Source organism: Rothia sp. (in: high G+C Gram-positive bacteria), assembly GCF_015265375.1.
Taxonomy (GTDB): domain Bacteria; phylum Actinomycetota; class Actinomycetes; order Actinomycetales; family Micrococcaceae; genus Rothia.
This window is the reverse complement of the sequence record NZ_JABZXW010000007.1, coordinates 1-51,284: the sequence shown is the minus strand read 5'-3', so window position 1 is coordinate 51,284 and position 51,284 is coordinate 1. Positions and strand designations below refer to the sequence as shown.

Here is a 51,284-nt window from a genome sequence, read left to right as displayed (position 1 = left end):
CACGAGTAGTGTCGCCGCCTCAACGGTTTAAAAGCTCTCATGACCGAGCCTGCCCGATTTCCCGAGCTCTATAGGGTTATGAAGCTAGGGCGCGTGTTGCCGCTTCCTGCTGGGTGCGGGCGAGTGCCGCCTCCTGCTCGGTCTGGCAGTCTACGCACACGCCTTGGTAAAGCACGTCTGCGCTGAAGAGTGCCATACCGTGAAAATCGCTGGGGGTCAGGCAGGGCGCGGAGCCGACCGCGCAGTCCACGTCTTCGACCTTGCCGCAGCGTACGCAGAAGGCGTGGTGGTGGTTGTCGCCCGTGCGGGTTTCGTAGAGGGCGGGGGTTCCCGGCGGCTCAAACTTACGCAGCAGGTCGATGTCGGTCAGATCGGCGAGAATCACGTAGACCGACTGAACCGTAATGGCGGGGATGCGCTCGCGGACTGCCTGCACGATGATGTCGGCGGTGGAGTGCGGGTGTTCCTGCACTGCGTGGAGTACGGCGAGGCGCTGCTTGGTGACGCGGCGGCCCCTGGCGCGCAGGCCGGTGGTCCATGCTTCTTCGAGCTGTTCGGGGCTCATTGCGGAGAGCATGGGCAGGCCGGTGGTGTGGGCGCAGCCGGTATTGTGATGGTCTGGGCGTTGAGCCTTCTTCGTATCGGAGGTTGTCTTTGCGTCGGTCATAGGTTTAAGTCTACACATTATTATGAGAAATTCATCATTATTTTATGAAAAGCTCATAATAAGCCGGCAGGGCGTCCCTTTCATCCACTCTGTGGCGCCCCTCCTCGCCCCGGCCTCGGGTGTGAAGAGATGCCGTACAATCAAAGAACCTAGAGTAACCCGTACCGGCAATCACCATCAAGGAGGATAGGGTCATGGTGTACGACTTCACAAACCCCATCTACATTCTGCTGATGATTCTGCTCTTCGGTGTGCCCATCGTGACCCCGGTGATTTACGGCCAGTACCGCAGTACTACCACCGGTTTTGATCTGGAAGGTCAGCTGATGCTCGGCCTGCTCTTCATCCTTTTCCTGGGTGCTTACAGCACGATTCTGCTGCTCGGTATTTTTCCGACTGCTACGGCGCAGGTGATGGAGCAAGTGCCCCTGGTGAATATTCCGGGCGCTATTCCCTAATCCCCTTTTGAGCTTTCGGCATATGGGTGACGCTCTGGGTGAATCCGCGCTCCAGAAGGTGCGCACACGGGTGCTTGCACGTATTCTATAGAGTCAAGTACGCGCTGTACGCACTGACCTAATTGTTCAGGAGGATACCCATGCACAGCCATAACAACGGACTGAAAACTGCCCTGTTGATGGGCTCCATGGTGGGCATGATGTTGCTCATCGGTGGCCTGCTTTCGGCGACTTTCCGCACCTCCATTTTCATCTGGGTTATGGGCCTGGTGAGCTTGGGTTCGGTCGCGTACACCTACTGGAACTCCGATAAGCTCGCCCTGCGCTCCATGAATGCGTACCCGGTCAGCCGCGAAGAGGTTCCGGTGCTTTACGACATTGTGGAGGAGCTTTCCTCCCGCGCGGGTCAGCCCATGCCCGCTCTTTACGTGGCACCGACCATGACTCCGAACGCGTTCGCGACCGGTCGTAACCCGCAGAATGCGGCGGTGTGCTGCACCGAGGGTATTTTGCAGTTGCTGGATGAGCGCGAGATGCGCGGCGTGCTCGGCCACGAGCTGATGCACGTGTACAACCGCGATATCCTCACCTCTTCGGTGGCGGCGGGTATCGCCTCCATTATCGGTACTGTGGCTCAGTTCCTCTCGTTTGGCGCGATGTTCGGCGGATCCAACCGCGATGGTGAACGCGCCAACCCCCTCGCCATGTTCGTGGTTGCCATGCTGGCTCCCATTGCTACGCAGGTCATTCAGATGGCCATTAGCCGCACCCGCGAATTTGATGCCGACGAAGATGGTGCACGTCTGACCGGTGATCCGCTGGCTCTGGCTTCGGCGCTGAACAAGCTGGAGAGCGGTGTGTCCATGTATCCGATGGACCCGAACAACCGCAACACGGAGGCGGCGAGCGCCATGATGATTGCGAACCCCTTCGGTTCGCTGAAGAACATGCTCTCTACTCACCCGCCGATGGACCAGCGTATTGCGCGTCTGCAGCAGCAGGCTCGTGAGATGGGGCAGTACTAAGTCTTTTCTTCGCTGAATCATCCGGGCGCGAGTGTGTCACTGTATGCATGTGACGCTGTACGAATATGACCCGGCGTGACGATTATGACCCGCGATGACGGGTTGGCAGACAAAAATCCTCGGGGTGGCTACTGTGGAAGTAGCCACCCCGAGGATTTTTGTGTAGAAGATTTTACGTTTCGGCTTCTAACCGCCTCCCTCACCCATTGCTGGGCGGGGAGCCTCGCCTGAGTTTAGCGGTAGTTGACGAACTGCAGGTCAATCTCAAGGTCAGCGGACTTGAGCATTGCAATGACTTCCTGCAGGTCATCGCGGGACTTGGAGGAGACGCGCAGCTCATCGCCCTGGATGTTTGCCTTCACGCCCTTGGGGCCCTCTTCGCGGATCATCTTGGAGATCTTCTTTGCCTGATCCTGCGCGATGCCTTCCTTGATGGAGCACTCGATGCGGGTTTCCTTACCGGATGCGTAGGGCTTGCCGGAGTCCAGGGACTTCAGGGAGATGCCGCGCTTGACCAGCTTGGACTGGAAAACGTCCAGTACTGCTAGGGCGCGCTCTTCAGCGTTTGCCTTGATGAGGATCTTGTCGCCGGAGTAGTCGATTTCTGCACCAACGCCGCGGAAGTCGTAACGCTGGGAGATTTCCTTCTGCGCCTGGTGCAGTGCGTTGGAAACTTCCTGCTTGTCCACCTTGGACACAATGTCGAATGACGATTCGCTAGCCATGGGCTTTCCTTTCGTGAATGAGGTGCTACTGGCACCGGTTAGTACTAGCCTACCGGGTTGGGGCTCTTGTTCACAGCTAACTATCAGAATAACGAGCCTGTTTTACAGGCGTTACTAACCTTAAAAGAGGACAATAGAAATATGACCACTCCTAACCTGTCCACGACGGACCTGCACACGAGCGAGGAAGCTCGCGACCTGCAAACCCTCCTTTTCATCGACCTGCATACCTCTCTGGGTGCTGAGCCCGAGGGTATTCCTGAGGCTGAGCGTCTCAATGAATCTGACCACCACGAGATTCATCTTGACCTGCACGAGGAAGATGCTGAGCCCTCTCCCTTTGACGGTATCGGTATCACTCTGACTGAGCCTTCGCTGGTGGCGCGTTTCCGCGGTGTTCGCCGTGACCTGGAGCGCGAGATTGCTGGCGACATGTGCACCGTGGAGCAGGCGCGCCGCTACCTGGAGCACCTGGAGATTGTGCTTCTGCTCGAGCAGGACGGCGATACTCCTTCTCGTTCCTTCTAGGGCTTCTCGGTAGGTGGGGCGGCTGCTCTCCGGTGTCTCTCCGGTGGCGAGGTAATCGATAAAATCAGCCAAATATATAACCTTCGTCACAAAACCCTGCGTGAAGTGTACAAGTCCCCAAAACTGCTGTAGAGTAGTCTCTGTTCGCGTGAGCGAGCAACTAGCACCTAGCTAGGCGGCAGGTTACCCGAGCGGCCAAAGGGGGCTGACTGTAAATCAGCTGGCACTGCCTACGGGGGTTCGAATCCCTCACCTGCCACAAATAGCCCGGTTACGAAAGTAACCGGGCTTTTGTGTATCTAAAACCGGTTTCTACAACCAAGGGCGGCGAGGCACATTCGCGCTGAGCTTCTCTGCAAAACTCTTACACGGTACTCTTATGCGGCGCTCTTACACGGCACTCTTGTGCGGTTTGTACTCGCCGGTCGTTCCACCCGCCGGATGCGGAGCCTCCGCGACCCGTTACAGGCACCTCGCTGGAGCCTCCGCGACACGCCCATGAACCGGCTGAAACTGCCGCGGAAAGAACCAACTATGACGGCAATTTGTCATATCTTTCACAATGTTTGAATCCCAGGGCGAACAATTCGCGATTGGGGTCTTGAGGGTGTAGCTTTATCTCATGGCTACTATTGAAATTACTCAGCAGAACCTGACTGCTACCGTCGAGAGCAACGACATCGTCTTCCTGGACTTCTGGGCGGACTGGTGCGGTCCCTGCAAGCAGTTCTCCCCCGTCTACGAGGCGGCTTCGGAGAAGCACACCGACATCGTTTTCGGCAAGGTCGACACCGAGGACCAGGGCCAGCTCGCTCAGGCAGCAGGCATTACCTCCATCCCCACCATCATGGGCTTCCGTGGCGGTATCCTGGTTTACCAGCAGGCTGGCGCACTGCGCGAAGACCAGCTGGAGACCGTGATCGGTTCGATCCGCGAGCTCGACATGGACAAGGTCCGTGCAGAGATCGCAGCAGCAGAAGGCTCTGCAGAGAAGAAGTAAGCTCACCACCACAAAAGAGCTTGAACGGGGCGCACCCGCCGGCACAACCGGCTGGGGCGCCCCGTCCCTTTTATCCTCGTTAGGGTGCGTTAGCGGTCGCGATGATCCTCAATGGTCATACGCGCCCCGTAGCGCTGCTTCGAAAAGCCCGATGCGTGCATGAGCCGCACCAGGCGCTGCCGATGGGGGCTGTAGGGTGCCAGCAGGGCGAGCATTCCCGCATCATCGGTGCGCTGACCGGTGAATAGCTCACCGACCGCGTGCGCCAGATGGTAGTCGCCCACGCTGATGGCGTCAGGGTGCCCGCATACCCGTTGCAGAGCCTCGGAAATACTCCACGGGCCCACGCCACGCACAGTGTGCAGGCTCCGCGCCAGAAGCGCAACGTCGCCTTCTGCCGTAATGTTTTTCAGAGGCTCGGCGGAACGTGCGTAGGCGTACATGGCATCGTAGCGGCTTTTATCAACGCCTGCCCGATGCCAATCCCAGGTAGGAATTGTCGCCAGGGTCCGGGCGGTTGGATAGACGCGCATCCCATCCGGCTGATGCCCCAACCCGGTCGAAGGGGCGGGGGAGCCGTACTTTCGCAGAACCCAGCCCAGGGTTCTGAACGCTTCGGTCTGGGTGATGCGCTGCTCCACAATGGCGTTGAGCATCTGCCGGTCCAACTGCCCCGAGGCGCTGAGGCGGAGCCCCGGATTCTGCCGCCACGCCTGCTGAACACGCGGCGGAAGAGACTCAAAAGAAGGCAGAGCGCCAAACTGCTCTGCGGGGTCGTGCAAACCCAGCCAATACGTCATTTCCTGCGCCAGCGCCTGAAGGTCGGCTCGCGCCTGCATCTGCTGATCCGCAGCACTATAAGAAACCCAGATGCGAATACGCACCGGGCGCATCAGTAGACGATGCAAGGAGGGGACAGTTGCTGGCAGATCTGAGGCTGCCGCGATTCGTTCGACATACAGCACCGCAGGGAACTCATGAAAGGGTGTGCGGGTCGTCACCCAGATTCGTTCGGCACCATCCGCGCGGCTCAGCGCACGATACGAAAGATCCTGAGCGCCGCGGCGCAACGACCCCAAAGTCTGCGCCAACTGCACCGGAACATGCGGCTCAATCACAACCTCGCACGCCTCGGGAGCCAGGGCACCGGGAAGGGGCGAAGCGGCGGGGGAGAGCGTACGAACCTGGACGCGCGGCTGGTGAAGAACGGTAGGCTCCTGAAGAACATCCGTAAACGCCGGCGCATAGGGTACACCAGCGGCCGCCAAAGGATGCCGGACGCACTGCACACCCGCTCCAGGGTGGTTACCGGGGTTCGCGCCGCCGGGGATTGAAGAAGGAAACGTACTCACCCCACCAGTCTATGCGCCCAAACCGGGCAGTAGCATTCGGGGCAGATATTTGAAGAACAAGATACAAAAAGTGCAGGAAGGGCAGGCATACCGCTAATGCGATACCCTAAAGTAGAGCGAAAATGAACGCAAACTCCGCCACCGGCACAACACAGGCTATGCGTTCCGCCCGTTCACAAGGGCGCCCACGCCCGGACATACACCCCGAGAGAAGGACGCCTATGGCACCGGAAGCACATGACGCACCCTCGATAACTGACGCACCTGAGAAGAACGGCACCGCCACAGGCGCGCGCCGCCAGCGTACCCAGAAAAAGCCGCGTCAGTCCTTCGCTGAGCGCGTCAAGAGCATCCGCCCTCTCGAACTTCTGCCCGGTCTGCTCCTCGCCGCCGCCGTTATGGCGCTGTACACCTACTACTCGCTTCAGCAGATGAAGCACTGGGTGACCCCCTCCTGGGACCTGGCAATCTTCACCCAGATGGCGCAGGCGTACTCGCACTTCTCCGTGCCCATCGTGCCCATTAAGGGGCCCGACTTTAACCTCTGGGGCGACCACTTCCACCCGATTCTGGTGCTCCTCGGTCCCGTCTACGCGCTGTTCCCTTCACCGACCACGCTACTGGTCGTGCAGAACGCCCTGGTCGCTTTCGCAAGCTTCGCGATTGTGCGTTTTACTCAGCGTGCCTTCGCGCTCGGTCAGAAAGCTGAACTCGCTACGACCGGTACCGCTGAACCCGCTCAGAACGCCAAGCCCGCAAAGTATCGGGGCGTTATCCCCACCATTACCGGTCTGCTACTCGGCGCCGGCTTTGCCCTCAGCTTCGGCGTTCAGCAGGCCATTGCCGCCCAATTCCATGAGGTCGCCTTCGCCGTGCCGCTGCTCGCCATGAGCCTCGGCTACCTGGTGCTCGCCTCGCGTGTGAGCGGCACCGAACGCGCCCGCTACCTCGCATACGCCTGCTGGTGGTCCCTGCCTATCGCCTTCGTCAAAGAAGATATGGGTATCACCGTCGCAGCTATCGGCCTCATTATCTTTATCCGCACCGGCTGGCTGAGCACCGCCGTCGACATTCTGATGCCGCGCCTCTCCGCAGGTACCCCCGCCCCCATGCGCACCCGCATGCAGCAGCTCTACTCCTCCTGGGCACGTACCCCCGCCGTCGCAGAATCCACCATGGTCATGATCTGGGGTGTGTTCTGGTCCGCCGTCGCCATCTACGTGATTCTGCCCTACTTCAATAGCGGCGGTAACTTCGACTATGCCGACAAGGTGAACTTCTCCGCAGCCCTGGGCGACCCCTTCGGCTCGGTCCTGCAGATGCTCGGTAACAACACCAAACTGGCAACCCTCGGACTGCTCCTGATGACCGGTGCGCTCCTCTGGGTCATTTCACCGCTGGCGGCAATTGCCCTGCCGACCCTCGCCTGGCGACTGCTCTCCACCATGGAGTCCTACTGGGCAAGCACCTGGCACTACTCGCTCGTGCTCATGCCGGTCGTCTTCCTCGCCCTGCTGGACGCCGTCCTGCGTGTGCGGTACGGCGTGGTCCCCGCCGCAATTCCGGTACGCTCGGCCGCGCGCGCAACCGATAGCGCCTCCACTCAGGAACCTGCCGCACCCGCTGCCCCCGGCCGCCTGACCACTCTGGCGCGCCGCATGCCCGTATGGGTTCTGCCCGCCGTGGCGCTCCTGCTGGCTGCGTCCCCGATCTTCGTTGCTGGTTCCCAGCAGCCCCTCGCGTCCCTGGGTAACGCACAGTTCACCGCCTCCGCGCTGACCACCACCGACCAGATGAAGCAGGACGCCGTGCAGAAGGTGCCCGAAGGGGTAACGGTCGCATCTGACCTGTCGATTCTGACCCAGCTGATTCCCGGCCGCACCGTCTACTGGATCGGCCACACCGGCGAACCCGCCCCCGACTACGTGGTCATTGACCGCAAGAGCAACTCCTGGGGCGGCAACCCGCCGACCAACGCCGCACAGTACGCGGCTGACCGCTACGGCCACTCCTACGCTAAGTACGCGACCGTCGGCACGATTGATATTGTGCGACGCGTAGACTAGCCCTTCGGTTTAACTTCTCAATGAGCACCCACCCTCCGAAAGTGAGGGTGGGTGCTCGCCTTTAAGAGATGAGGTTTTAAGCACCTTTTTATAGCCCAGGCGGGGACCCTACTGTACACTGGATAGAACACGGGAACCCCCGATGAAGGTCTTGTGCGCACCCGGCACCCAAGGTGGTGCTGGAATTGTAGGTGCGCCGTACTCACCATCACCGATTGATACGCCCCACAAAATTGCGGTTCACACCGCTCACGAGGGCTTCTCTTAACGATCTCTGGTCCAGCGTCTTTGCTGCGTCTGCTGTAACAGACACACCACCGCCGTAGAGCGGGAAGGCGAATCACCAGGAATACGTGACATTGCATGTGAGCATTACCCACCCTGTACACCCCTGAAATACGGGGACTACTGTGCGCTGAGCGCAGAGTACGACCAGGTGTGCGGATAATGTGCCGAGAAATTCAAGACCACCCCCAGCAAAAGCCGCTACCCGCAGCATCCGCAGAATACCTCTGCAGAATGCGCCGGTAACGGAGGCCCCCTGGATGCTCTACTCCCCAGGGGATGATGTGTGGCTGGGCCGTGAAGGGGACACCCGGTAAGCGCCGAAAAGCGTGCGCTATCCACCCCTACCGTATAGAGGAAAAATTGACTGAGAATACTGCTACCCCGGCCGAACTGAACGCCGAGGCAGAGACCGTTGTGACCACTGAGAACATCACCGAGAACACCGTTGAGAGCCCTGCTGTAGAAGCAGAAGAAACCACCGCAGAAGCACCCGCCGAAAAGGCTGAAGAAGAAGGCGTACGCTTCACCGACCTGGGCCTGGACGCACGCGTCCTGGCAGCGCTGGAAGAGGTCGGCTACGAGAAGCCGTCCCCCATTCAGGAACAGACCATCCCCCTGCTGCTCGAAGGCCACGACGTGGTCGGTCTGGCACAGACCGGTACCGGTAAGACCGCAGCATTCGCGCTGCCGGCACTGTCCCGCATGGCTGAACTTGCCGACATTAACGGCGTCTCCCGCGATACCCAGGTTCTGGTCCTGGCACCCACCCGTGAGCTGGCTCTGCAGGTTGCAGAAGCCTTCTCCTCCTACGCAACCCACATGGAGGACTTCACCGTTCTGCCCATTTACGGTGGCTCCCCCTACGGCCCGCAGCTGGCCGGTCTGCGCCGCGGTGCGCAGGTCGTCGTCGGTACCCCCGGCCGCGTGATTGACCACCTCGAAAAGGGCTCCCTGGACCTGTCCAACCTGCAGTACCTGGTACTGGACGAGGCAGACGAAATGCTGCGCATGGGCTTCGCCGAAGACGTGGAGAAGATCCTCGAAGGCACCCCCGACAGCAAGCAGGTTGCACTCTTCTCCGCAACCATGCCCAACTCGATCCGCAAGATCGCTCAGCAGTACCTGAACGACCCCACCGAGATCCGAGTCAAGGCTAAGACCACCACCAGCGCAAACATCACCCAGCGCTACATGCAGGTCATGCACTCCCACAAGCTGGACGCAATGACCCGCGTGCTCGAGGTGGAGAACTACGACGGCATCATCGTCTTCGTGCGCACCAAGAAGGAAACCGAGGAAGTTGCCGACAAGCTGAAGGCACGCGGCTTTGCGGCAGCAGCGATCAACGGTGACATCCCCCAGCAGCTGCGTGAGCGCACCGTTGACGCCCTGCGTGACGGCCGCATCGACATCCTCGTTGCAACCGACGTGGCTGCACGCGGCCTGGACGTTGAGCGCATCTCCCTGGTCGTCAACTACGACATCCCCCACGACACCGAGTCCTACGTGCACCGCATCGGTCGTACCGGCCGTGCAGGTCGCGAAGGTGCCGCAATCCTCTTCGTCACCCCGCGTGAGAAGTACATGCTGCGTCAGATTGAGAAGGCAACCCGCCAGAAGGTCGAGCCGATGCACATGCCCACCGCAGAGGCAGTGAACGAGACCCGTAAGCAGCGCTTCGCACAGCAGATTACCGAGACCATCGAGTCTGAGGACCTGAGCTTCTTCCGCCAGATTATCGAAGACTACGAGAACGAGCACGACACCACCGCTGAGGACATCGCAGCCGCACTGGCTGTTATCGCCCAGCAGGGTCGACCCTTCTTCCTTGACGAGGAAGAGGACATCGCACGCAACTCCCGCCCCTTCTCCGACGACGATTCGGACCGCGGCGGCCGCAAGGCAAAGCGCGCGCACAACGACGAGGGCATGGTCAACTACAAGCTGAACGTTGGCCGTTCCTCCCGCGTGACCGCAGGCGCTATTGTGGGTGCGCTGGCTAACGAGGGCGGCATTAAGGGCTCCCAGATTGGCTCCATCGACATTCGCCAGCACTTCACCATTGTTGGCCTGCCCGAGGACCTGCCCCGCGACTTCTTCGATCGCCTGCGCGACACCAAGATCGCTGGCGAGTTCATCAACATCCGCAAGGACAACGGTCCCAAGGGTGGCGGACGCGGCTTCGGCGGCGGTCGTCGTGAGGGCGGCTACCGCGACTTCGACCGTCGCGATGGCGGTCGTCGGGAAGGTGGCCGCCGCGAGGGTGGCTACCGCGGTAACCGTGACGGTGGCCGTGACTTCGGCGGTGACCGTGACTTCAAGCGTGGCGGCCGCGATTTCGGCGGCAAGCGCAACGACCGTGACTTCGGCGGTCGAGATAACCGCCGCGAGGACCGCGGTGGTCGCGACTTCAAACGCAACGACCGCGATTTCGGTGGCAAGCGCAACGACCGTGACTTCGGCGGTCGCGATAACCGCCGTGATGGTGGCTACCGCGGTAACCGTGACGGTGGCCGTGACTTCGGCGGCCGCGGCAAGCGCTACTAAAATTCCGGCTAAGCCTGAATTTGCGGTAGGAGGGGTTTGCTGAGGCTATCGGCTAGCAGCCTTGTCATCCGCATATGAGTCAAAGACCGGCAGAGGAGCGATGAGCTCTCCTGCCGGTCTTTATGTATATGGGTGTTGATGTGTTTGCGTCAGCTGTTGTGGTGGCGCCTGGTCATTACTGGGGCTCCTGGCCATTGCTGGAGCTCCGGGTCAAAGCTGGGTGCTCATGGGGCACCGTGGAGAACAAGTAAGCATCAAATGTGGCGTATGCCATAGCTTTTCCGCTTGCGAGCATTCCTGAAGACCTGTATAGTTTTACCTGTTGCCCCGATAGCTCAGTGGTAGAGCGCCATCTTGGTAAGATGGAGGTCCCGGGATCGATTCCCGGTCGGGGCTCAGATAAGCCTGTCTCTTCGGAGGCAGGCTTTTTTGTTTGCCAATTTTGTCTGCCTATTTTCTTTGCCTGAAGCCCGGTCTGCAGGCGCTCAATAGTACTCAGCCCTGCGGCTCGATACCGGGCATAGCGAAGCCCCCGAGAAAAATACTCGGGGGCTTCATCTTTATGCTCTTACAAAAGTGTTAGGAGGCGCGGCTTACCACCGGCAGCTGGGAGAGCAGCTCGTAGGAGCGCAGGCGGTCCTCGTGCTCCCACGCCTCGGTCATGACGATGAGCTCGTCAGCGCCCGTGCGCGCCACCAGATCCTCAATACGAGCCTGCGCGGTGGCGGGAGAGCCTACGATTGCTTCGGCGGTCATACGGTCAATGTGCATCTTCTCTGCGTCGGTCCAGATGGCGTCCATATCTTCCACGGGAGGTGCGAACGACAGATTGCCGCGCACTACGCCCAGGAAATGCTGCTGCTGGCTCGTGTACAGGTAGCGTGCCCGCTCATCGGTATCGGCGAGCATTGCGGTGGCACCCACCATGACGTAGGGCTGCTCCAGGTGCTCCGAGGGCTTGAAGTTTGCGCGGTAGGTGTCTACTGCCTCCTGCAGCATTGCGGGGGCGAAGTGCGAAGCGAATGCGTAGGGCAGACCCAGCTGTGCGGCAAGCTGCGCACCGAACAGTGAAGAACCCAGAATGTACAGGGGCACCTTCGAGCCCTGGCCGGGAATGGCGTGCACGCGGTGCATGGGGGAGGGCTCGCCCAGGAAACGCTGCAGCTGCTGCACCTCGGCGGGGAAACTCATGGCGGCAGAATCGTCGCGGCGCAGGGCGGCGGCGGTCATCGGGTCGGTGCCGGGCGCACGGCCCACACCCAGGTCAATGCGGCCGGGGTGGAATGCGTTGAGGGTGCCGAACTGCTCCGCCACCACGTAGGGTGCGTGGTTGGGGAGCATAATGCCGCCCGAACCCACGCGAATACGCTCAGTGGCGGCGGCAATCTCAGCCATGACCACCACGGTCGCCGAGGACAGCAGGGAACCGGCGTTGTGGTGCTCGGCGACCCAGAAACGCTCGTAGCCGTAGGACTCAGCCGCGCGGGCGGCATCGATGGTGTTGAGCATGGTCTGGTGCTGGCTCTGGTCGGAGCGGTGCGGCATCAGGTCAAGAACCGAAATTTTTACGTTAGAAGACACGGGTTTTCCTTCTGAAATAGATTGCGGGTACCCGTTCAGCCTACTCTTGCCTGGGCGAGAAGTGTAGGGGCATATTGCGCGCCTTCGCTAGCAGGTAAATAATGCGAAGAAATACTGCGCATGCGCTCTGAATCTTCGACGCGCCGTCCACTCTGCGCGCCCAAGCTGAACACTGTGCACAAGAACGGTAGACTGAAACCATGAGCATTAACCCTGAGATTGTGGGCAGGGTCTACCCGTCCGAGAACACCTACGTTGTCGGCCGCGAAAAGATCCGCGAATTTGCCCGAGCAGTTCACGCAGAAAACCCCCTCCACCACGACGTTGAGGCAGCCCGCGCGGCAGGGTACGCAGATGTGATTGCCCCGCCGACCTTCGCCATTATCCTGGCGCAGGCAGCTGACGCGGCACTCATTAACGACGATTCCGCCGGTATTGATTTCTCCCGCGTGGTGCATGCCGACCAGCGCTTCACTCACCACCGCCCCATTGTTGCCGGTGATGAGCTGCGCACCGAAGTTCACGTGGACTCCGTGCGTGTGATGGGTGCCGGCGCTATGCTGACCACCCGCGAAGAAATCGTTGACGCGCAGGGCGAGCCGGTCACCACCTGCATTTCTTCCCTGCTGGTTCGTGCTGAGGAGGAGAACTAATGGTGCGTTTTGAAGATCTTGAAAAGGGCCAGGAGATTGGTTCGCGTACCGTGGAGCTCTCCCGCGCTTCGCTGGTGCGTTACGCTGGCGCCTCCGGTGACTTCAACCCGATTCACTGGAACGAGCGTTTTGCCCAGTCGGTGGGCCTGTCTGGCGTGATTGCTCACGGCATGCTGACCATGGGTACTGCCGTGCAGCTCGTGAGCGACTGGGTGGGTGACCCCGGCGCGATTGTGGACTACCAGACTCGATTCACCAAGCCCGTTCCCGTGGCGGATGCACCCGGGGGCGAAAACCCCGACACCCCCACGAACGCCCTGACCATTAGCGGTAAGGTGGGTGCCCTGAACGAGGAGGAGCGCACCGCCCGCATTGACCTGACTGTCACCGCTCGTGACGAGGAAGGCAAGGAACAGAAGGTTCTGATGAAGAGCCAGGCTGTGGTTCGTCTTTCGGCGTAGTCTCTTGGCGTAGAGTTTCTGCGCTCGCAGATAGCTTGCGTGAAGGCCTCGGTGCTACCCGATGCGGTGGTGCCGGGGCTTTTGCGCGCTCACCGATTTTGTGCGCTTATCGGCGGGGTGGTGGCGTTTTTCTGAGAAAGGTGCGGCGGAAAATGAAGGCAAAATCACCATAAGGTTTTCGTGACTTTAACGCATGGTGGGTGTCGACCCCGCACAACGACCGGTATTCTTAACCTATGACTGAAAAGCTGTTGAGCGAACTGACCACCGCCCAGGTAGGCGGCCCCGCTAAGACCTACGTCCGCGCCACCTCCGAAGCAGAAATTATCGAAGCAGTCTCCGCTGCAGACGCCGCAGGCGAACCCGTCCTCATCGTGGGCGGCGGCTCCAACCTGCTGGTTTCCGACGAAGGCTTCAACGGAACCGTCGTGCACATCGCCTCCGAAGGCGTAGAGAAGCTGCCCATCCCCGCGTGCGGCGGCGCAAACGTGCGCGTGCAGGCGGGCACCATCTGGGACGACTTCGTCAAGCTCAGCATCGAGAACGAATGGGTCGGCCCCGCAGCCCTCTCCGGCATTCCCGGCACCGTGGGCGCAACCCCCGTGCAGAACGTGGGCGCCTACGGCGTTGAGGTGGGCGAGTTCATCACCTCCGTACGCACCTGGGACCGCGAAAAGAACACCCAGAAGACCTTCGCGAGCGCAGACCTGCGCTTCGGCTACCGCGACTCGGTGCTCAAGCGCGCAACCGTCAACGGCTCGCCCCGCTACGTGGTGCTGACTGTTGATTTCCAGTTCACCCTCGGCAACCTCTCTTCCCCGATTCGCTACGCCGAGCTGGCGAAGAGCCTGGGTGTTGAGCCCGGCGAGCGCGCCGACTCTGCGCTGGTCCGTGAAAAGGTGCTGGAGCTGCGCGGCTCCAAGGGCATGGTGCTCAACCCCGAGGACCGTGACACCTTCTCGACCGGTTCCTTCTTCACCAACCCGATCGTGTCCCGCTCGATCCTGGAGTCCCTGCCCGAGGGCGCCCCGAACTTCCCGGTGGTTGTGAAGACTTCCCCGTTCACCGCCGGTGTCGAGGATCCGGACCGCGTGAAGCTCTCGGCTGCATGGCTGATTCAGCACGCAGGCTTCGATAAGGGCTTCGGCCTGGAGGGCGAGTCCCGCGAGATTGCCCAGGGCCGCGCGAGCCTGTCGACCAAGCACACCCTGGCGATTACGAACCGCGGCGGCGCATCCGCTGAGGACATCTTCGCTATCGCCCGCGCTGTGCGTGACGGCGTGCGTGAGCGTTTCGGCGTGACCCTGGTGCCTGAGCCTGTCGTGGTCAACGGCGAAATCTAAACGCTAAACTTCTCGTCTCTCGTAGCGCGAGAGCGCATAGAATAAACGCTTCGGGCGGTCTCTGTAGCAGAGACCGCCCGAAGCGTTTTATTGACCCGCCATAGCTAGTGGCGGGGCGAGGAGATGCGTGCCTGCCCCGGCAGGTAAGGCCTGCGCTTGGGCGCTGTGCGCGTTGCTGCCAGGGGAGCGGTAGGAAGGTGTTCCATTAGCACCTGAACCGCTAGGGGAAGCTTCTGCGGCTGGCTGGGGGCGTGGAAAATCGGCTTGTGGCGCGTGGGACGGTACGGGTAGTATTCCGCGTCCTCGCCGTGGGACCAGACAATGTTGCCGAACTCGCCGGGAACGGGTGAGAGCACGTTAGCGTAGTAGGCGCGCGCCTGCAGGTCGGTACGTTCCGAAGCGTCGGTAGATACGCCGCTGGACACACGATCCTGCTCGATGACGAGGGCTCGAACCATGCCACCTACCGTGCTGACCGCGTTCACGTGTAGGGCGAGCAGGTCCCCGTCCTTGTGGTCGATCTGCACCTCACCGTCTGCGAGGATTCGGGTACCCTTGGTGATGCTGCTGGCGATTCCTTCGCAGAGGGCGCGGATGAGCGCCATACGTGCCGGGTAAAGGTCAGCGATATCCCAGCCGATGAGGGCTGCGGAATTGCCCGCGTACTCCTCACAGGATTCGTAAGACGCCACATCCACGTAGCCGCGGGCGATAGGTTCACGGTCGTAGGGGCGGCCGTCGCGCTGCTCCCAGAAGCTGAGGGCGGTTGCGGCGAAGACAGCCTGCCCGTCGCGCACGGCGACGCTGAGCGTGAAATCCTGCGGGTAGCCGTTCTTGCTACGCGGGCGCAGGGGAACGGCTCGGGTGTATTCGGTGAATTCCTCGGGCCAATCCAGGTAGTAGCTCATTCGTGCCCCGTCGCTACGGTGCACGGTGAGTTCGCCCGGCAGTAGCATGGCTTCGGGCACACCACCGGCGCGTTCGGCGGCGTAGTGTTCGCTGACGGGCCAGGGGTTGAACTCCGTGCGGTAGGGGCTGGAGAGGAAGGAATCGAGCATAGAACGTATCCTCTCATAGTTCAGGTTTTAGTGCATGGATACGCGGCTTTTATGACAAATGAGCTGTCCCCTCTGAAGGCTCGGAAAGAGTGTTCAGAAAGGACAGCTCATAGTGTGGGGTGGGCGGCTCGTTTAGAGGGACTCGCCGCGGCGTTCAGGCAGCAGGAACACGGTGGTTGCCGCTACCAGGAATGCGGTGGAGAAGAGCGTAAAGAGCAGCGGGGTTCCACCGAAAGCGACCAGCGGCGGCACAATGAGCGGCGCCGCGATGGAGGCGATACGACCAATACCGGCGGCGGCACCGGTGCCGGTTCCGCGCAGGTGGGTCGGGAAAATCTCCGGGCTCAGAGCGTAGAGGGCACCCCACGCGCCGAGGTTGAAGAAGGAGAGCAAGCATCCGGCGAGGATGATGAATACCTCGGTGTGCGCCATGCCGTACCCTGCCGCTGCGAGGGCGGAGCCGAGCAGGAACGCGGCGAGGGTTGCGCGGCGGCCCCACTTTTCGATGAGGTAGGCGGCGACCGCGTAGCCGGGCAGCTGGGCGAGGGTCATGATGAGGGTGAACGCAAAGGACTTGACGAGGCTGAAGCCCTGGGCACTCAGCAGAGTCGGAATCCAGATGAACGCGCCGTAGTAGGAGAGGTTGATGCAGAACCAGATGACGCACAGGGCGATGGTCTTGCGGCGCTGACCGGCAGCCCAGATGGAGTGGACCTTGGCGGACTCGGCGTTGTCGGCGCTTTCTACGGCGCCGTGCTCCGCGGAGTCCTCGGCCTTCTTAGCGTTGGGGAAGAGAGCGGGAGACGCCTCGAAACGCTCGACGACGCGGCGCGCATCATCGTGCTTGCCGACGGACTCCAGGAAGCGCACGGACTCGGGAGTTCCCAAGCGAATCACCAGCGAGTAGATGGCGGGGACCAGGCCGATGGCAAGCGCCCAGCGCCAGCCGTTCGCCTGGGGAACAACGAAAGTACCGATGAGCGCGGCGAGAATCCAGCCGACAGCCCAGAACGCCTCAAGGGCGACCACGACGCGGCCACGAATAGCGCGCGGCGAGAACTCAGAAATCAGGGTGGACGCCACCGGCAGTTCCGCACCCAGGCCCAGGCCGACCAGGAAGCGGAAGACGAGCAACACACCCAGGGAGGTGGCAAGCGCGGAGGCGCCGGTCGCCAGACCGTAAATCAGCAGGGTGAGTGCGAAGATGTAGCGGCGGCCGAGCTTGTCGGCGAGCAGACCGCCGAAGGTTGCGCCGAGCGCCATGCCGGCGAAGCCGATGGATCCGAGCCAGGAGGCTTCGGTGGGGCTCAGATGCCATTCCTTGATGAGGGCTGCCATGACGAAGGAGATGAGGCCGACGTCCATGGCGTCGAGTGCCCAGCCGAGACCCGAGATGCCCAGGAGCTTGCCGTGGGCGCGGGTGAAGGGGAGGTTTTCGAGGCGCTCATTGAGCGTGGGAGGTGCCGTGCGTTCCGCGGTGGGTGCAGTGGTGCTGGCGGGCGCAGCGGCGTTGGTGCGGTGTGAGTCCGTCGATGCGGGACGTGAGGAGGACACGGTAGTGGGTCGCTTCCTTAGTGTTTAGGCACAAGTGCCGGGTGAATTGTTCCCTTACAGTGTATAAAGGTACTTTCGACTTGAACACTATTGAAACGAAAAAATTTTGAAGATGACGGAAAAATCTCAACATGAAGAAATCTTTCACAGCACCCACCCAGCGGCGGGTGCTATTCTCTAACCACCGCCGCCCGGTGACACCCACCCGCGGCATGTTCGGAAGGACCAACCCTGAAAACCCTCGAAGATGAAGTCAAGGAAAGCGAAACCAGTCGCTTTCACCGCTGGCTCGAAGCCCGCAAGGAGCGCATGCACGCGCATCCGGTCATGCGTCATCTCTACAAGCCCCTCGTCATCGGCGTGGGCGCCTTCTGCTTTATCGCCGGCCTGATTATGCTCGTCACCCCCGGCCCCGGCTGGCTGTTCATCTTCATCGGCCTGGGCATCTGGGGCACCGAATTCACCTGGGCACGCCGCGCCAATATTTTCATGAAGCACGTGGTGCTCACCGCCTGGTACCGCTACTGTGCCTGGCGACAGCAGCGCAAAGAGCGCAAAGCCGCACGTAAGGCAGAACGCAAAGCCGCCGCCGAGAACCATCGCTAAGCCCGCATAAGCTATACCTAGACACAGAAGCCCTCGCTCCCATCCGATAAGGATGGTAGCGAGGGCTTTTATATAGGCTTGTCAGTGAGCTTTAGAGCTTGCCAATAGCAATCTGCAGCATACGGCGAATCGGCTCAGCAGCACCCCACAGCAGCTGGTCACCCACGGTGAACGCGCTAATGTACTCGGGGCCCATAGCGAGCTTACGTACGCGGCCGACCGGAATCTCCAGAGAACCGGAAGCAGCCACGGGGGTCAGCTGCTCCATGGACGCCTCACGCTCGTTCGGCACGAAGCGAACCCAGGGGTTATCCTCGGCGATGATGCGCTCGATCTCCTCCAGCGGCAGGTCCTTCTTGAGCTTGATGGTCAGCGCCTGAGAGTGCGAGCGCATTGCAGCGATACGGACGCACAGGCCGTCCATGGTGATCTTGTCGTCTTCGGGGCGGCCCAGAATCTTGTTGGTCTCGACCTCAGCCTTCCACTCTTCGCGGGACTGGCCGTTACCCAGGTCGGAGTCAATCCAGGGAATCAGGGAGCCGGAGAGCGGCACACCGAACTGGGAGGAATCCAGCTCGCCGGAACGCTGCTTAGCCAGGACCTTGCGGTCAATATCCAGGATTGCGGATGCGGGGTCGCTCAGCTCCTCGGAGACCTCGTTGCCCAGGTCGCGGAACTGTGCGAGCACCTCACGCATGTGGCGTGCGCCGCCGCCGGAAGCAGCCTGGTAGGTCATGGAGGTTGCCCACTCGACCAGGTCGTTCTTGAAGAGGCCGCCCAGGCCCATCAGCAGGCAGGAGACGGTGCAGTTACCGCCGACGAAGTCCTTCACGCCGGATGCCAGGCCGCGGTCGATAACATCGCGGTTAATGGGGTCCAGCACGATGATGGAGTCATCGTTCATACGCAGGGTGGAAGCGGCGTCAATCCACAGGCCGTCCCAGCCAGCTGCACGCAGCTTCGGGTGCACAGCCTCGGTGTAGCCACCGCCCTGAGCGGTCACAATAATCGAGTGCTTACGCAGCTCGTCAATGTCGTATGCGTCCTTCAGCTCGGACGGCTCAATTACGCCGTCGAAGGTGGGCGCCGCGCCACCAACATTAGAAGTGGTGAAGAAGACGGGGGTAATGCCCTCGAAGTCGCCTTCCTCAACCATGCGCTTCATGAGGACGGAGCCCACCATGCCGCGCCAGCCAACAAAACCTACAGAGTCACCGGGATTAAAGTTCATGGTTCCCAGTGTACTCTCAGGCTGGCGGGTGCGGACTAACACCGTACAAAAAATTTGATATTCGGAACGGGATATTCTGCGGAGGTGCTGGTCTCGGTACCGGTTATGCACCGCGGAGGCGTTAAAGCGCTCAAGCCTGCGGTACTCCGGGTGGAGTAGCCGCAGGCTCGAAATGTACGTCCATATTAGCGAGTGAACGCGGGAAGCTTGAGCTAGATACGTTCCAGCCGCTGGAACGAGAAGTACATGGGGTTCTTCGTGCCCGACTCATCGAGCAGGTAGCCCATCTCGCTCTTCTCCCAGGCGCTCTCGGAAACCGTCCGCCAGCACCCGTTCGGGGAGCCAGCCGCGCAGTTACCCTGAGAATCTGCAAGCTGCAGCTCGGGCGCTCGCGTATCGCCGGTAATCTCGTTGCCCTCCTGGCAGTAGAAGAGGGTCCGCTCCACCGTCTCCACCCGACCGAAGGCGGGCAGGTCGGTGCGGGAGAGCGCCTCCGCGTACACGGAGCCTCCGCCAATAATCCAGGCATCAACTGCTGCAGCATCTGCGGGGGTATCCTCAACCGGCGCGCCCGCGGCGTCACGAGCCGCGTACAGCGCCGCATCCAGTGAAGGAACCCACAGGGCTCCGTCGCGCTCTTCAGCCTCAGAGACAGAACGGCTAATCACAATATTCGTACGACCCGGCAGGGGGCGGAAACGCGGCGGAAAGGACTCCCACGTGCGGCGACCCATAATCACCGGAGCACCCAGCGTCACCTTCTTGAAGTGCGCCAAATCCTCCGGAGCGTACCAGGGCATATCCCCGTCACGACCAATGATGCCGGCATCGGTTTGAGCCCAAATAGCGCCCAGACGATACATCATGCCTCCTAGAACTACCTGCAGTTAGACCGCAATCGGGGCGGCAATACCGGGGTGGTGCTTGTAATCCACCAGCTCAAAGTCTTCGTACTCGTAGTCGAAAATAGAAGGCTTCTTGGTTTTAATAACGAGCTTCGGGTACGGGTACGGTTCGCGCGGCGGGTAGGGGTTACCCTCCGGGTCGGTGCCGTAGCCCAGCTGCTTCTTCACCTGCTCCAGGTGGTTCGAGTAGATGTGGCAGTCGCCGCCGGTCCAGATGAACTCGCCCGGTACCATACCGACCTCTTCGGCAATCAGGTAGGTCAGCAATGCATACGAGGCGATGTTGAAGGGCACGCCCAGGAACATATCGGCACTACGCTGGTACAGCTGGCAGGACAGCTCCTTCACACCGTCGGCGCGTTCGTGCACGTAGAACTGGAACAGCGCGTGGCAGGGCGGAAGCGCCATGCTATCCACCTCGGCGGGGTTCCACGCCGAAACAATGTGGCGACGAGAGCTCGGATTATTCTTCAGTGACTCAATGACCTTCGCAATCTGGTCAATCGTGCCGCCATCGGGGGTCGGCCACGAACGCCACTGCACGCCGTACACCGGACCCAAATCGCCGTTCTCATCAGCCCACTCATCCCAAATGGTCACGCCGCGCTCCTGCAACCAACGCACATTCGACGAACCGCGCAGGAACCACAGCAGCTCAATAGCAACCGACTTGAAGTGCACACGCTTGGTGGTAATCAGCGGGAACGACTCACGCAGATCAAAACGCATCTGACGGCCGAAAACACCGAAGGTGCCGGTGCCGGTACGGTCGGAACGCTGCGCATCCGCCGCAATGGCGTCCTTGTTCTCCTCGAGGATTTCGCGCAGAAGATCTTCATAGGGCGTGGGGATTGCGTGAGTCATAAGAAAAACCTTGAATCCTGTCAGTAGACGTGAGAGGCGGCAAAGAAGCAACCGCCCCTCTATTGTAAAACCCGCAAACGGGGTGCAGGTAGAGCAAACGCGCTGAGCATAAAGCCCAGCGCGCTCGCTATGAAAAGATAAAAATCTAGCCTAGAACCTAGTCCAGAGCCGCGCGTACACGCTCCACCGAGACAATACGCGGATCATCGCCCTCGGTCACCTGCAGGACCAGGGCATCGCCGGGCTCCAGGTACGGGTCCTCGGTCGGAAGTATCTCCGCGGAACCCTCAAACAGGTACTCGCGCAGAACATCCATCACCTGCGGCAGTACCGGGCGGTGGGTGCACAGCAGGGACGAAGAATCCTTATCGAACAGCGAAGCCACCACGCGGGCAGTACGCGCCGGGTGACGCTGAGCCCCAGCCTCCGACAGGGACTTCTTCTCCTTTACCGAAACACCGTAATCCACCGAATACGGGGTCACGGTCTGAACGCAACGCAGCCACGGGGAAGAAATAATGCGGCTCGGAGCCCACGCCGCAAAGAGACGGCTAGAAGCCAGCGCCTGACGCTTACCGGTAGCCGCGAGCGGACGGTCATCCTCAGCGGCAGCCCAGTTTGAACGCGGCTTAGCCTTCGCGTGGCGGGCAATCAGCACCGGGCGGGTGCGCAGCACGTCCGCCTCCGCGAGAGCCTCCAGGGACTCCAGGGGAGCCAGGTCGTCCTCGTTGGTCAGCAGGGCGCGAGCAACCTCGGTGGATACCCAACGCAGCTCATCCACTTCACCCTCATCCGCCAGGGCGCGGGCACCCTCGGGAAGTTCAGCGGACCAGTAGAAGACATCCTTAGGGCGGCCACCCACCGGGTAGGAAGTCACCGCCAGGGGCACACCCAAAATAACCTGCAGGCCGACCTCTTCGCGAATCTCACGAATAGCAGTTTCAGCCAGGGACTCACCCGGATCCTGCTTGCCCTTAGGCCAGGACCAGTCATCATAACGGGGGCGGTGAATGATGAGGACCTCAAGCGCACCATCGCGCATGCGCCAAATCAGTGCGCCAGAAGCAACAATATCCGCAGTGTTCGCGGGGGCGCGGTCAATGCTGTTGACCGCGTCAAAACGTCGTGCCGAGTAGTAGATGGAGGGGGAATCCAGCGGTGCCATATCTCTCTCTGAACCTCTTCGCTAGGCTTGTGCACAATGCCAGGGGGCACCATGCTCCGCGTCTAATTGTAGGTGAGAGAGCGGTCAAGTTGTAATCTCAACGTAACCTGTTGTTCACTTTTGCGCTAAGTGCACTAGTCCACCGCACGTTTTTGCACGACACGCGGAAAACCCCGCCTGCCTCACGCCATAAAGCGCGAGAACAGACGGGGTTCACGACCAGAAATCACCGGTAGGTCAGCGGCGAAGTCTTAGACCTTATCGACCACGTTCTTACGGGAACGCGAGCTCAGGTAGTACGACTGCACGTCCTGCAGCGGGTTGCCCTGATCATCGGTGTCGTGGCGGGTCCAGTTGCCCTCAGAATCCAGGTGCCAAGTACGCGAAGAATCACTCATGTAGATGGTGAACATGTCACGCAGGTACTTCACGTGGCGCGGATCCTTCACCGGCACGAGCGCCTCAATACGGCGGTCAAGGTTACGGTGCATCATATCGGCAGAGCCAATGTAGACAATCGGGTCGCCGCCGTTTTCGAAAGCAAACACGCGCGAGTGCTCCAAGAAACGACCCAGCACCGAACGGACGCGAATGTTCTCGCTCAGACCCTTAACGCCCGGGCGCAGAGCACAAATACCGCGAACCACCACATCCACCGGCACACCAGCCTGCGAAGCGCGGTACAGCGAATCGATCACGGCCTCATCCACCATGGAGTTGCACTTGATCTGAATCTTTGCCGGGCGGCCAGCCTTGTGGTTCTCAATCTCCTGATCAATGCACTCAATCAGGCCGCTACGCAGAGTACGCGGCGCGACCAGCAGCGACTGGTAGTTGGTCTTCGGCGCGTAACCGGACAGCTGGTTGAACAGACGCGAAACATCCTCACAAATCTGCTCGTCACAGGTAATCAGACCCAAATCCTCGTAGAAACGAGCGGTCGACGGGTGGTAGTTACCGGTGCCGATGTGAGCGTAACGGCGCAGGTGGTTACCCTCGCGGCGCACCACCAGCGACAGCTTGCAGTGAGTCTTCAGACCCACGATGCCGTACACCACGTGCACGCCGGCGCGCTCCAGCTTACGAGCCCACGAGATGTTGGCTTCCTCATCAAAACGAGCCTTAATCTCAACCAGCGCCACAACCTGCTTGCCTGCCTCAGCCGCCTCAATCAGCGCATCCACGATGGGGGAGTCGCCACTGGTGCGGTACAGGGTCTGCTTAATCGCCTGAACACGCGGGTCAGCGGCTGCCTGAGCCAGGAATGCCTGCACACTGGTCGCGAACGAGTCGTACGGGTGGTGCAGCAGCACGTCGTGGTCGCGGGCGGCAGCGAAAACGTCCGCAGCCTTCGCGGTCTCGGTGGCGTTGAGCCAGCGGGAGGTGTGCGCAATGTGCTTGGGGTAGTGCAGAGCCGGGCGGTTCGCGCGAACAATCGCACTCATGCCGCGCAAATCCAACGGAGCCGGCAGGCGGTACACCTCGGACTCGTCAATGTTCAGCTCAGAAATCAGCAGATCCAGGATGGTCGGGTTGATGGTGTCCTCAACCTCCAGGCGGACCGGAGGACCGAAACGACGGCGCAGAAGCTCCTTCTCCAGGGCCTTCAGCAGGTTCTCTGCATCGTCCTCTTCCACCTCAAGATCCTCGTTACGGGTCACGCGGAAGACGTGGTGCTCCACGACCTCCATGCCCGGGAAGAGGGCGTCCAGGTGCTCAGCAATGATGTCTTCGAGTGCAATGTAGCGGCTCTCGCGGCCGGCAGTGTTGGCGGCGCGGGAACCGTCCACAGAGATCATGCGGTCCAGCTGATCAGGCACCTTCACGCGGGCGAACAGCTCCTTGCCGGTCTGCGGGTTACGCACCAGCACCGCAAGGTTCAGCGACAGACCCGAAATGTACGGGAAGGGGTGCGCCGGGTCAACAGCCAGAGGAGTCAGAATCGGGAAAATATCGCGCATGAACTCCTCGCGCAGACGCTGCTTAGCGTCCGCATCCAGGTCGTTCCAACCCACGATACGGATGTTCTGCTCCTCCAGAGCCGGCAGAACCTGGTTGTGGAACACATCGGCGTGGCGTTCCTGTAGCTTGTGGGCACGCTCAGCGATCTCTTCCATCTGCTCCTCGGGGCTCAGGCCCGCCGCCGAAGGCACCGCCAGACCGGTCGCAATGCGGCGCTTCAGACCCGCCACACGCACCATGAAGAACTCATCCAGGTTAGACGCCACAATCGACAGGAAGTTCAGACGCTCCAACAGGAACAGGTTCGGATCCTCCGCCAGCTCCAGCACGCGGGTGTTGAAGTCCAGCCAGCTGCTCTCACGGTCGAAGAAACGCTCCGGGCCGAACTCCTCTTCCAGGCTGAAGTAGGAGCGCTTCTCGCCCTTCTCAATGCGGTCACCGCGAGAATCGGCGCGCTCAATCTTCGAAATATCGTGGCCAATGTGAATGACACCGGTCATGGGCGCAGGCTCAGACGGCTTGGGCTTAGGCGCCTTATTCAGGCCATTGGGGGCGGGTACCATACTGTACTTGCCTTTCTGATCGGGGATAAGTCGTGAAGAAGCACGCCAACTGTGGCGCACCAAAAGCTAGGCGGCAGGCTCATCCTGCTGGGCGGGGGCGTACATGCGGTCAACCGTCGCCACACCGAAACCCAACGAAGTGTAGAGGGAATATGCGGTGGTGTTATCGGCATCCACGTACAGGTCGATGGCGCGTAGCGGCTCGCCGTTCTCGTCTTCAGCGCAGGCGAGGTACGCCAGGGCGCGCAGGGTGAGGGTTCGGCCCAGACCGCCTCCCTGAGCCTGCGGGTTCACGCCCACCACGTAAATCTCACCGGAGGGGGACAGCTCGCCCTGCTCCTGACCGGTCGGGATTTTCGTCCAGGTGAACGCCGCAATAGCGGAATCATCATCCACCTCGGAGGCGATGAAGAAACCCTCGGGACGGAACCAGGGGGAGCCGGTGCGCTCGCGCAAATCGGCGAGGGTGAGCTTGCCCTGCTCGGGGTGGTGCGCAAAAGCGGCGGCGTTTACGCGAAGCCAGGGGAATTCGTCCGCTCCGGTGAAGGTGCGCATCCGCAGGTTCTCGGGGAGGGTTCGCGCATCGGAGCGTTCCACGAGCTCTTCGCGGGTCTGCGCGTCCAGGGGCAGAACCATCTTGTACAGCACACGTACCGGCTCGAAACCGTGCAGGGTCGCGAATGCGTGGGCGGGGCTTTCAATGCCGGTGTCGGTGGCGCTACCGTGAACCCAGAGGCGGTAGCGTACGGCGTCTTCACCCAGCTGGCGGACGGCGTGGTCGAAGAATGCGCTGCCGGCGCCTCGTCCGCGGTATTCGGGTGCGACGGCGGCCTCAATCACGCCGGTATCTTCGTCATGTGCAGGGGTGAGCGCCACGAAGACAGCAGCGAGGGTGCCGTCATCCTCGGCGACAAAGAAACGCGGAGGGGTGAGGGTGCTTTCGCGTAGCGCCTTGCTCAGCTCGATGCGGGTCTGCTCGGAGAACGCCGAAACGCCGTCGTGCTTGGCAACCGCCTGGGCAAAGGAATCGAATCGTTCCAGCAGCTCTTCGGTGAGCTGCGGTTCCGCGTAAACAAGGGAGCTTTCAGCGGGCAGGGTGGAGGGATTGGGTGTCTGACTGTGTACCATCATCGCCTTCTTTCGTAGCCTTCTGATTCAACTCTACCGGGGATGATTGCTCTTTGAAGAGTTTGCTCTTCGTCTTGGGCGAATATGACAAGAACCGGAACATTTACACATTCTGGTACCTGGTTCAGCGGCGAGGCTACTCAAGAACGGGCACACCAAAACAGCGGTTGGTACCGCAAAATTTAGCGGGTGCTGTTGAAGGAATAGCCCACGTTACGCACGGTCGAAATCATCTGTTCGTACTCGGTGCCGAGCTTGGAACGCAGACGACGCACGTGCACGTCCACGGTGCGGGTGCCGCCGTAGTAGGAGTCGTAACCCCACACTTCAGAGAGTAGTTGGGCGCGGGAGAAGACGCGTCCGGGGTGCTGGGCCATGAACTTGAGCAGTTCAAACTCTTTGAAGGTCAGGTTCAGCGCCGCGCCGGAAAGGTGTGCTGAGTACGCCTGGGTGTCAATGACGAGGTTGCCCGCGCGCACGATGCGCTCTTCCGAGCTTTCTTCTTCCGCAGCTGCGTCGCTCTTGATAGCGAGGCGCAGGCGGGCATCCATTTCGGAGGGGGACGCCTGGTCAGAGACGATATCGTCCACCTGCCAGGAGGCGGCAACCGCCGCCATGCCGCCTTCATTCAGGAGTGCGATGAGCGGCAACTGCACACCGGCTGCGCGCAACAGCTGGGCGCATTGGCGTGCCTTGACGAGCGCGGTGCGGGCGTCGACCATGAGCAGGTCGAAGGTCTCGGATTCGAGGGCGGTGTGGGCGGTGTCGAGGGGGAAGACGTGTACCTTGTGGCTGAGCAGGCTCAGCGAGGGGATCATATCCTGCGCGGCGGTGTCGCTCATGAGCGCAATACGGTACACACCCTCTCCTTTCCTATGTATTTCCCGTGTAAAACTTTTGGGCTCTTTCTAGTGTACTCGCCAGGCTGTGACGCGGCTGTGGGCGCCGGTGTAGGCCGGGCCGAATATCGTATTCCGGACTGTTCGTACAGGCTTCTCAGCTGGCTATGATGGGGCACCTATCCGGATTCTGCGGGGCTAATATTTTGCTGGTGCCGGTCGGGGCGTATGCCTGTTGAGAATCGTGCTGTTCACTATGTTTCTGCCGCTGATTCTGCACCCTTTCGTGGCGGGTCTATGGTAGGTTTAAGGCATGGAAAACAATCTTATGGCTCTTGAAGCTCTCTTCATGTCGCTGATGGCTATCATCTCCGTGTGCATCGGTATCGGTGCATTCGCAGTGTTGCGTGGCCTCTTCAGCGGCCAGAAGTAGTCTTCCCGCACAGAGCAGAAGCATCGCCCACACAGGGCTTTAGGCGGTCGTACGGTTCGTACCGCCTCGCCAATGACGGCGTGAACCCCCACCCGGTCCCCTCCGGTTGGGGGTTTTCTATATGTCTGATGCCGGGCGTGGACGGGGAATTATCCCGCGTCGAGGGCGAACGAACGGGGCGCCGTTTTACTCTCGGGTACTAAAATAGAGGGTATGGCTATTGAAATCCCTACCAACCTAACCCCTGAACTTGTTCCCTTCGCATGGCTGCTCGGCACCTGGGAGGGTACCGGAACCATGTGGTACGAAGGCCAGGAAAACACCCCCTTCGGCCAGATTATTACTTTTGAGCAGGACGGCCTGCCCTTCATCGAATACCGTGCTGAGTCTTTCCTGCTCGATGACGAGGGTCAGAAGCTGCGCCCCATCACCGTTGAGACCGGCTTCTGGCAGATTGACCGCCCCCTGACCGATGCCGACGGCGGCTTCGGTATCGTGCCCAAGGACGTTGTCCCCGCATTCCCCAGCGCTGAGAGCGTTGAGACCCTGCGCAACGAGGACGACGGCTTCTCCCTGCTGGCAACCATCGCGCACCCCGGCGGCATTAGCGAGAACTACGTGGGCATGGTCAAGGGCCCGGTCATTCGCATGCAGACCGGCAACCTGCTGCGCGACGACATCTCCCACGAGTACGCGGGTTCCGTGCGCCTGTGGGGCCTGGTCAACGGCAACCTCATGTGGGACTGGGAGGTCGCAGACGCCGAGGGCAAGCTGCACAAGCACGCTTCCGCTGAGCTTCGTAAGACCTCTTCGATGACCGGCGACTCCCTGGGCACCTCAATGTTCGGTTCCCTGGACGGCGAAGAGCCCACCGGCGAGCCCGGTTCCGAACCCACCGCCTAATACATTACTTATGTCTGCCCCGCTGAATGGCGGGGCAGACTCTTTGCGTGAAAGGTGCACCTTCCGTGACTGATTCTTCGCTTGAAGCCCCTCAGGCTGAGGCACCCCAGCCCGATGCCGCCCGCCCCGCAAGCCCCCTGCTGGGCCTGCACGGCGCTTTTGCCGCCTCCGGGCTGGATGCCGGCGTTGCCGCACACTACGGCAACCCCATGCTGGAGCAGCGCGCCCTCAGCTTTGACCGTTCCGCGCAGGAGCAGGAGCCTCTGGTGCTAGTGGACCGCTCCTCCATGGGCGTGGTGCGTGTTGCGGGCCCGGACCGCCAGACCTGGCTGACCTCCATCGCCTCGCAGATTCTGACCGGCATGACCGCCGGGGAGAGCCGCGAGTTCCTGCTGCTTTCGCCCCAGGGACGCGTGGAGTACGCCCCGGCAGCTATCGAAGACGGCGAGGCGCTCTGGCTGATCGTGGAGGGCGACCAAGCTCAGCCGCTGACCGATTACCTGAACCGCATGAAGTTCATGATGCGCGTCGAGATTCAGAACCTCAGCGACGAGTACGCCGTGCTGGAGAGCGCCCGCAACCCGATCCTGCAGGACGGTTTGGTGCATCCGGCGCTCGCCGAGGCTAAGCCGCTGGTGTGGGAGGACCCTTGGCACACTCCGGCACCGGGTAGCTACCGTTACGATGAGGCAGGCGATGCTCACCCGGGTGCGGACTACGTGCGTTTCTTGAGCATTGTGCCGCGCTCTGTTCTGCCCGCCCTGGCTGAATCTTCGGATGCACGTTTTGCTGGTCTGTGGGCTGCGGAGGCTCTGCGTATTGAGGCGTGGCGCCCGCGCTACGGTACCGAGGCTGACGATAAGACGATCCCCCAGGAGCTGGATTACACCCGTACTGCGGTGCATTTCGATAAGGGCTGCTACAAGGGTCAGGAGACGGTGGCTCGCGTTCATAACCTGGGTCGTCCGCCGCGCCGCCTGGTGTTCTTGGATATTGACGGTTCGGAGCACACCCTGCCCGCGGTAGGTAGTGAGTTGTTCGTGGAGGGCAAGTCCCGCCCGGTCGGTCGTATTACCTCGGTGGCGTTGCATTATGAGGCGGGCCCGATTGCGCTGGCTGTGATTAAGCGTGGCGTTGACCCGCAGGCGCCTTTGCGTGCGGTTGATGGCGGCGACTTCCTGCCGGATGGTTCGCCGGCGCCGGCGACCGAGTATGCGGTGGCTCAGACGACGGTGGTTTCGCCGGAGTCCGGTGAGGTTGCGCGTCGTTCTTTGGCGGGTCAGGATTTCCTGAAGCGCTAAAACATCTGGCGGCTAACATCTGAGGACCTACATAAAACCGCGGAGGCGGACACTCGTTGCGAGTGCCCGCCTCCGCGGTTTTAGTATATGTGCCCAGCTAATGCGCTGAGGCTGTGGGGTTTAGCGGCCGAAGAGTACGGCTGCTTCTTCCCAACGTTCCTGAGGTACGGACTTCAGGCCGTCCAGTGCCTCTTCGAGGGGTACATACTTGATCTCGGTGCCCTGAACGGAGACCATCTTGCCCCACTGCTTCTGAGCGACCATGTCGACTGCGCCCATGCCCAGGCGGGTTGCGAGCACGCGGTCGTAGCCGGTGGGTGCGCCACCACGCTGGATGTGGCCCAGGATGGTGTTACGGGTTTCGACGCCGGTCATCTTCTCGATTTCGTGGGTGATGTACTCACCGATACCACCGAGGCGGGGACGACCGTCCTTCTCGGTACCCTTGTTTGCCATGACGTCGTCGAAGCCTTCGGGGATGAAGCCCTCAGCAACAACAACCAGGGGAGAGCGACCGCGGTCGTGTACTTCCTTGACCCACTCTGCAACCTGCTCCATGGAGACCTTGACCTCGGGGATCAGGATTGCGTGTGCGCCTGCAGCCATACCGGAGTGCAGTGCAATCCAGCCGACGTGGCGGCCCATGACCTCGGCGACCATGCAGCGGTGGTGCGATTCACCGGTGGTGCGGATGCGGTCCATTGCCTCGGTTGCGATGGAGACTGCGGTGTCGAAACCGAAGGTGTAGTCGGTTGCGCGCAGGTCGTTGTCGATGGTCTTGGGAACACCGATGACGGGCAGGCCTGCGTCTGCTAGACGCTTTGCGCCTGCGAGGGTGCCTTCACCACCGATAGCGACGATTGCGTCGATGCCGTGGCGTTCCATCATGATTTCGATGTTTTCGGGGCCACCGTTGGGGCCGTCGAAGGGGTTGGTGCGGGAGGTACCGATGATGGTGCCGCCCTGGGATGCCAGGCCGCGGACCTTCTGGCGGGGCAGGTCCATGTAGTCGCCTTCAACGACGCCTCGCCAGCCATCGCGGAAGCCGACGAATTCGTAGCCGTACTTCTTGACACCGTTGAGCACGGCGCCGCGGATGACAGCGTTCAGGCCGGGGCAGTCGCCGCCGGAAGTAAGCAGACCGATCTTCATATTGGCTCCTTGTTGATGTCTGCGCATTGGGGTGTTGTGCGCGCGTATATAACTATGACCTCCGCGATTTTGGCACGGGAATGTGTGCCGGTCGGGAGGTCATTCTCTTGGTCTCTATTTTAGCGGTGTTTGGGTTGTGTTGGTAGTGGTGGAAAGGCGTGGGAATGCCCAAATCGCGGCATAAAAGTTCAGGTTTTTGAAACCTGTATGTTTGGGTTTGAAACACAAATAGCCGCCGCTTCCCACCTATGGCACCGAAGAGGCAAACGAGGCCTCCGCGCATCCGAAAAGATGCGGGAAGCCTCATTCGTTTTAAAAATATTTTTAAATATTTGTGGGATTCTCCGTTTTTAGGGCAAAAAACGGTCAATAGTCCTGTGATTGATCGTTTCGCACCGGTTTATCCCACGTCTGAACCGCTTCCCACGGGGTGAGTTGCAGGTTTAGCAGGCGCGTTCAGAGGGGGACGGAACTAGTCGCGTGCCTGACCAAGGAACTTCTGCAGGCGAGCCAGGCCCTCTGCCAGGTCATCGTCGCTCAGAGCGTAGGAGAGGCGCAGGTAGCCGCTGGGGCCGAATGCCTCGCCGGGAACTACGGCGACCTCAGCCTTTTCGAGGATGAGCTCGGCGAGCTCTGCGGAGGTCTGGGGGCGTACGCCCGCGATTTCCTTGCCGAGCAGTTCGCGTACGTCCGGGTAAGCGTAGAACGCGCCGGTGGGTACGGGGCAGTGTACGCCTTCAATAGCGTTCAGACCATCTACGATGGTGCGGCGGCGGCGGTCGAAGGCTGCGTGCATGATTTCCACGTCCTCCTGCGGGCCGGTCAGTGCGGCAAGAGCTGCGCGCTGGGCGATGTTGTTGACGTTGGAGGTCATGTGGGACTGCAGGTTGGAGGCTGCGGCGATGACGTCGCGCGGGCCAATCATCCAGCCCACACGCCAACCGGTCATGGCGTAGGTCTTTGCCACGCCGTTGAGGATGACGCACAGGTCAGCGAGCTCGGGCACCGCCTTCAGGATGGAGACTGCCTGAACACCGTCATAGGTGAGGTGCTCGTAGATCTCGTCGGTCAGCACGAAAATACCCTTGGACAGCGCCCATTCGCCGATGGCGCGGGTTTCCTCTTCGGTGTAGACGGCACCGGTCGGGTTGGAAGGGGAGACGAAGATGAGCGCCTTGGTGGCGGGGGTGTAGGCGGCTTCGAGCTGCTCGACGGTGACCTTGTAGTGCTGGTCGCTACCGGCGAATACCTCGATGGGGTTGCCGCCGGCCAGGCGGATGCATTCGGGGTAGGTGGTCCAGTAGGGTGCGGGTAGCAGGACGTCGTCGCCTTCGTCGATGACGGTTGCGAATGCCTGGTAGACGGCCTGCTTGCCGCCGTTGGTGATGACGACCTGGGAGGGGTCAATCTCTACGCCGGAGTCGCGCAGGGTCTTTTCCGCGATTGCCTTCTTCAGTTCGGGAAGACCGGAGGCGGGGGAGTATCGGAAGTTCTTGGGGTCGTTGAGCGCTTCGCGTGCGGCGTCCACAATGTGCGCGGGGGTGGGGAAGTCCGGTTCGCCTGCGCCGAAACCGATGACGGGGCGTCCCTGAGCCTTGAGTGCTTTTGCCTTTGCGTCGACGGCAAGGGTTGCGGAGGGTGCGATGGCACCGATGCGGCTTGAAATACGCGCCATGGGGCTCTCTTCTCTTTCTTCTTGTGCGCTGCCGGCGTGAAGTCGACAAGGAAATAGGTGATGGGAATGCGCGTGCAGGACCAATCTGCGCCTGATGGGCGCGGGTGTGTGCGGCGTTCCTTGTAATAGGATACGGTCCACTAGTAGCGATGCGGAACCCCTCGTCAAGGTATCTCAAGAGGTTTTTCGAAAAATATTACATTCTGAAGTTGCATCGGCCCCGAAAGATGGTTTACAGTTAGTTCTGCACCCGCAAGGGTGTAATTGTTTGCCCCTCTAAAGCCACGGCTTAGGAGGCAATGGAGGAGTAGACACGTGAGAAGCAACTCTCACACCTGAAGTGAAAACTTCAAAGGGTGGTGGCTCAATTGGTAGAGCAGCGGTCTCCAAAACCGCAGGTTGCAGGTTCGAGTCCTGTCCGCCCTGCTTTTATTGCCTCAATAAATAATTTGTACGCCCGCACCCCGGGCGTACTTTTTTAGAGTCAGAAAGGGGCAGAAGAAATGGCATCGTCTGCTACCGCCGAGAAGGTTGTTAAGCCCGGCGCATCGTCGAAGAGCGATAAGAAGCTCGGTTTCTTCGGCCGTATTTTTGCATTCCTCCGTGAAGTTTTTGCGGAGTTGAAGAAGGTTACTACTCCCACCGGACGTGAACTGGTTGGTTACTTCTTCGGAGTTCTGTTCTTCGTCGTGGTGATGCTCCTTCTTATTTCTGGTCTGGATTATCTTTTCGGCCAGGGAGCATTCTGGATTTTCGGTAACGGAACGATTCAGCGTAACTAGTACTGGCTGCATCCTTAATCTGGGTGCCCCATCAGTGATTTCCCTCAGCGTATTGGCGAGTGGGAGTCCCCTCTAGATGATTAACGATAGAAAGTAGGAGCGACGTGTCCGAGCAGGAACTGGTATCCGAGATTGAAGAGGTCGAGGTAGCCGCTGCTGAGGCTACTGAGGAGTCTGCGGCTATTGAGCAGCAGGCTGAGGAAGCTACCGAGGCTGTCGAGGTGGCTGAAGCAGCTGCTGAGGCGGCTGAGGAAGTCGACGCTCTGGAAGAATTCAAGTCCAAGCTGCGCCGTCAGATGGGCGACTGGTACGTGGTGCACACCTACTCCGGTTACGAGAACAAGGTGAAGACCGGTATCGAGACCCGTATCCAGAACCTGGAAGCTGAAGATGAGATCTTCGAGGTTCAGGTTCCCATGGAGACCGTGGTTGAGTTCAAGAACACCGTGAAGAAGACCATCCGCCGCGTGCGCGTTCCCGGTTACGTTCTGGTTCGTATGGAACTGACCGACCACTCGTGGGGCGTTGTCCGCCACACCCCGGGTGTGACTGGCTTCGTGGGTCAGGATGCGTACAACCCGGTCCCGCTGCGTATGGACGAGGTCTTTGACATGCTCCTGCCGGTCTTTGAAGAGCAGCAGCAGAGCCAGGGCCTGCCCGTTTCCAAGCCCGTTATCGAGTCCGACTACACTGTGGGCGAGAACGTCCGCGTGAAGTCCGGTGCTTTTGAGGGCATGGACGCTACCGTTTCGGAGATCAAGGGCGAGTCCCAGCAGATTGTCGTGATGATTTCCGTCTTCGGTCGCGACACCCCGGTGACCTTGAGCTTCACCGAGATCGAAAAGATTTAACGCTTCTAGCGCGTGAATATGAGCCTCACACTTCGGTGCGGGGCTCATATTGCGTATGGGCGTCTTGAACTATGCGAGCTGTGTGGGTGGGTTTACTCTTTCTGCTGGCTGGCGCTGGATTAAGTCGCTGATTAACGCTAGAATGTTGGTTTGTGTATGCGCATGTCACGCTTTCATGCGGATGCACGGGTGACCGCGCCACGGTCACCATCTTGCCGGCGTACGCTCCTGTGCGTCGGTTCCCAGCTAAGAAAAGGACCCTACATTGGCTCCCAAGAAGAAGGTCACTGGCCTCATCAAGCTGCAGATCCAGGCAGGCGCCGCTAACCCGGCTCCCCCCGTCGGCCCCGCACTGGGCTCGCACGGTGTGAACATCATGGAGTTCTGCAAGGCATACAACGCTGCAACTGAGTCGCAGCGCGGTAACATCATCCCCGTTGAGATTACCGTCTACGAGGATCGCTCCTTCACCTTCATCACCAAGACCCCTCCGGCTTCCCAGCTGATCAAGAAGGCTGCTGGCGTTGCTAAGGGCTCCGCTGTTCCTCACACCACCAAGGTTGGCTCGCTGACCGAGGCTCAGGTGCGCGAAATTGCTGAGACCAAGATGCCCGACCTGAACGCAAACGACCTGGATGCAGCATCCAAGATCATCGCAGGTACCGCTCGTTCCATGGGTATCACCGTCGAGTAATTTCGGTTCGCCGAATAGCCGAGTAATCGGCACCGTAGATTTTTTCTACACAGAACTTGTAAATGCCCGTCGTATGGACGGGATGTGGCAGAGCCGAGCGCGGCTCACGAGACCACAACTGCATAAGGAGAAAAGCAGATGGCAAAGCGCAGCAAGGCGTACAAGGCAGCTGTAGCCAAGATTGAAGAGGGTAAGCTCTACACCCCCGCTGAGGCAGTTGCCCTGGCGAAGGAAACCTCTTCCACCAAGACCGACGCAACCGTTGAGGTTGCAATGCGTCTGTCCGTTGACCCCCGTAAGGCAGACCAGATGGTTCGCGGTACCGTGAACCTGCCCCACGGCACCGGTAAGACCGCTCGCGTGGTCGTTATCGCAGCAGGCCCCAAGGCTGCTGAGGCTGAGGCAGCTGGCGCTGACTACGTTGGTTCCGACGAGCTGATCGCAAAGATCGCTGGCGGCTGGACCGACTTCGACGCAGCGGTTGCAACCCCCGACATGATGGGCAAGGTCGGCCGCCTGGGTAAGATCCTGGGTCCCCGTAACCTGATGCCGAACCCCAAGACCGGTACCGTGACCATGGATGTTGCAAAGGCTGTTGCAGACATCAAGGGCGGTAAGATCGACTTCCGCGTTGACCGTAACTCCAACCTGCACTTCATCATCGGTAAGGCTTCCTTCACCGCTGAGCAGCTCGAGGAGAACTTCCAGGCAGCTCTGGAAGAGGTTAACCGTCTGAAGCCCTCTTCGGCTAAGGGTCGTTACATCTCCAAGGCAACCGTTGCTACCACCTTCGGCCCCGGCATCCCCGTTGATCCGGCTGCCGTTGCTGCCTAAGGTATGCACCTGTAGCTTCTAGCGTTCGCTAGTGATCGCCCCCGACGTTTAGGCGTCGGGGGCGATTTTTTTGTGCATGATTTTGTCTGTGTGAAGATTCAAGACACAGCGTGAAGATTCAAGACATTGCGTGACCGGAATCGGTTAAAGTACGTCACGGACTTCCAGCTTGTATAGGCTTAAAAACATAGAATGATTTTCTGGTCCCTGGTTCCTATGGCGTTGCCCATGCTCCGGTACCGTCGAAACACATATTGGGGCTGCGTGCCCCATCCTGCCCTACAACTATGAGAGGTAAAACCTAATGCCTTCTTCCCTTCAGAGCGAGCAGAGCGCCCGTCGCGGTCTCAGCGTGCCGGTCAACTATTTTGCGGTGGCGCTGGGCACCGGTGCTTTGGGTGCTGCCTGGCGTACCGGTGCGTCGAAGGGAATGGCGCCTGAATGGGTGGGGGAGAGCATCCTGGCTTTTAACGCTGTGGTGTGGCTGCTCCTTGTGGGGTTTTTGGTTCATTCGGTGGTGAAGTACCGTGCGTGGGTGCGTAGTTTTTGGGAGCATCCGGCGCGTACCTGCTTCTTTTCGCTGATTCCGGCGACGACGGCGCAGATGGGTGCGGCTCTCTACCCGTATGCTGAGGTTCCGGCTCTGACCCTGGTGGTGCTGGGAGCTGTGGGGCAGCTGTACTTTGCCTCTCACCGCATTGCCGGTACGTGGCGTGGTGGGTATGTGCCTGAGGCCGCTTCGCCGGTGCTGTATCTGCCGACTGTGGCGACGAATTTTGCGACCGCTACGGCGATGGGCTTTGTGGGGTGGCACGATATGGCGATGCTCTTCTTCGGTGCGGGCCTGATTTCGTGGTTCAGTGTCGAGGCCGCGATTCTGAGCCGCCTGCGCACCTTGACTCCGCTACCTCAGGGGGAGCGCGGCATTATTGGTATTCAGATGGCGCCGCCTTTTGTGGGTGGTAACGCGTACCTGGCGGCTAATGGCGGCACGGTGGACTGGTTCTTCCTGGTGCTGACCGGTTATGGCATTCTGCAGCTGTTCTTCTTGATGCGTTTGCTCCCGTGGACTCTTGAGGGTGGTTTCTCGATGAGCATGTGGGGTTTCTCGTTCGGTATGGCTTCCATGGCGGCGAGCGGTATTCGCTTGGCGGCTGCTGGCTCGCTGGGGTTGGTGGGTCCTGCGCTAACGGTGGCGGGTACGGCATTCCTGGTCTTTCTGTGGGTGGGCACGCTGTATTTGGCTGTGAAGGGACGCCTACTGGTGCGCCCGAGCTAAGGTTCCCGTGTGAGGTACCGGCGTGAGGTTAGTGTGGCGTTGTATGACGGCGCTTATCTTCTGCGCCCGTGCCGGGTGCGGGTTTCGGCGATAATGGGGGAATGACTTCTGCATCCTATTCTTCTGCCGCGGCGGAGCCCTTTGAGGGCCTGCGCATTCGAGGCGTCGCTAAGACCTTCGGCACCGATACGACGGTTCTGAACGAGATTGACCTGGATGTTCACCCCGGCGAGTTGATTTCCCTGGTGGGTTCTTCGGGAACGGGCAAGTCGACTCTGCTGCGCATTATTGCCGGTTTGGAGGAGCCGAGCGCGGGTCGAGTGACCTATGCCGGCCAGCCGCTGGAACGTGGCTCGGTGGGCGTGGTGTTTCAGCGCCCGATTCTGTACCCGCACCTGAGCGTGAAGGACAATATCCTGTTCCCGACGCGGCTGGGAGCGTTCTCCGGTGGGGTCGATATGGACTACTACCGCGAGCTGCTGGAAGCATTGAAGCTTGAGGGCTTGGAATCTCGTAAGCCTTCGCAGCTATCGGGTGGTCAGGCGCAGCGCGTGGGCATTGCGCGTGCACTGATTCGCCGTGCTCCGGTGGTGCTTTTTGATGAGCCTTTGGCGAGCGTGGATGAGGAGATGAGCGCGAGTATCCGCGCGGATATTGTGCGTCTGCACGAGCGCTACGGTTTTACGGGCCTGTACGTGACCCATGATCAGAATGAGGCGCTCATGCTGGGTCAGCGGGTTGCGGTGATGGATGCCGGTTACCTGGTGCAGGTGGATACTCCGGAGCGTCTGTTGGCGCATCCGCATACTCTGCAGGTGGCGAAGCTTTTGGCGGCTCCCGCGCTGAACCTGTTGGCTCTTGAGGAGTCGGAGTTTCTTCCTGCCGGGTGTGAGCTTGCGATTCGTGCGACCGCGTTGCACCCCGTGGCGGCAGATGCTGCTCACGCTCTACCGGTGCAGATGCTCGGCTACCGTCACCTGGTCGGTGGCATGCTGTACCGCGGGCGTCTGCTGGAGGCAGTTTCTTTACCTTTGGAATCCCAGCGGGCTTCAGCGGAAACTGAACTGAGCGCCCAAATATATGCCCGAGTGCGTGCGGACCAGGAGCTTGAGTTCTTTATCCCGGATGCGCAGGGTACCGCCTCCCTAAACGTGGGGGAGCGGGTGCACCTGGGCGTGGCTGCTGAGCGCTGCTTCTTGTTCTCTGAGGGAAAGCGTTTTTACCTCTAAAACGTGGTTTACCGGGCCTTTCAGAGGGGATAAAGCACGGGTTAATCGACTTAAAGAGGGGCTTTAAGTGATTAACCCCGCTTAATCGCGTTTTTAACTTGCGACTTGGGCTTTAACCTGAGATGATGAATGAACCAAAGACCGCCGGTCTAGAACTATGTCCTTTATCGCCACCTCGATGGAGACGAAGAACAGAGTTCTGATAAGAGCAGATTTCACTAGAAATCGCCGCCCGCGTAGGTAACTCGAAGTGAATAGCCGTTGCCCTCATGCAGGGTACCGTCTATCGTGCCTCGTACGCCTACGCGTCGGGGCATTTTTTATTGCTTGCAATAAATGCTTCGAGGCTCTACCGGCGACCTTACAAGAATCGGAAGAAGGAACTACCATGGCGACTCAGGAAAAGATCGCTGCAGTATCCGAGCTGAAGGAACTCTTCGAAGCTTCGAACGCAGTCATCCTGACCGAATACCGCGGTCTCACTGTTGCACAGCTCAAGGAGCTGCGCCGCGCACTCGGTGCAGAGACCGAATACGCCGTGGTGAAGAACACGCTGGCTGCTATCGCAGCTAAGGAAGCTGGCATCGACGCATTCGAAGGCCACCTCCAGGGTCCCTCCGCACTGGCATTCATCAAGGGCGACCTGATTGATGCTGCTAAGGGCCTGCGTGACTTTGCCAAGGCTAACCCCCAGCTGATCGTGAAGAACGGTTACTACGAAGGTGCCGCTCTGACCGAGGACGACGTCAAGCGCTACGCTGACCTGGAATCCCGCGAGGTTCTGCTGTCCAAGGTTGCAGGTGGCGCAAAGGCAGCCATCGCACGTATCGCACAGGTTGCAGACGCACTGCGCGTCAAGCTGGAGGAGCAGGAAGGCGCAGCTCCCGCTGCAGCCGAGGAGGCTTCGGAAGAGGCATAAGCCCCTTTCGTGCTACTGCACCAGCGCTGAGATACTCAGCAGCGTGAACGCGAATAGCGTGTAACGCACCCTAAATTTGACCGGCCCTTTCCGGGTAGGTACTGAAGTTTTACACCGCGGGCGTCAGCCCGCACCAGATAGTGAAGGAGCCAAACAATGGCTAAGCTGTCCATCGAAGAACTCATTGCAGCATTCAAGGAACTGTCCCTCGTTGAGGTTTCCGAGTTCGTCAAGGCATTCGAGGAAGAGTTCGACGTCACCGCAGCTGCTCCCGTTGCAGTTGTAGCAGGCGGCGCAGCAGGCGAGGCTGCTGAAGAGAAGTCCGAGTTCGACGTTATCCTGGAGTCCGCTGGCGACAAGAAGATCGCAGTGATCAAGGAAGTTCGTGCCCTGACCTCCCTCGGCCTGAAGGAAGCAAAGGACCTGGTTGACAGCGCTCCCAAGGCTCTGCTCGAGGGCGTTTCCAAGGAAGACGCTGAGAAGGCTAAGGAGCAGCTCGAGGCTGCTGGCGCAACCATCACCCTCAAGTAATCGACTTCTTCTCGATTCTTACGCGGGCGGTGCATCCATCGGATGCGCCGCCTCGCGGCATTTAACGGCCCCGAACCTACCCCGACATAAGACTGGGGGAGGCGCGGGGCTTCGTCGTGCCCGCTCTTTTCTCCTGTAGCAAACGGGGTATGTGCCAGATATTTGGTATGTGGCGGTATAAGCCGCTGTGGTCGCCCTGTGCCTCGGATGAGAGAGGCTGAGAGCACTGTGGTTCCTCTCTCCTGGAGCCCAGCAATGGGGGAGAGGTGCCGTATGATGGGATGAGACAACCCAGACATTCCTTTGCACGAAAGCGGATAGACATGAGCGAGCAGAAGAAAAAGAAGAAGAGCGCAACCGAGCGACCCGCCCGCGACTTGGCGGCTGAAGCACAGCAGATCCTGGACGCTTTCGGTGCCGGTGTTCGTGAAGACCGCGACTACCCGGCTCTGCACCTGGCGCCTCCCGTGGGCCGTCTGAACGACCCGAACGGCCTGGTCTTCGACGGCAAGCGCTACCACGCCTTCTACCAGTACTCGCCCCTGCATCCGGAGCGTATGGTTTACTGGCGCCACGCGGTCAGTGAGGACCTGACCCACTGGACTGATGAGGGCACCGCGCTGGTTCCCGATAGCCGCTACGATTCGCACGGCTGCTACTCCGGCTCCGGCATTAAGGTTCCCGGCGGTTTTGAGTTCTTCTACACCGGTAACGTGAAGGACGAAGAAGGCAACCGCGAAACCTACCAGATTCTTGCTACCGCGGGTGAGGATGCGAAGCCGACCCGTCAGCTGCCCCCGCTGATTTCCGGCCCCGCGAAGGGCTACACCGCGCACTACCGCGACCCGCACGTTTTTGAGCGTAACGGCGAATGGTGGATGGTTATCGGTGCTCAGCGTGAGGACCTGACCGGCGCCGTCGTCGTGTACACCTCCGCCGACCGCCGCGAGTGGACCTTCCGCGGCGAGCTGGGCATCAAGGATAAGACCCTCAAGGGCACCTATATGTACGAGTGCCCCTCGCTGCTGAGCATGCGCGATGAGCTGACCGGTGAAATCCGCGACGTGCTGATTTTCAGCCCGCAGGGCATGCAGCCCCTCGGCGAGAAGTACAACAACATTTTCCAGAGCGGCTACATTGTCGGTTCGCTGGATAACGAGACCCTCAAGTTCACCGTGGAGACCCCCTTCACCGAGCTGGATGCAGGTTTCGAGTTCTACGCCCCGCAGACCATCTCCGGTACCGGCCTGACCGCTGACCCGAAGGCACCGCACACCGTGAGCGGCGATGCCCCGGTGATGATCGCGTGGCTGGGCAACGCAGACCAGGACGACCTGCCCTCGTGGAGCCACCGCTGGGTGCACATGTTCACCTACCCGCGTGAGCTGCACCTGCGTAACGGCAAGCTGTTCCAGCGCCCGGTGCCGCAGCTCAACGACGCGATGGAGATGAAGCCGCTGTACCGCGAGGAGGAGAAGGGCAAGCTCGTGGAGCTGAAGAACGCCCTGACCTTCCGCCTGCGCGGCCGTGTGAACGTCTCTGATGAGCGCGTGAAGCTGAAGATTAAGGACACTCACGGCGTGGCTCTGAGCATTGTGCTGGATAAGGACTTTGTGCAGATGGACCGTGGCGGTACTCGCTACACCGAGGGTGGTAGCCTGCGCCGCCGTACCCTGAAGCGTTCGAAGATTCGCGAGTTTGATTTGCTGGTGGATGGCTCGGCTACCGAACTGTACGTGGGCGGCAAGTTGGTTGCGTCCATGGGCGCTGAGGTTATGACCGCTCGCACCTTCTTCAAGGGTGATAAGCGCCGCGTCCGCCTGACCGGTGGCGAGGTGCTGTCCCTGGAGTACGGTCGTCTCTAAGTCGTTTTCTAGGCGTTAGGAGCCGCCCGCACGGGTGGTTTTACGGTAATTTCTGAATATGTTTGAGAGCTCACTCTCCGTGTGGAGAGTGGGCCCTCGCTTTTAAGAACTTTCCCGTGATACCATGTTTTACATCTGATATGTCAAACGTATGACATATGCATGACATGCACACACAGACATGTCACCCCACCCCATTTACAAAGCATCATACGGTGGTGCTCCAAACAAAGGAGAGCGAGCGTGGACCACAAGTCAGTGGCACAGCGCGTGCTGAAGGACGTCGGTGGCGCCGGCAACATCGTTGCAGCCGCACACTGCGCAACCCGCCTTCGCCTCGTCCTGAAGAACCAGGACAAGGTCGACCAGGCGGCAATCGACAACGACGAAGACCTCAAGGGTAGCTTCCTTAACGCTGGCCAGTTCCAGATCATCGTCGGCCCCGGCGACGTCAACGAGGTGCATAAGCACCTCATCGCTGCTGGCGCACCCGAGGCATCCAAGGACGAGCTCAAGGAAATTGCCTCCAAGCAGGGCAACATTGTCTCCCGCTTCATCAAGACCATTGCTGACATCTTCGTGCCGCTCATCCCGGTGCTGGTCGGTGGCGGTATGCTGATGGCGCTCAATAGCCTCCTGACTTCCAAGGGTATCTTTGGTCCCCAGGCAGTTATTGAACTTTACCCGGAATGGGCTGACTTCGCGGACATCGTCAACCTGCTCTCCGCAGCTCCCTTCGCTTTCCTGCCCGTGCTGGTTGGCTTCTCCGCAACCAAGGTCTTCGGCGGTAATCCTTACCTGGGCATGACCATGGGTGCCGCAATGGTCTCCCCGGCACTGATGAACGGCTACAATGTCGCTGCCTCTCTGGCAGGTGCCGAGGGTAGCGAACCGATGAAGTACTGGAACCTCTTCGGCCTGCAGGTCCAGCAGGCGGGCTACCAGGGTACCGTGCTGCCCATCATGCTGGTTGCCTTCATCCTGTCCCACATTGAGAAGTTCTTCCACAAGGTCCTCAAGGGCACCATCGACTTCATCTTCACCCCGACCCTCACCATCCTTATCACCGGCTTCCTGACCTTCATCTTGGTCGGCCCGCCGATGTTCCAGCTGGGTACCTGGCTGGGTGAAGGTATTAACTGGCTCTACACCGTTGCTGGCCCGCTCGGCGGTCTGATCTTCGGTACTTTCTACGCATTCATCGTGATGACCGGTATGCACCAGGCATTCCCGCCCATCGAGATGAGCCTGTGGGCAACCGGCGGTTCCTTCATCTTCGTCGTTGCCTCCATGTCTAACGTGGCGCAGGGTGCTGCCGCAGCCGGTGTCGCACTGACCACCAAGAACAAGAAGATCAAGGGTATTGCTTCGGCATCTGCACCCTCCGCATTCCTCGGCATTACCGAGCCCGCAATGTTTGGTGTGAACCTGGCTCTGCGCTGGCCCTTCTACATTGCAATCGTCTCCGCGGGTATTGGTTCGATGTTTACTTCTATTCTTGGAATTAAGGCGGGTAAGCTTGGCGCCGCTGGTTACCTTGGCTTCCCCTCGATTGAACCGACTGTTGGCGCTGGTATTCCTGGCTTCTTCGGCTGCCTCATCCTGACCACCGTCATCGCTTTCGTTGCCTCCTTCATCTGGGGCAAGAAGGTCGAGGCTGGCAACACTGAGGAAGCTGAGGCACCTGCTGCTGCTCCTGTTGCCGCCGCAGCTCCCGCCGCTGCCGCTCCTGCTGTAGCAGCTGAGGCTGGCGAGAGCGTCGAGATTGGCTCCCACATGGTCGGTTCCGTGGTTCTGCTGGCAGACGTCAAGGACCCCACCTTCTCCTCCGGCGCACTGGGTGCAGGCACCGCAGTAGAGCCCACCGAAGGTAAGCTCTACGCACCGGCTGACGGCAAGATCACCGTTGCATTCCCCACCGGCCACGCATACGGTCTGCGTACCGAAGATGGCCTGGATCTGCTGATGCACATCGGCATGGACACCGTTGAGCTTGACGGCAAGCACTTCGAGCCCAAGGTTGCTAAGGGCGACACCGTCAAGCGCGGCGACGTCATCGCTGAGTTTGATATCCCCGCCATCAAGGCGGCTGGCTACCCGCTGGCAACCCCCATGGTGATCACCAACGCCAAGAAGGCAGCTGCTTCGGTTGAAGATGTCCAGGCTTCGGGCGCATCTGTCACCAATGCAGATTCGCTCCTGAAGGTTGCACTGAAGGCAAAGGCTAACGCATAGTCTGCACTCTTAGTGAGTAGATAACCTCAACGTGATGTACACCCCGTACCGCTCTTCCTAGAACTGGTGCGGGGTGTTCAATTTTTCCTGCAAAAACATGCAAAAAAGATATGAATAAATATGCACTAAAATTATGCATAATGGTGCAATATAAGCTGGCACACATTAATGCATGACCGTGAAAAATGTCTTGATAAGGCAGAATTTATTAGCCAGGAGTGAATAATCCAGCTAATATTTATGTATAGTTTCAAGCTTTTGTAAAGGGTGAATATGACCTCAGCTTCCTATACCGTGCGCACCGCCGAGTCTCATGAATATGCAGATGCGCTCGAGGTGCTGATTGCCGCATTCGACGGAGATCCCGCCATGATGGCAGTCATCGCAGGCGGTAGCCGCCGACAGGAACTTGCCAAGCTCCGCGCAATCATGACCCTGCAGGTCTACGGCAACTTCCAGGGCCGCGGACGTATCGACATCGCTATTGATAACTCCACCGGCAAGATTGTGGGTGTCTGCCTCTGGAACACCCCCGAATCTCACGAAGGTTCCTTTGCTAACGAGCTCAAGCAGTTTGGTGCCTACTACAAGGCTCTCGGTTGCAAGACTCTGCTGAAGGCAATCCTGATGGAGTTGCACCTGCTCAAGTACCGCCCCGCGTACAAGCACTGGTACCTCTTCAACATTGGTGTTCTTGAAGAGTATCGAGGTCGCGGTATCGGCTCCCGGCTACTCGATTACGGTACCGAACGCATCGGTGACTACCCCGCTTACCTCGAAGCATCGACCTACGACAGTGCACGCCTCTACGAGCGCCGCGGATTCTTCTCCCTCGGACCGCTCCACGGTATCTTCTCCAAGGCGCACGCCGTCGGTATGGTCTACCCCGGAACCGGCCCGACCGAGATTGTGCAGCGCGCCTCCTAAACTTCCGGACGCGCACAAAACCGATAAATGTATATGCAAAATCCGCCCCACCGTGAGCACTCGCACGGTGGGGCGGATTTTTATCGTCAGAAGAGGAGCTTCTTATTGGAGCTCGTCTATTGGAGCTCGTCCGGGGCGGAGGTGTCAGGCTGAATCTGATCCAGATTCGGGATAGAACGCACCGTAGCCCCCAGATGGAGCTCAACCGGGAGTACATCCTCGGGCTGGGTAATTGGGGGAGTGGTCTTCTCTGAGGAATCCTCCTGCTGTAGCTCAATGAGCTCCAGCAGACGCTGCGCGGTACGCTCTGCCATGCCCTCAATCGGCTGAACCACGGTCGCCAACTCCGGCATGAGCAGCTGAACGCTCTGCGTGCCATCGTAACCAATCACCTGGAAATCCTCCGGAACACGAATAGCGCGTGCGCGCGCCCAGCCCAGCGCCAACGCGGCGTAATTATCGTTGGAGGCAAAGACCGCATCCACCGGCTCCGGACTATCGGCGCGTTCATCAAGGTAGCGGTAGAGCACCTCACGTTTAATACCCAGTGAAGGACGGAAGCCCAGCTCCAGGAACTCCGGCATGAGTCCGGCTTCGAGCATTGCCTCACGGTATCCGCGCTGACGCTCATTGTGCTCACCCAGGGTTGACGTCACGTGCACAATATTCTGCGCACCCGTGGCGATGAGGTGCTCCGTGGCGGCGCGAGCGCCTCCGTAATTATCGGAGCGGACATTCGGGTAAAAGCCGCTTTCGAGGCGGTCCACGGTCACCAGGGGAGCCTGGGCGTGCGGAATATTCACCAGCGCGTCAGAGTGCGCGCCGCTGATAATGCCGTCCACCTGGTTGGAGAAAAGCATCTCCAGGTAGCGCTTCTCTTGTTCGGGGTGGTCATCGCTATTGCAGAGAATGACCCGGTAGCCTGCTTCGGCAAGGTAACTTTCGAGGCGGTACACCATCTCCCCGTAGAAGGGGTTTGCGACCGTGGGGAAGATGAGGCCCACCATCTGCGAGCGCTGGCCCTGCAGGCTGCGGGCGATGGCGTTGGGGCGGTAGCCGAGTTCCCGCATTGCCTCGTGGACCTTGGTGCGGGTGCTTTCGCTCAGGTAGCCGCGGTTATTGAGCACGCGGGATACGGTAGTGGGAGAGACCCCTGCGCGGGCTGCAACATCGCTGAGTTTAGGCTTAGCCACGGGGGCTCCCTTCGATATGCTAAACGATTGACATATCTCTCTACTATACCCTCTCAGCAGGCTACCTGAGCCTCAAAAACCAGAAAAAGCGCTTTTCCGATGTGCCTTCTACCGCACCGATTTGCCGTGCCGATTTGCCGTGCCGGTCTACAGCACCGGAATAATCGGAACCCGAGCCCCCACCTCATGAGCGGAACCCCGAACCGAAGAATCATCCAACACCGCGCAGTGAGTAGCCGCTGCCAATGACGACAACATATGCGACGCCGACTTCGGTAGAGGATACGCTACACCATCACGGACCGACACCGGCAACAGACGAACCCCCGCCGGCTTACGCAAAGTATCAACCGGCTCACCCAGAACCGCCGAATCCAGCTCAGGCAGCGGCATATCCCTCATACCTGCCAAAAGCGGCGGCAAATACGAATACAAAGCCGTGTACGCTGCCAAAGGATTACCCGGCAGACCCAACACAAAACGCTCACGACCAGAATTCGGGCCCGTCTCCGGAACCGGTAAACGCGCAGCCAATGCCGGATGCCCCGGACGCACATCCACCGACTCAAACAAATAGGTTGCGCCCATGTCGTTGAGCACCTTACGCACCAAATCAACACCCGAAGTGCTCGACCCGCCCGTAAACACCAGCACACGAGCCGTAGATGTAGACAAGAACGTGCGGAACTCAGACTCAACATCCGCCAGGCGAATTGACGGGCGCGCCTCGCAGCCAGCAGAAATAATCGCATGTTCCATAAAGCCGCCAAACGCATCACGCACCTGACCAGGCGCAGGCACACCAAACGTAATGACCTCATTACCCGTAAACGCGCAACGCACCGGAATCGGGGCGTACACCGGCAACTCATCAAAACCATTCATGCCCAAAAACGCCGCCATACGCGCAGAAATACGGTCACCGTGGCGCGCCAACAACTCGCCACGCTCCAGCTCAACACCAGCATGGCGAATATCAGCACCCGGCGCCGGAGGCTCAAAACCCTCCGCCATATCCAGGTAATGAATACTGGACTGAGTCTCCAAATGAGCAGCTACACCAGGGCGAGACGAAGCCTCCGCACCCTCATACAGGCGCGAATGCTCCTCGCGCACAATCGCCTCAGCGCCCTCAGGGAGCAAACCACCCGTCAAAATCGGGGTCGCCTCACCCGGAGCAATCGGCACCGTCAGACGGTGAATATTAGCGCGAGAATCCTCCGGATACGCCGGAGTCACCAGACGCCACGGAGGTGCACCCGCCACAGCGTAACCGTCCATCGCCGAGGAGCTATAGTGGGGCACCGGCATCATCGAATAAACATCATCCGCCAAATAGTGGTCAATTGTCGCCAGCAGCGGCAAAGACTCCGTCTTCACATGGTGTGCAATCTCCAGGCCCTGCTCATGCAAAATCTGGCGGGCCTGCTGCCACGAAACAGAAGGAATATGGTGAGACATCGTACCTCGTAAAAGTGTGTGCGGGACGCGCAACAGCGCGCGAGCTCAAAAACGCTACATGTACACGGCATCTAAAGCCAAGACTTATCACCTAGGGTACTCGTAGTCAGGCCCTAATATCACACTGCGGTAGCTCAGCTACTAATAGCTTGACCAAAGCGACGTCGTATAACCCAGCGCCTGCGCCTGCTCCCACGTATCAACATCGGCGGTATCAGCGGCAGACATCTGAACCGCCACCGGGTTCAAACGGCGCAAAAAAGAACGAACAGAAGCGTTGGTGGTGCCGGCCGAAAAGACCGAACGAATTGCCTCAAAACGGTAGATACCAACCAGCGGCTGATAGATACCCTCAGAAACACCCCAGAAACCTGCAGATGATTCAGCACCCTCAAATGATTCCGAATCAGTAGGGGAGAAGCCCGCCGTGCGCTCAGCACTTTGCGCCGCAGTAATCAGCTGTTGAACCGCCGGGGCAATACGCGGAGTATCCACACCCAAAATCAGGCACCAGTCGGGCACAGGAATCTGCGAGCGCTCGCAATCGGCCGCAATGCACTCCAAACCGGCATGAATCGCCGCGGCAGGACCCGAAAACGGCGGATCCTCACGAGTACGCAACACCCCCGACGGCAAGGGTAGGCTCTCAGGACCCACCACCACGCGCGGGGATGCGGCGGCCACCGCCTCCAGAGCACAATCCAGCAGAGTATTCGTACCATCAGACAGGGACGCCTTCGGCACGTGGTTCAGGCGGCGAGAAGCACCTCCGGCAACAACGACCGCGGCGCACGAAAAATCGCCCCCAGCGGGAAGTACAGAACCGGGCATTTTATCCGCCCGCATTATCCACCCGCAAAGGGAGGCAGAACGTCCACACGGTCGGCATCCTGCAGAGGTGCCTGCGCATCCGAGCGGGCACCATTGACCAGGAACGAGCACTGCTCCATCACCTGCGCAAGAGTCAGACCCGACGGGGTCGTACCCTCCAAGCTCTGACCCAGATGCTCAACGAGCGCGCCAAGAGTTGCCGACGGTAACTCAGCCAAAGGTACCGACAGCTGCGTGGTACCCGCCGCAGAACGTGCGGCAGCGAAAAAATGAACCTGCATAATGCTCCTCAATCCTAAGTCAGGGGACAGCCGAAAATCACGGGCGCAAGATGCCAATAAAAAGCCTTATCCGCGCACCTTCGGCTGATGAATCAGCGGCTTTCCTAGCCACCAATAGCGCTCATCGAGCGGCTCGCCTTGGCGAACTCCTCAATATCGAAGTCAGCGTCTTCTTTGCCGTGAGCTCGCGGCTTAAACCACATGCCCTCACGCCAGCGCAGAGCCAGCTGCTGATCGTCGGCACCGGAACGCAGAAGCTGCATCAAATCAGTCTCGGTGTCGGAGAACAAGCAGGAACGAATCTTACCGTCCGCCGTCAGGCGGGTGCGGGTGCATGCATTGCAGAACGACTCCGTGACCGAGGCGATAATACCCACACGGCCCAGCGACTCGGTACCGTCAGCAGGGAAGCCCGCCTCATCCAGGGCAGTACCGAGCGGGTACACCTCCCACAGCTGAGCGGGGGAGTCGCCGCGCGCCTCCGCCACCGAACCCAGAACATACTCAGCCGACAGTTTCTCGCGAATCTCAGCGGCGGTAATCGTGCCCTCACGGGTCCAACGGTTATCTGCATCCAGTGGCATCTGCTCAATGAAACGCAACTGATAGCCGCCCGCCAACGCCCAGCGCAGAAGCTCCGGAGCCTGATCATCATTCAGGCCCGGCATCAGCACAGCATTAATCTTGATGGGCCACAGACCAGTCTCCGCCGCACCGTCAATACCCTTGAGCACGGCGTCGAGCTTATCGCGGCGGGTCAGCTCGGCAAAGGTCTCACGGCAAATCGTATCCAGAGAAACATTGATGCGGGTCAGACCAGCCTCCGCCAGGGCGGCGGCACGCTTCTCCAAACCAATACCGTTCGTCGTAATCGCCAACGGAATGCTCGGATGCGCCTCATGGATGCGAGAAATAATGTCCACCAAATCAGCGCGGACCAGCGGCTCACCACCGGTAAAGCGGATCTCCTCCACGCCCAGCTCAGTGATCGCAATATCGGCAAGGCGCGCAATCTCCTCGGCGGAGAGCAGATTATCCTTCGGAAGCCACTGCAAACCATCCGCCGGCATGCAATAAATGCAACGAAGATTACATTTATCGGTCAGAGAGATACGCAGATCCGTCGCCACGCGACCCCAACGGTCCAAGAGCGGACCGCTGTTCGTAATATTAGGGAGCTTACGCGCAGGCTTGACGCCGCTCTCAGATTTTTCGGGCGTAACAAAAGCAGCCCCGTTACCCTCCGCAGAAGATAAGGTGCTTAACGTTGGGCCCGCAATGAGTTCAGAAGAGGCCGAATTCGCCGTGTACGCCATGTAAAACCTATGTGGAAAATTTGCATATTTCAGGTGACAATATGATTATTCCATGTTCCGGCGCCCCTTACATAGTGTGTGAAGGGTAAGTTACAACTGCGCCACCGCAGACTACCGTGACAACGCAACAACACGTGTACAAGCTAGGGACGTACACGGGACGTCACATAAAGCCCGCACATGGACGCACCTCACCTTCAATAGCAGTACGAACCAACCAAGGAAATACCTCATGAAGAGCCCCCTCGCAGCCCTCAGCGCGCTCGCGGCAGCAACCCTCGCCCTCACCGGATGCGGCGCCACCCAGAGCTCATCTTCGTCCACCGCATCTGCCGCAAGCAGCCAGGCAGCCTCCGGCAAGGTCGAAGTCTTCGCCGCAGCCTCCCTGAACAACGCCGGTGCAGACCTCGAAAAGGCATACGAAGCCGCCAACCCCGGCGTAGACGTCACCTTCGTCTACGAGGGCTCCGCAAAGCTCGTCAACCAGATCGAGCAGGGCGCAACCCCCGACCTGCTCATCACCGCAGACACCAAGAACATGGACAAGGCAAAGAAGCTTGACCAGTTCTCGGCTTCCGAAACCAACGTTCTGGTCACCAACAAGCTCGTGCTCGTCACCGCCGAAGGTAACCCCGGTAAGATCAACAGCCTCGACGACCTCAAGACCACCGAAGGCGTCGTAGCCGTCTGCAAAGAAGACGTTCCCTGCGGCACCATCGCCCACCAGGAACTGAAGAAGCACGACATCACCCTCAAGAACGCAACCACCGAAAGCAAGGTCACCGACGTAGCAACCAAGGTCACCACCGGTAACGCCGACGCGGGCTTCATCTACACCACCGACCTCGCCGCAGCCAAGAAGAAGGGCGCCAACCTCGGCTCCGTTGAGCTGACTGACGTGGAACGCAACGAATACCCCGCAGCGCTGAGCAAGACCGGCTCCTCCTCCGAAGCCGCGAAGAAGTTCAACGAATGGCTGAAGACCTCCGACGAGGCGAAGAAGATCCTCACCGACTACGGCTTCAGCACCGCCAAGTAACGCTAGCGCCGTTCCGCACCGCTGAAACCCAGAGCACAGAACGGACACCCGCAGGATGCGGCGGCACGCTCAACGAGCAAGCCGCCGCATCCTGAACGCGTTTCCTGCCGCGCTCTCAAAACCCCGAAGAAATACGCCGAGAAATACCCATGACAGACAGCACCGCAACCACCCGCAGCCGCGCCGGCGCCTCACGCACGCCCGGGAGCGGCCTCTTCGCCTCCGTGCCCGTGCTCTTCCTGGTTCCGGCGTCGCTGGGTATTTTCCTCATTGCAGGGCCGCTCCTCGGGCTCTTCCTCAACATCCCCTGGAGCCAGCTCGGCAGCATCTTCACCCCGCAGGTACTCGGGGCGGCGAACCTCTCGCTAGGCACCGCCGCCGCATCCACCCTCATCTGTGGTCTTCTCGGCGCACCCCTGGCACTCGTGCTTTCTAAAGTGCTCAACCGCTCGCGGCTGCACCGTTTCGGGTCGGTCCTCTACGCCATCATCTACACCCCGGTGATTCTCTCACCGGTGGTCTCCGGCCTCGGCCTGCTCTTCTTCTGGGGACGCAAAGGCATGATCGGTACCTACCTCTACCAGGCAGGAATCTCCATCCCCTTCACCCCCAATGCGGTGATTATCGCCCAGGTCTTCGTCGCCCTACCCTTCTTCGTTGCCACCGCAGTCACCACCCTGCAGGCTATTCCCCGCGAATACGAAGAAATCGCCCTCGTCGAAGGCGCTAAACCCGCAGAAATCACCTTCAAAGTGCTCCTGCCCCTCGCTGCGCCCGGCCTCGCCACCGCCTTCCTGCTCTCCTTCGCCCGCGCCCTCGGCGAATACGGCGCAACCGTCACCTTCGCCGGCAACGTGCAAGGCAAAACCCAAACCATACCCCTCGCCATCGACCTAGCCATCAACAGCAGCGACATCCCCAGCGCCCTCGGAAGCGCCCTGATACTCATCAGCCTCTACCTAGGAATCTTCGGGGTCCTCGGCC

At 60.0% G+C, this 51,284-nt stretch carries 45 protein-coding genes and 3 tRNA genes; 28 read left to right on the top strand and 20 right to left on the bottom strand.

What is annotated here, in order from left to right; all coding sequences use genetic code 11:
• Nucleotides 1-76: 76 nt before the first annotated feature.
• Nucleotides 77-667, bottom strand: a complete 591-nt coding sequence (locus HXO69_RS02175) for a Fur family transcriptional regulator (protein ID WP_296545037.1) — start codon at nt 665-667, stop codon at nt 77-79.
• A 194-nt stretch (nt 668-861) separates the two neighbouring features.
• Here HXO69_RS02175 and HXO69_RS02170 point away from each other — a divergent pair, with 194 nt between their 5' ends.
• Together HXO69_RS02170 and htpX are read left to right on the top strand one after the other, a co-directional pair.
• A complete protein-coding gene (locus HXO69_RS02170; RefSeq protein ID WP_070687252.1) occupies nt 862-1,125 on the top strand; it encodes a hypothetical protein in 264 nt (87 codons plus the stop codon).
• A gap of 140 nt (nt 1,126-1,265) precedes the next feature.
• Nucleotides 1,266-2,150, top strand: coding sequence for a zinc metalloprotease HtpX (htpX, locus tag HXO69_RS02165; RefSeq protein ID WP_296545034.1), 885 nt, complete (start codon nt 1,266-1,268; stop codon nt 2,148-2,150).
• A gap of 233 nt (nt 2,151-2,383) precedes the next feature.
• Here htpX and HXO69_RS02160 read toward each other — a convergent pair whose 3' ends face one another.
• Nucleotides 2,384-2,875, bottom strand: coding sequence for a YajQ family cyclic di-GMP-binding protein (locus HXO69_RS02160; protein WP_005504808.1), 492 nt, complete (start codon nt 2,873-2,875; stop codon nt 2,384-2,386).
• A gap of 141 nt (nt 2,876-3,016) precedes the next feature.
• On the opposite strand from HXO69_RS02160, the gene HXO69_RS02155 reads away from it, so the two are divergent.
• The 3 genes from HXO69_RS02155 (at nt 3,017) to HXO69_RS02145 (ending at nt 4,403) form a co-directional block, all read left to right on the top strand.
• A complete protein-coding gene (locus HXO69_RS02155) occupies nt 3,017-3,403 on the top strand; it encodes a hypothetical protein (protein ID WP_294603744.1) in 387 nt (128 codons plus the stop codon).
• 177 nt (nt 3,404-3,580) lie between these two features.
• A tRNA-Tyr gene (locus tag HXO69_RS02150) sits at nt 3,581-3,662 on the top strand.
• 363 nt (nt 3,663-4,025) lie between these two features.
• A complete protein-coding gene (locus HXO69_RS02145) occupies nt 4,026-4,403 on the top strand; it encodes a co-chaperone YbbN (RefSeq protein WP_049353817.1) in 378 nt (125 codons plus the stop codon).
• Nucleotides 4,404-4,492: 89 nt separating this feature from the next.
• Here the strand turns inward: HXO69_RS02145 and HXO69_RS02140 are convergent, their stop codons facing one another.
• Nucleotides 4,493-5,755: a DNA-3-methyladenine glycosylase gene (locus HXO69_RS02140; protein ID WP_296545033.1), complete on the bottom strand. Its 1,263-nt coding sequence runs from the start codon at nt 5,753-5,755 to the stop codon at nt 4,493-4,495.
• Nucleotides 5,756-5,976: 221 nt separating this feature from the next.
• Between HXO69_RS02140 and HXO69_RS02135 the strand changes: the two genes are divergently transcribed.
• From HXO69_RS02135 to HXO69_RS02125, 3 genes are all read left to right on the top strand, one after another.
• Nucleotides 5,977-7,821: a DUF2079 domain-containing protein gene (locus HXO69_RS02135; protein ID WP_296545031.1), complete on the top strand. Its 1,845-nt coding sequence runs from the start codon at nt 5,977-5,979 to the stop codon at nt 7,819-7,821.
• Between the two features lie 648 nt (nt 7,822-8,469).
• Nucleotides 8,470-10,656, top strand: coding sequence for a DEAD/DEAH box helicase (locus tag HXO69_RS02130; protein WP_296545030.1), 2,187 nt, complete (start codon nt 8,470-8,472; stop codon nt 10,654-10,656).
• Nucleotides 10,657-10,980: 324 nt separating this feature from the next.
• A tRNA-Thr gene (locus tag HXO69_RS02125) sits at nt 10,981-11,052 on the top strand.
• 183 nt (nt 11,053-11,235) lie between these two features.
• On the opposite strand, the gene HXO69_RS02120 is transcribed toward HXO69_RS02125, so the two are convergent.
• Nucleotides 11,236-12,237, bottom strand: a complete 1,002-nt coding sequence (locus HXO69_RS02120; RefSeq protein WP_296545028.1) for an LLM class flavin-dependent oxidoreductase — start codon at nt 12,235-12,237, stop codon at nt 11,236-11,238.
• Between the two features lie 200 nt (nt 12,238-12,437).
• Here HXO69_RS02120 and HXO69_RS02115 point away from each other — a divergent pair, with 200 nt between their 5' ends.
• The 3 genes from HXO69_RS02115 (at nt 12,438) to HXO69_RS02105 (ending at nt 14,694) form a co-directional block, all read left to right on the top strand.
• Entirely contained in the window at nt 12,438-12,890 is a 453-nt protein-coding gene (locus tag HXO69_RS02115; protein ID WP_005504824.1) for a MaoC family dehydratase N-terminal domain-containing protein, read from the top strand.
• Entirely contained in the window at nt 12,890-13,351 is a 462-nt protein-coding gene (locus HXO69_RS02110) for a MaoC family dehydratase (protein ID WP_049353811.1), read from the top strand. The genes HXO69_RS02115 and HXO69_RS02110 overlap by 1 nt, the downstream gene beginning before the upstream one ends.
• A 236-nt stretch (nt 13,352-13,587) precedes the next feature.
• The gene (locus HXO69_RS02105) at nt 13,588-14,694 is read left to right on the top strand and encodes a UDP-N-acetylmuramate dehydrogenase (RefSeq protein WP_296545026.1); all 1,107 of its coding nucleotides are present in this window, start codon (nt 13,588-13,590) and stop codon (nt 14,692-14,694) included.
• A gap of 104 nt (nt 14,695-14,798) precedes the next feature.
• Here the strand turns inward: HXO69_RS02105 and HXO69_RS02100 are convergent, their stop codons facing one another.
• Together HXO69_RS02100 and HXO69_RS02095 are read right to left on the bottom strand one after the other, a co-directional pair.
• Nucleotides 14,799-15,752, bottom strand: coding sequence for a histidine kinase (locus HXO69_RS02100; protein ID WP_296545025.1), 954 nt, complete (start codon nt 15,750-15,752; stop codon nt 14,799-14,801).
• 132 nt (nt 15,753-15,884) lie between these two features.
• A complete protein-coding gene (locus HXO69_RS02095; RefSeq protein WP_296545022.1) occupies nt 15,885-17,306 on the bottom strand; it encodes an MFS transporter in 1,422 nt (473 codons plus the stop codon).
• A gap of 309 nt (nt 17,307-17,615) precedes the next feature.
• Here HXO69_RS02095 and HXO69_RS02090 point away from each other — a divergent pair, with 309 nt between their 5' ends.
• A complete protein-coding gene (locus tag HXO69_RS02090; protein ID WP_296545020.1) occupies nt 17,616-17,912 on the top strand; it encodes a PGPGW domain-containing protein in 297 nt (98 codons plus the stop codon).
• A gap of 91 nt (nt 17,913-18,003) precedes the next feature.
• On the opposite strand, the gene asd is transcribed toward HXO69_RS02090, so the two are convergent.
• From asd to HXO69_RS02055, 7 genes are all read right to left on the bottom strand, one after another.
• Nucleotides 18,004-19,143 carry an aspartate-semialdehyde dehydrogenase gene (asd, locus tag HXO69_RS02085; protein WP_070688600.1) on the bottom strand — a complete coding sequence of 380 codons (1,140 nt, stop codon included), beginning with the start codon at nt 19,141-19,143 and terminating at the stop codon, nt 18,004-18,006.
• Between the two features lie 212 nt (nt 19,144-19,355).
• Nucleotides 19,356-20,006 carry a dihydrofolate reductase gene (locus HXO69_RS02080; protein ID WP_296545039.1) on the bottom strand — a complete coding sequence of 217 codons (651 nt, stop codon included), beginning with the start codon at nt 20,004-20,006 and terminating at the stop codon, nt 19,356-19,358.
• Between the two features lie 24 nt (nt 20,007-20,030).
• A complete protein-coding gene (locus HXO69_RS02075; RefSeq protein ID WP_070846802.1) occupies nt 20,031-20,912 on the bottom strand; it encodes a thymidylate synthase in 882 nt (293 codons plus the stop codon).
• A 157-nt stretch (nt 20,913-21,069) separates the two neighbouring features.
• Complete coding sequence (locus tag HXO69_RS02070; protein WP_296545018.1) at nt 21,070-22,077, bottom strand: NUDIX hydrolase; 1,008 nt, start codon at nt 22,075-22,077, stop codon at nt 21,070-21,072.
• Between the two features lie 251 nt (nt 22,078-22,328).
• Nucleotides 22,329-24,602 carry an RNA degradosome polyphosphate kinase gene (locus tag HXO69_RS02065; protein ID WP_296545016.1) on the bottom strand — a complete coding sequence of 758 codons (2,274 nt, stop codon included), beginning with the start codon at nt 24,600-24,602 and terminating at the stop codon, nt 22,329-22,331.
• A gap of 66 nt (nt 24,603-24,668) precedes the next feature.
• Nucleotides 24,669-25,733 carry a mycothiol synthase gene (gene mshD / locus HXO69_RS02060; RefSeq protein WP_296545014.1) on the bottom strand — a complete coding sequence of 355 codons (1,065 nt, stop codon included), beginning with the start codon at nt 25,731-25,733 and terminating at the stop codon, nt 24,669-24,671.
• 179 nt (nt 25,734-25,912) lie between these two features.
• A complete protein-coding gene (locus tag HXO69_RS02055) occupies nt 25,913-26,590 on the bottom strand; it encodes a response regulator transcription factor (protein WP_294455534.1) in 678 nt (225 codons plus the stop codon).
• Between the two features lie 625 nt (nt 26,591-27,215).
• Between HXO69_RS02055 and HXO69_RS02050 the strand changes: the two genes are divergently transcribed.
• Entirely contained in the window at nt 27,216-27,905 is a 690-nt protein-coding gene (locus HXO69_RS02050; RefSeq protein WP_296545012.1) for an FABP family protein, read from the top strand.
• A gap of 65 nt (nt 27,906-27,970) precedes the next feature.
• Nucleotides 27,971-29,206 carry a folate-binding protein YgfZ gene (locus HXO69_RS02045; protein ID WP_296545010.1) on the top strand — a complete coding sequence of 412 codons (1,236 nt, stop codon included), beginning with the start codon at nt 27,971-27,973 and terminating at the stop codon, nt 29,204-29,206.
• A 120-nt stretch (nt 29,207-29,326) separates the two neighbouring features.
• On the opposite strand, the gene HXO69_RS02040 is transcribed toward HXO69_RS02045, so the two are convergent.
• Complete coding sequence (locus HXO69_RS02040) at nt 29,327-30,358, bottom strand: 6-phosphofructokinase (protein WP_049347329.1); 1,032 nt, start codon at nt 30,356-30,358, stop codon at nt 29,327-29,329.
• 472 nt (nt 30,359-30,830) lie between these two features.
• Nucleotides 30,831-32,033: a pyridoxal phosphate-dependent aminotransferase gene (locus HXO69_RS02035; protein WP_296545008.1), complete on the bottom strand. Its 1,203-nt coding sequence runs from the start codon at nt 32,031-32,033 to the stop codon at nt 30,831-30,833.
• A gap of 353 nt (nt 32,034-32,386) precedes the next feature.
• Between HXO69_RS02035 and HXO69_RS02030 the strand changes: the two genes are divergently transcribed.
• The 12 genes from HXO69_RS02030 (at nt 32,387) to HXO69_RS01975 (ending at nt 44,179) form a co-directional block, all read left to right on the top strand.
• Nucleotides 32,387-32,459, top strand: a tRNA-Trp gene (locus HXO69_RS02030).
• A 77-nt stretch (nt 32,460-32,536) separates the two neighbouring features.
• Complete coding sequence (secE, locus tag HXO69_RS02025; protein WP_070506970.1) at nt 32,537-32,815, top strand: preprotein translocase subunit SecE; 279 nt, start codon at nt 32,537-32,539, stop codon at nt 32,813-32,815.
• Nucleotides 32,816-32,919: 104 nt separating this feature from the next.
• Nucleotides 32,920-33,666 carry a transcription termination/antitermination protein NusG gene (gene nusG, locus HXO69_RS02020; protein ID WP_049338063.1) on the top strand — a complete coding sequence of 249 codons (747 nt, stop codon included), beginning with the start codon at nt 32,920-32,922 and terminating at the stop codon, nt 33,664-33,666.
• A 265-nt stretch (nt 33,667-33,931) separates the two neighbouring features.
• Nucleotides 33,932-34,360 (top strand): 50S ribosomal protein L11, encoded by a 429-nt coding sequence (gene rplK / locus HXO69_RS02015; protein ID WP_005504870.1) that lies wholly within the window; start codon nt 33,932-33,934, stop codon nt 34,358-34,360.
• A 138-nt stretch (nt 34,361-34,498) separates the two neighbouring features.
• Entirely contained in the window at nt 34,499-35,194 is a 696-nt protein-coding gene (gene rplA, locus HXO69_RS02010) for a 50S ribosomal protein L1 (RefSeq protein ID WP_005504876.1), read from the top strand.
• Between the two features lie 304 nt (nt 35,195-35,498).
• The gene (locus tag HXO69_RS02005) at nt 35,499-36,473 is read left to right on the top strand and encodes a TDT family transporter (protein ID WP_296545005.1); all 975 of its coding nucleotides are present in this window, start codon (nt 35,499-35,501) and stop codon (nt 36,471-36,473) included.
• Between the two features lie 101 nt (nt 36,474-36,574).
• On the top strand, nt 36,575-37,702 hold the full coding sequence (locus HXO69_RS02000) for an ABC transporter ATP-binding protein (protein ID WP_296545002.1): 1,128 nt from the start codon (nt 36,575-36,577) through the stop codon (nt 37,700-37,702).
• A gap of 388 nt (nt 37,703-38,090) precedes the next feature.
• Nucleotides 38,091-38,621: a 50S ribosomal protein L10 gene (gene rplJ / locus HXO69_RS01995; RefSeq protein ID WP_049338065.1), complete on the top strand. Its 531-nt coding sequence runs from the start codon at nt 38,091-38,093 to the stop codon at nt 38,619-38,621.
• A 156-nt stretch (nt 38,622-38,777) separates the two neighbouring features.
• Entirely contained in the window at nt 38,778-39,152 is a 375-nt protein-coding gene (gene rplL, locus HXO69_RS01990; RefSeq protein ID WP_005504884.1) for a 50S ribosomal protein L7/L12, read from the top strand.
• 323 nt (nt 39,153-39,475) lie between these two features.
• A complete protein-coding gene (locus HXO69_RS01985) occupies nt 39,476-41,017 on the top strand; it encodes a glycoside hydrolase family 32 protein (RefSeq protein ID WP_296544998.1) in 1,542 nt (513 codons plus the stop codon).
• A 243-nt stretch (nt 41,018-41,260) separates the two neighbouring features.
• Nucleotides 41,261-43,252, top strand: coding sequence for a PTS beta-glucoside transporter subunit IIBCA (locus HXO69_RS01980; RefSeq protein ID WP_296544996.1), 1,992 nt, complete (start codon nt 41,261-41,263; stop codon nt 43,250-43,252).
• A 273-nt stretch (nt 43,253-43,525) separates the two neighbouring features.
• Nucleotides 43,526-44,179: an N-acetyltransferase gene (locus HXO69_RS01975; protein ID WP_044150184.1), complete on the top strand. Its 654-nt coding sequence runs from the start codon at nt 43,526-43,528 to the stop codon at nt 44,177-44,179.
• A 116-nt stretch (nt 44,180-44,295) separates the two neighbouring features.
• Here HXO69_RS01975 and HXO69_RS01970 read toward each other — a convergent pair whose 3' ends face one another.
• The 5 genes from HXO69_RS01970 to moaA form a co-directional block, all read right to left on the bottom strand.
• The gene (locus tag HXO69_RS01970; protein WP_296544994.1) at nt 44,296-45,372 is read right to left on the bottom strand and encodes a LacI family DNA-binding transcriptional regulator; all 1,077 of its coding nucleotides are present in this window, start codon (nt 45,370-45,372) and stop codon (nt 44,296-44,298) included.
• A 147-nt stretch (nt 45,373-45,519) separates the two neighbouring features.
• A complete protein-coding gene (locus HXO69_RS01965) occupies nt 45,520-46,833 on the bottom strand; it encodes a molybdopterin molybdotransferase MoeA (protein ID WP_044150187.1) in 1,314 nt (437 codons plus the stop codon).
• A gap of 141 nt (nt 46,834-46,974) precedes the next feature.
• On the bottom strand, nt 46,975-47,679 hold the full coding sequence (locus tag HXO69_RS01960) for a molybdenum cofactor guanylyltransferase (RefSeq protein ID WP_049338070.1): 705 nt from the start codon (nt 47,677-47,679) through the stop codon (nt 46,975-46,977).
• Nucleotides 47,679-47,945, bottom strand: a complete 267-nt coding sequence (locus HXO69_RS01955; RefSeq protein ID WP_049338071.1) for a MoaD/ThiS family protein — start codon at nt 47,943-47,945, stop codon at nt 47,679-47,681. The genes HXO69_RS01960 and HXO69_RS01955 overlap by 1 nt, the downstream gene beginning before the upstream one ends.
• A gap of 104 nt (nt 47,946-48,049) precedes the next feature.
• Entirely contained in the window at nt 48,050-49,261 is a 1,212-nt protein-coding gene (gene moaA, locus HXO69_RS01950) for a GTP 3',8-cyclase MoaA (protein ID WP_296544991.1), read from the bottom strand.
• A gap of 232 nt (nt 49,262-49,493) precedes the next feature.
• Here moaA and modA point away from each other — a divergent pair, with 232 nt between their 5' ends.
• Nucleotides 49,494-50,300, top strand: coding sequence for a molybdate ABC transporter substrate-binding protein (gene modA, locus HXO69_RS01945; RefSeq protein ID WP_296544989.1), 807 nt, complete (start codon nt 49,494-49,496; stop codon nt 50,298-50,300).
• Nucleotides 50,301-50,449: 149 nt separating this feature from the next.
• The coding region (locus HXO69_RS01940; protein WP_296544987.1) for an ABC transporter permease at nt 50,450-51,284 on the top strand (835 nt) is incomplete at its 3' end.

Excerpts from the sequence above, each read along its gene's own strand:
- HXO69_RS02035 (WP_296545008.1), bottom strand. The coding sequence starts at position 32,033 with ATGGCGCGTATTTCAAGCCGCATCGGTGCCATCGCACCCTCCGCAACC.
- HXO69_RS01955 (WP_049338071.1), bottom strand. The coding sequence starts at position 47,945 with ATGCAGGTTCATTTTTTCGCTGCCGCACGTTCTGCGGCGGGTACCACG.
- asd (WP_070688600.1), bottom strand. The coding sequence starts at position 19,143 with ATGAACTTTAATCCCGGTGACTCTGTAGGTTTTGTTGGCTGGCGCGGC.
- HXO69_RS02135 (WP_296545031.1), top strand. The coding sequence starts at position 5,977 with ATGGCACCGGAAGCACATGACGCACCCTCGATAACTGACGCACCTGAG.
- htpX (WP_296545034.1), top strand. The coding sequence starts at position 1,266 with ATGCACAGCCATAACAACGGACTGAAAACTGCCCTGTTGATGGGCTCC.
- HXO69_RS02145 (WP_049353817.1), top strand. The coding sequence starts at position 4,026 with ATGGCTACTATTGAAATTACTCAGCAGAACCTGACTGCTACCGTCGAG.
- HXO69_RS02115 (WP_005504824.1), top strand. The coding sequence starts at position 12,438 with ATGAGCATTAACCCTGAGATTGTGGGCAGGGTCTACCCGTCCGAGAAC.
- HXO69_RS02080 (WP_296545039.1), bottom strand. The coding sequence starts at position 20,006 with ATGTATCGTCTGGGCGCTATTTGGGCTCAAACCGATGCCGGCATCATT.
- HXO69_RS02090 (WP_296545020.1), top strand. The coding sequence starts at position 17,616 with ATGCACGCGCATCCGGTCATGCGTCATCTCTACAAGCCCCTCGTCATC.
- modA (WP_296544989.1), top strand. The coding sequence starts at position 49,494 with ATGAAGAGCCCCCTCGCAGCCCTCAGCGCGCTCGCGGCAGCAACCCTC.
- HXO69_RS02065 (WP_296545016.1), bottom strand. The coding sequence starts at position 24,602 with ATGGTACCCGCCCCCAATGGCCTGAATAAGGCGCCTAAGCCCAAGCCG.
- HXO69_RS01975 (WP_044150184.1), top strand. The coding sequence starts at position 43,526 with ATGACCTCAGCTTCCTATACCGTGCGCACCGCCGAGTCTCATGAATAT.
- HXO69_RS02050 (WP_296545012.1), top strand. The coding sequence starts at position 27,216 with ATGGCTATTGAAATCCCTACCAACCTAACCCCTGAACTTGTTCCCTTC.
- rplJ (WP_049338065.1), top strand. The coding sequence starts at position 38,091 with ATGGCGACTCAGGAAAAGATCGCTGCAGTATCCGAGCTGAAGGAACTC.
- HXO69_RS01960 (WP_049338070.1), bottom strand. The coding sequence starts at position 47,679 with ATGCGGGCGGATAAAATGCCCGGTTCTGTACTTCCCGCTGGGGGCGAT.
- HXO69_RS02100 (WP_296545025.1), bottom strand. The coding sequence starts at position 15,752 with ATGCTCGATTCCTTCCTCTCCAGCCCCTACCGCACGGAGTTCAACCCC.
- secE (WP_070506970.1), top strand. The coding sequence starts at position 32,537 with ATGGCATCGTCTGCTACCGCCGAGAAGGTTGTTAAGCCCGGCGCATCG.
- HXO69_RS02075 (WP_070846802.1), bottom strand. The coding sequence starts at position 20,912 with ATGACTCACGCAATCCCCACGCCCTATGAAGATCTTCTGCGCGAAATC.
- HXO69_RS02105 (WP_296545026.1), top strand. The coding sequence starts at position 13,588 with ATGACTGAAAAGCTGTTGAGCGAACTGACCACCGCCCAGGTAGGCGGC.
- HXO69_RS02170 (WP_070687252.1), top strand. The coding sequence starts at position 862 with ATGGTGTACGACTTCACAAACCCCATCTACATTCTGCTGATGATTCTG.
- HXO69_RS02175 (WP_296545037.1), bottom strand. The coding sequence starts at position 667 with ATGACCGACGCAAAGACAACCTCCGATACGAAGAAGGCTCAACGCCCA.
- HXO69_RS01965 (WP_044150187.1), bottom strand. The coding sequence starts at position 46,833 with ATGTCTCACCATATTCCTTCTGTTTCGTGGCAGCAGGCCCGCCAGATT.
- HXO69_RS02155 (WP_294603744.1), top strand. The coding sequence starts at position 3,017 with ATGACCACTCCTAACCTGTCCACGACGGACCTGCACACGAGCGAGGAA.
- HXO69_RS02160 (WP_005504808.1), bottom strand. The coding sequence starts at position 2,875 with ATGGCTAGCGAATCGTCATTCGACATTGTGTCCAAGGTGGACAAGCAG.
- HXO69_RS02040 (WP_049347329.1), bottom strand. The coding sequence starts at position 30,358 with ATGAAGATCGGTCTGCTTACTTCCGGCGGCGACTGCCCCGGCCTGAAC.
- HXO69_RS02070 (WP_296545018.1), bottom strand. The coding sequence starts at position 22,077 with ATGGCACCGCTGGATTCCCCCTCCATCTACTACTCGGCACGACGTTTT.
- rplL (WP_005504884.1), top strand. The coding sequence starts at position 38,778 with ATGGCTAAGCTGTCCATCGAAGAACTCATTGCAGCATTCAAGGAACTG.
- HXO69_RS02005 (WP_296545005.1), top strand. The coding sequence starts at position 35,499 with ATGCCTTCTTCCCTTCAGAGCGAGCAGAGCGCCCGTCGCGGTCTCAGC.
- mshD (WP_296545014.1), bottom strand. The coding sequence starts at position 25,733 with ATGATGGTACACAGTCAGACACCCAATCCCTCCACCCTGCCCGCTGAA.
- rplA (WP_005504876.1), top strand. The coding sequence starts at position 34,499 with ATGGCAAAGCGCAGCAAGGCGTACAAGGCAGCTGTAGCCAAGATTGAA.
- HXO69_RS01985 (WP_296544998.1), top strand. The coding sequence starts at position 39,476 with ATGAGCGAGCAGAAGAAAAAGAAGAAGAGCGCAACCGAGCGACCCGCC.
- HXO69_RS02110 (WP_049353811.1), top strand. The coding sequence starts at position 12,890 with ATGGTGCGTTTTGAAGATCTTGAAAAGGGCCAGGAGATTGGTTCGCGT.
- moaA (WP_296544991.1), bottom strand. The coding sequence starts at position 49,261 with ATGGCGTACACGGCGAATTCGGCCTCTTCTGAACTCATTGCGGGCCCA.
- HXO69_RS02000 (WP_296545002.1), top strand. The coding sequence starts at position 36,575 with ATGACTTCTGCATCCTATTCTTCTGCCGCGGCGGAGCCCTTTGAGGGC.